The organism is Solibacillus sp. GQ1 (genome assembly GCF_059758555.1).
The window spans coordinates 57,672-115,342 of record NZ_JCAXEX010000005.1 but is presented as its reverse complement, the minus strand read 5'-3'; the positions used below and the strand labels follow the sequence as shown (position 1 = coordinate 115,342).

Below are 57,671 nucleotides of genomic sequence, written 5' to 3'. Positions count from 1 at the left end.
CCTAATACAGTTCCTACTTTTGGGGACTATTTTCGTGCGGCAGGCTACCGTACATTTTGGAAGGGGAAATGGCATGTGAGTCCTCAGGATATTTTGATTCCTGGAACTCAAAATGCATTGCCTAGTTACGATTCAAATACAGGTATTCCTGACCGAAATCTTGAAAAGTTTTACTTGGAATCTGAGCGTCTAAATGAATTTGGCTTTTCAGGCTGGGTTGGTCCAGAACCTCATGGATCCAATCCTCGTAACTCTGCTTCATCTGCTGGCATTGGAACAAGTGGTCGTGATGAAGTGTACTCAAGGGAAGTAGTTGAGTTACTTCATTCACTCGAAGCGGATAGTGTTAATCAAAGTCAACCTTGGTTAATTGTATCTTCATTTTTAAATCCACATGATATTACGTTGTTCGGAGAAACAACTGAATACCATCCGTTATTCAATTTTGAAGTAGACCCTTCTGTTCCTATTATTCCACCTGCTCCTACAGCGGATGAATTATTGCACACAAAGCCAGCTGCACAACAAAGCTACAAAGAGACTTACCACAAAGCCTTCCAGCCAACAAGAGATAGTCTTTTTTATCGTCAGCTTTATTTCTCCCTTCATAAAAAAGTCGATCAAGAAATGGGGAAGGTATACAATAAACTAAAATCCAGCAAATTTTATGATAATACAATTATCATTTTTACTTCTGATCATGGAGATTTATTAGGTGCTCACGGCGGATTATTTCAAAAGTGGTATAACTCATACGAAGAAGCGACTCATGTACCATTTATCGTTCATAATCCAAAATTGTTTCCAAATAGGCAAACTGCGGATATGTTGACTAGTCATGTAGATATTCTGCCAACTCTTTTAGGATTAGCCAAAATTGACGTAAACAAAATTCAACAGGAGTTAAGGAAAAATCATACTGAAGTACATCCACCTGTAGGAAGAAATTTAATGCCGCTTCTCTATGGGGATGAAGCTTTCCTACGGGCAAATGAGCCGATTTATTTTATGACAGATGATGATGTAACGAGAGGATTATCTCAGACTAGTATTTCCGGGCAGCCTTATAATTCTGTTGTCCAGCCAAACCATATTGAATCTGTCATTGCGTATCTTCCAACAGGTCAAAATAGGGAAAGGGAGCTTTGGAAGTTTTCAAGATACTTCGATAATCCGCAATTTTGGAGTAACCCAGGAGTAGAAGATCAAGTAACAGAAATTCAAAGTCAAACTCCTGTTAATGAAGAGATCACTGTTTCTATGTCAAAAATCGTAACGAAAACAGTTTCTGTTCCTGAACAATATGAACTGTATAATCTTACGAAGGATCCTCTTGAAAGAAAAAATCTTGCAAATCCTATCCACGCAAATATTGTAACAAAATTGATTCAATCATTAATGATGAATCTCCTGGAAGAACAGCGGGAACAAAAAAGGCTGAAACCAACGAACGGTACTGTTTCATGTTTGGAAAATAGCGGGGATTAATAAAAAGCCGTTGTTTATTGGTGTGAAAAAAATGACATGAAAAAGCTTAGAGGATTAGTTACTATCCTCTAAGCTTTTTAGTATGTTGATCGAATGTAAATTGTTTTGCAACAAAAAAAGGCAGCATCTCACTTGGAGATGCTGCGGTAGAATTCTTTGTTCCTGAAGAACTCTAATGGGTTTGGCACCCAATAATGCTTATTTAACAATCTTAAATTAACATTGTCGATGTCAAAAATATGTTGGTCGTTTACTACTATTCCAATATAACATAGTAAACCGTGGAATCTTTAATAATTATGTATTCTGTGTTTAATTTTTGATGCTTGTCTGTTTTAGTTATCCCTACTCAAATAATTTTTTATTCTATAGTCGTTTTATCCTGGACCTTTTTAACATACATTAAAAAAAAAACTTGGAGACATAGGGGGAATTAGTTGCTTCTATTCATTATTCTTATCTCCATTTGCTGTCTTGCTTATGGACTAATCAAAAAACGTTTCATCGCTCTCACCTTTCCTATAATAGGACTTATTATTTTAATGGTTGTTAAGGTGATTTTAGTACCGCTTCCTTTAAAGGAAACAATTCTTTTTATTTTTGATTTACGATAAAAATTTGAAGAAAGAAGGTCTAGATGAAAAAAATCGACAAAAAAGTTGCTGATGCCTATTTCCGTGAGAAAAATACGTACATGGCTATTTATTTTGCAATTTGGTTTTTAGTGTCTTTTGTTATGGTAGCGCTTGCAGACTCGTTAACTGATGTTCAATTTTTGGGATTCCCGTTCCACTATTTTATGGGGGCAATTGGAGCTTTATTTACTTTCATTGTTTTACTGTTTGTAAATGCGATCGTTGGAGACAAAATCGATAAAAAGTATGGGATCAGTGAAGCGCGAAATGAAGAAATTGGCGCAAACAATATGATAAATCACTAATGGAAGGGGGTAATTTATGGATACTCAATTTATAGTTTCAATGTTAATTATATTGGCTACATTTGCTTTATATATTTGGATTGCGGTTTATAATACTGCTAAACAAACATCTGACTTCTATGTTGCTGGTCGTGGAGTGCCACCAATTTTTAATGGGATGGCAATTGGGGCAGACTGGATGAGTGCAGCATCCTTTATCGGGATGGCTGGTACGATCATGTTACTTGGCTATGATGGATTGGCTTATATTATGGGATGGACTGGCGGATATTTATTTTTAACGATATTACTTGCACCGCAGCTGCGTAAATTTGGCCGTTATACCGTGCCTGAATTTATCGGAGACCGTTTTAATAGTAAAGCAGCACTAATAATAGCAGCTTTATGTACAATTATTATAAGCTTCACGTATTCAATCGGTCAGCTATCGGGCTCTGGTGTAGTAATCGGGCGCCTCTTTGAAATTGATGCGAAAATAGGAACAATGATCGGCGTTGTACTTATTGCATTTTATGCTGCATTTGGTGGTATGAAAGGTATCACTTGGACTCAAGTAGCACAATACATCATTTTAATTATTGCATATTTAGTACCTGTAATTTTTATGTCATTACATTTGACTAGTAACCCTTTACCATGGATTTCGTATGGTGAAATTTTAACGAAAATGGGTGAACTCGACCGGGAACTTGGAATTTCTGAGTATTTTGCACCTTTCACCAACGGAACCAAGTGGCAGTTTTTAGCTCTTATGTTTACATTAATGTGTGGTACAGCTGGACTTCCACATGTAATTGTACGATTTTATACAGTAGGTACTATGAAGGCGGCTCGTTGGTCAGGGGCTTGGGCATTAGTTTTTATCGGACTTTTATATTTTAGCGCACCAGCTTATGCAGCTTTTGCTCGTTTTATATTAATGACGGAAGTTGCTGGTAATAAAATTGCTGAACTACCTGCTTGGACTCAATCATGGATTGATACTGGAAAATTGGGAATAGCCGATGCGAATGGTGATGGTATTCTTCAATGGCCAGAACTGCAAATTGCCAACGATATTGTCGTAATGGCTACACCTGAAATCGCAAATCTAGGGGTATTCGTTATTGGACTCGTGGCGGCAGGCGCAATGGCGGCAGCGTTATCTACAGCTGGTGGTTTAATGATTTCTATATCCTCATCATTTGCACATGATATTTATTACCGCATCATCAATCCACAAGCATCTGAGCAAAAACGCCTGTTAATAGGACGTATTTCAATTGTTGTTGCAACACTATTAGCTGGGATTATTGCATTAAACCCTCCTGGTGCCATTACTCAAATTGTTGCATGGGCATTCGCGCTTGCTACTGGTACCTTCTTCCCAGCACTCGTTTTAGGTGTATGGTGGAAGCGTGCGAATGCAAAAGGAACAATAGCGGGAATGCTTGTCGGCTTAGCGGTAACACTTATTTATATCTTCAGTGCGAAATACGGTGGCTTTACGGTATTAGGCATTATTGATACTGGTGCTGGTGTTTTCGGAGCAATTGCTGCTTTCGCTACTAATATAATTGTTTCACTTTCAACACGGGCTCCTTCACAAGAACTTCAAGATGCAGTTATAAATCTTCGTTATCCAGAACAAATGGTTTATAAAGACGGCGAAGTTTATTTAAATGACGGATCATCGAAGGAATAAAATATTGAGAGCGCAGTTCAATGTTTTATTGCAAAATCACTAATATTCAAAAAGCCAAAACGTTAATTCTACGTTTTGGCTTTTCTATTGGTTGCGTTTCTCCCTAATTCCAAGGAGATCTAGGCAAGTTATTCATTTTAGATGACGTATTACTTAGGAATTTTAATAATAATATCACTAAGTTCGATTATTTCCATTTTTAAATCGCTATCAGGATTTACCCATTTTACGCCGTTTTCATCGATTTCCGCCTCCATCAATTTGAATATGGGAGTGAATATTAAAGTTTTGGCATCCGGGTGTAGTTTTTCATATGTGAATACATATTCCATAAACCCCTGCCCGTTTCCTGTGCCGCCTGTTAACCTTGATGTATACGTATTGCCTAAATTATCCTTTACATTTAAATCGGAAGAAATAACGTCCCATTTCTCTTTTAACATCTCATTTTTTTGCATTTCTGTATAATTGATGATAAAGGAGATCGGTGTGTATATAACTTCATTTATTTTAATACCTAGATCAGCTTTTTTTGATGCAGGTGCTTCCACAATTTGAACTTTATTCTCAGTAGATTTGGCATCTATTTCAAAATCCCAACTACCTTGAACCATCTCTTTTGTATCCCGATTGGTAAGACTGCTAATGTGGAATTCGAAATTCGCCTGTTCCAATTGATTAGATAAGTTCAGAATTGCTGTTGTTAAGCCGGCATATTTGTTTGGTCCGACCTTTTCAATTATATGCTCTGTATGAAAGAGGGCATGCTCACGACCATCCACTTTAAATGTAGTTTCTATTTCCGGATGCTCACCTAAATCTCTGTCTGTTTCAATATAATAGCCAACTAAAAACTTTTTACTGTCAAATAAGCTTTCATTTACCGTAATCGTTGTGCCATTGCTTTCTGCTACAAGATGCTGCTGATCCGCAAACTCCTCATAGCCTGAAATTATCTTGTCCTTGGTCGAGAAGAGTTTGATAATACTGTTTACTATCGGAATTTCATGAGCAAAGGTGGTATAGGACAGACCTATAAGTGATGCGGTACCGATACCGAGCGAAAGGCAGACAGCCGCAACTCCTTTCATCCACTTTCTGTTTTTTGTTTTGGATACTTGTCTTTTCAAGTCTCTTTTAAACTGAGCCTTTTCAAATTCTGTTACATCAGCTTCTTCAAATTCATTTACATCAATGTCAATATCATTAAAGTGTTTAAACAGATTTTTCAATGGGCATACCCCCTAAATCTTTTTTTAGTTTTTTTCGACCATGGTAAAGGCGGTTATCTATTGCCGATTTTGTCATCTCCAACTGACGAGCAATTTCTTCGGTATCAAAATCTAACAAGTATCTCATTATAAAAATTTTCTGATCGACGGGCTTTAAACTAGAGATGATTACCTGAATTTCCTCCTGTTCTTCCAGGGAGGAGTTTTCATACATCATGGATTCTGCCTGTGTCAGTTCTATGTTCAAAGAAGGGCTTTCTTTTTTCTTCATTTCCATCCGGTAATAATCGATTGCTTTATATTTAGCAATAACGCAAACCCATTTCTTAAAATCAGCAGCATCGCCATGGAACTTTTTTGCATTTTTCCAAATAGATAATAGAATATCGTTACAGCATTCCTTTGGGCTTTCATTAATGTCTAGCGGACCTAAAATTTTTAAAACAACACCTTTTATTAATGGAAGATAGTGGTCGATTACGTAATCAAGAGCATGTTCTTTGCCGGCTTGAAGATATTTTATAAAATTTTGCTCATCAATCTTCATATCGTTCTCCTTTTTATAGTATTGTTATTACAAAAGCTTTTACATTATATATAACGTATGGTGATGACCTTTTTTCGCAATAAAACCAAAAAAGTTAAAATATTGAAATATATATCGGGCTTATCTAAAAGAAGTTAAATAAAAAACGTTATTTTGCACTGAATGCAAAATAACGTTTTTTAATGTGTTAGTTCTGTTGTTTTTTTACTTTTACCGGTTTGAAGATAGAAAGTAAGAAAATTACTAACCCTGCAATACCAATTCCTAAAATTGTGTTGAAGGAAGCGCCTGTGTAGAATCCGCTGCCGAAGTAGAAAATTTCCCGTAAACCTTCAGAAGCAAAGCGAATTGGTACCCATGGACGAATGAAGTTTACGAAGAAACTTGGAAGCATTTCCTGTGGTGTCATAAGAACACCCATACCTAAAAGCATGACAACCATGAATAATGTAATAGCTGGTTTGCCAATCCATGCGGTAATTGCCGATACTAATAAATAGAAACAGAATGCTGCAAATGATACAAAGAAAGCCACCAGGAAGTAGCTTGGCATATTAATACCTGCGATCTGTGCAAGTGTTGCAACAGTGAAGCCTGAAAATAGGGCAATAATTATGCCGAATAAAACTTGCCCGCCAATTAGGCCTAATGTTTGTTTACGTGTTAACAGCTCTTTCTTAAAGATGCTTGATGTTGCTAAAAATACAATGAATCCACCGATTAACGCACCTACCCATGCAGGTACTGCCAATAAAGTTGGGGCACTACCGTTTGCAGTAGAAGCTGTAATAGGATTGTATATTTTTTCTTCAGCAACAATTGGATTTACTAAAATGGAAGCTTGCGTTGCATCAATTTTTTCAGTACCAAGCTGTGCTGAAAAGTTTGCGGAATATTGGTCGTTCACTCCAGATACAAAGCTGTTTAAAGCTGTTTTTGCAAAGTTTGCACCTGTCATATTAAAGCCTTGGTTAATATATATTTGCAGTTTGGCAGCTTGATTATTTGTTAGTGCATTTTGTAGTGTGTCATTGTAACCTTCAGGAATGACAAGTGCTGCATAATACATTTTATCTGCAAATAGTGATTCAATATTTTCTTCTTTCTCATTTGTAAATGCTATAACTGGTTCTGAACCGTCTACACCTTTACTCATTTGTTCCACAGCCTCGAGAACCATCTCAACGTGTTGTCCCTCATCGTTAACAATAAGAGCAACCGGCAGATTTTTTACTTGCGGATTTCCTTGTGCGAATAAGTTTACCGAAAATAGTGCAATGATTAATATAACAGCAATAGGAGCAGCCCATGCTAATTTTTCTTTAAATAATCTCAAATGAATTACATCCTTTCTCAAATTTCAACATGTTGTTTATTATTACTCGTTTATTTTATAATTTAAGGGAAAATCAAAGCAATCAACAAAATAAACAGATTGTTCAATATTGATGAAAGATGGTGTTTTTTTGAGCGTTTATACAGAAAAAAACCGAAGAACAAAAGAGCTTATTCAAAAATCATTTATGGAGATGCTGGAAAAGAAAACTTTCGATTCAATTACAGTAGGGGATATTGCGAAAACAGCCAAGATTAATCGTGGAACGTTTTATTTACACTTTATCGATAAATTTGATTTGCTGGATCAGATTGAATTACAACTATTTGAAGAGCTAGGGGATTATATTGATGAATTGCAATCGAAGTATTCATCTACACATTCGTTTGAAAAAGGGCAGGAACAATTAGCTTCCGCATTATTTAATTCGATAAAAATGCAGGCACCACTTTTAAAAATCTTTTTAAGTGAACATGGCAGAGCGGGTTTTCATCTTCGGTTTAGAGCAGCCTTTTCAGAAAAGGTGCGAGTAAACCTGGAGGGAAATGAAAGCTTCAATGCAAATTTAAATGTCTCGATGGAATACTTTTTAGCCTTTATCACATCTGCTTTTTTAGGATTGATTGAACAATGGGTTCAAAATAATCTAGATAAGACCCCTGAAGAGATGACGGCATTATATATTAATATTATTTCCTTTATTCAAAGGAAGAATACTTAGCCTCTGTAAAGACGGTATGGTCCGGCCCTACTGTTCAGACGAGCCATACGGTATGGCCGACATATAAGCTAATAAACAAAATAAAAAAGAAGGTGCAATACCTTCTTTTTTTATATACTGCTTGTACGTTGCTTTTTAATGAATCGAACCGCAACGATAATGGCGACAGTTGCAATAATCACATAAAATAGTTGCCGATATTGCTGTGATACAGAGACAACTCCATAAGAAACAGAGGCTAATACAAGTCCATAAATCATGTTTCCAATTGTAGTAGCTGAGATAAAATACGATATTTTCATTTTGCTTAAGCCGGATACGATATTAATTAAATTCGTAGGAAGGAATGGCAAAATACGCCCCGACAGAACAAATAGAAAGCTGTTTTGATTTATTTGCTGCTCATACTTTTTTAGTTTTTCTGAAGAGAATAAATTAGCGAAAAAGTAGCGAATGGAAAGGAAAATTGATGTACTTCCAATAACACTGCTGAAGGTACTAAAAAAATAACCACGCCAAAATCCAAACAATGCAATATTAATCGTGATGACTAAAATTAACGGGATAAATGTAAATAAATTTTGCAGGAACATTAATAATATCATTATTAAAATAACGATAGTTAGATTGTTATGGGCAAGCTCTAAAATAAGCTGGGGTGACAGATCGGAAACAGAAATACCGCTTTTATAAAGTAAAAAGAATAAACCTGTTAAAATTGCTGCAAATAGAGTCCCTCGTATAAACAACGATTGTTTTTTCATATTGTAACCTCTCTTAATATAATTCCATTCGATAGTTTAAATGTATTTAATGAAAATTGCTATTAACAAGATTTGAAAAATATGAAAAAGGATTACACATCCTCCGATATATATCTCGTAGTAACCTTTTTTAATACGGTTTATAATTTGATATGATATTCAAGTATAAATATGGAATTTATAATTTAATTTTCCTCAATAACATCAAGGAGGGGGAAGACGCCATGAGTAAAAAAGATGAAGCATTAACACAAATTGAACAAGTATTGCAGGAGTTGAAAAAGGGTGAGGAAGAAAGTGCTGCCACCGCGGTTATAGGTCAACGCAGTGGAAACACCAATATTTCCGGAGCAATATTCAAGGTTATATTTAAATTTTGGGGATTTAAGATTTTATTAATTGCATTGCTTCTTATCCTTTTCACATTTGGGGGTACTTGGTTATTTTTCGGTAATACATTTAAAAAAGAAAGTACAGTATTTGTAGAACAGGTTCAAGAATTAGCAATGCTTGCAACAGCAGAAGCACATATGAAAGTAATCATTGAGCAAGAGGATAATAAATTGTTTGGAAATGATATTTCAGTTAATTTACCAGGTACAAAAAGAGAGTTATTATTAATAGTCCCTGCTACAGTCATTGCCGGCGTTAATCTTAAAGAAGTGACATCGGATGATATTAAAATCAATGAAGATGACAAAGAGTTAGAGATCGCCCTGCCCCGAGCAACTTTTATACAGGATCCTGCTATTCAGATGGAAGATGTCAAAACTTTTTCAGATGAAGGGTTATTCCGTGGGGAAGTGAAATGGGATGAGGGATTTGACCTGGCAACGGAAGCGCAGGAAAAGATCAAAGATGAGGCCATTGAAATAGGTTTGTTGGAATCAGCAGAAAAAAGTGCCGAGAAAGTTCTCGCAGGTTTTTACAGAAATTTAGGCTATACTGTGAAAGTAACATTTAAATAGATTTTAAATGTATCCGTCAAATAAGAAGGTATATTTTGCTACTTCAAAACAGTCTAATTACTATGATTAGGCTGTTTTTATTTGCTTATGTACAGAGTAATTTGAATAACTTATGAAACTTTTCTATAAATAAAAAAATTATATTAAAATTATTATTCATTTATTATGAATATTATTATATAATCACTTTGATAATGTTCGTGAAAATAAAATATTTAATCTATAAATTACTAATTATTAATAATAATGTAGTTAATATACGAACTTTACTTGTTTATTTTTAATTAAAGTTCGTGTTTTGGATTAAATGAATAATGAGGAGTTTTAAAGTGGGGAAGTTTGAAAACAAGTGGATGCGTGCGGTCATTCCAGCTTTATTGATTCACTGTAGTATTGGTACTGTTTATTGCTGGTCGTTGTTTAAGGGAGATATTGCCTCTTATATCGGAAAACCGGTCAGTGAAGTGGAATGGGCATTCAGTATCGCTATTTTTGTTCTTGGTATGTCTGCGACTTTTGGAGGGAAATTTGTTGAAAAGGATATTCATAAGTCATCCTTGCTTGCGGCAATATTCTTTGTTGCAGGGATGGCAGCAACAGGTTTCTTTATTTATCAAAAATCATTGATCGGTATTTATATTTCTTATGGAGTTGTGATGGGGATTGGCCTTGGAATTGGCTATTTAACGCCTGTAAAAACACTGATGCTTTGGTTTAAAGAACAAAAGGGATTGGCAACGGGTCTTGCTGTTGCGGGCTTTGGCTTAGCAAAAGTTATTGCAAGTCCTTTAATGGAAAAGTTACTCGGTAATCGAAATAGTGAAGGGATTTTAGTAAACCCTACAAATATCTATACAATGTTTTATATTTTAGCAGTGATTTATTTAGTAATGATGGTTGTCGGACACTTAATTTTAAAGAAACCGGCTGGACATGAAGAAGAAAGTATTGGAATGCATAGCTTTAGTTATAGAGAAGTATTGACGAATAAAACGTTTATCGGTATTTGGCTAATGTTCTATATTAATATTACATGTGGGTTAGCCTTAATCTCACAAGAAAAAGGTATTTTAGCTTTCATTGGATTTGGAGCGATTGGTTTAGTTAGTTCGCTCACGGCAATTTTCAATGCAGGTGGGCGAATTGCATTTTCTGCATGGGGGGATCGTTTAAAAGATCGTAACTCCATTTATAAAATTATTTTTATTTCTTCTATTAGCATTATTTTATGTACCGTTGTATTTGATGGTATAAATAATTCTATGGCAATTCTTATCATTGCCTTACTTTGTATTGTAAATGCAGGTTACGGGGGAGGATTCTCATCTTTACCGCCGCTATTATCAGACCGATTTGGTATCGATAGTATTTCAACTGTGCATGGTTTAGCTTTATCTGCCTGGGCATTTGCAGGTTTGACGGGTAATCAGCTAAGTGCAATTATTCTGGAAAAGACACAATCTTATGACATGGTATTATACGTAATTGCAGCATTGTTCACAATTGCGACTTTAATTAGTATCTTCGTTGTTAAGCCTGAAAAAGTGAACTTGGAAAATAAAGAGTTTAATAAGAAAAAAGAAATAGTAATCGGATAAGTTTTGAAAGGGTGCTTTGATAAAAGGCATCCTTTTTCTTAAGGATAAAAAAAGGCTAAGTTTAAGCTCCATCGGGGGATGAAGTTTTAAACTTAGCAATACTAGCTATAAGATTAATTAAATTTCATATTCTGTAACTTCATTATTATTTTTAGGACCATTGCCATTGCCGTTGCCATTGCCGTTGCCATTGCCATTGCCGTTGCCGTTGCCATTGCCATTGCCGTTGCCGTTGCCATTGCCATTGCCGTTGCCATTGCCATTGCCATTGCCGTTGCCGTTGCCATTGCCATTGCCGTTGCCATTGCCATTGCCATTGCCATTGCCATTACCAGGCTTTACAACATTGACATCGAACGTAAGAGTATGTTCACCATATGTTACTGTAACAGAAGTAGTACCTTGGCCTTTTCCTTTTACAGTGCCTTCTTTTACAGTAGCAATCTTACCGTTTTCTACTTGGTAGTTTGCAAGTTTTGTAACATCTTTTTCTGTTGTTTCACCATTTAAAGTTGTTACTTCAGTAATTTTAACCGTAACTTCCTTACCGACTCTTGTCTCAACTTGAGCTTGGTCGACTTCCAGAGTTACAACTGGTTGTTCCACTACAGGAGCTTTAACTGTAACCGTTACTGTAGCTTCATTTTCACCATGTGATACAGTAATTGTCGTTTTGCCTTCTGCTCCTGCAGTTACTAAACCATTTACAACTGTAGCAACATTCTCATCTGCCACAATATAAGCAGCTTTTGAAGTTACGTCTTCTTCTGTTGCATCACCTTCAGCAGGTGTCGTTGTTTCTGTAACCGCAAGCTGTGCAGTTTCTCCAGCTGTCAGGTCCAGTTCAGTCGGATTTACAGAAAGCGTTACAACAGGTTCTACTACTTCTTTTTCAAAGATAATCGCTTCTCCAACATTACCAGCAGCATCTGTAATAACTACTGTTACAGCATTTGTTTCTGCTGTTACCGGGAAATTGAAGCTGCCGTCCTGATTTAAATCGAATGCAACTGGTGCTTGTACTTCGCCGTTTACAGTCGCAACATATGAAGCTTTTAATTTGTCATTTAAGTTGTAGTCTAAACCGTATAAATACAATTCTTCATTGTAGTCGATGTATTTATCAGTTACTTGTCCTGATACTACACCCTCAGCTTCTGAACCTGTAATTTCAGGTTTTGTCGTTTTTACAACAATCGGTCCTACATAATCCGAAACTACTCCTGTAGCTGCAAGACCAGTAAAGTCAATTGTATATAGACCATCCGGAATCGTAGTTGAAGGCGCACTGCCCCAAGGTTTATACTGCCCGCCAACATTCAGCGTATAAGAGCCTTTACCTAATGCGGTACCTGAATGCAGATAACCGATGTAGCCGTCCCCATATTCTCCGCCTTCAGGATTCATAATATCCCAAAGCTCGATATAGTTCGTTGTAACATCACCAGTTAATGTGAATGAAAGTACACCAGAGTCTTTAATACCGTCCCCGTTAAATGACAGGTCTGTTTCTGTAATGTTGAAATCTTTAATTTCAGTTGCTGCCGCGCTGCCGAAATCAGCCGCGAATGGCAATGAAGCTTCTGTAGATCCACCATTAATGTGGATAAAACCTAAAATTTCAGAGCCGTTTGGTGCTACAGCTTGTGAAGCAGTTAGTGTAATGTTTAAAAGCTGCTCTCCAGCTAAAGTAAATGTTGGCTGATCCACTGTAACAGCAGCATCGCCAAATGTTTTATTCACATCTACGGATACGTTGTAATTACCGCCGTTTCCTTTAATGTCTTTTACTAATACTTGTTTCGTTACAGAAATGTTACCGTCTTTCAATGATTGAGGACCAAAAGTAACCGTCCCTTTTTTGTTTTCTACAATTTCACCATTGCCGTCTAAAACTGCTGTATCAAGTGCATATGCAAGAATATCAGGGTGAGCTGCCGCATAAGCATTTACCCGTCCAGCACCTTGAGAGAACACATCATATTTTGCTGTATCCAATACTTTTGCTGTATTTGAAAGTGCCACTTTTACATCGAACGCATCCCAATCAGGATTTGCCTGTTTTACTAAAGCTACGATACCAGCAATATGCGGTGTTGCCATAGATGTTCCTGTTTTACGAGCATATGCTTCATCGTAAACTGCATCAGGGAAGTCCGATTTATACATAGGAATCGTTGACATAATATTTGTTCCAGGCGCTGTTACGTCCGGTTTAATATCAAAGTTTGGTGTTGAAGGTCCACGTGAACTGGAAGAGTTTACATCATCTCCAGTTGTTGTAGTTGAAGCAAATTTACCAAAGCTTACTTTTCCAGTTCCACCAGCCAATGCAGCACGGATTGCAGCGCCGTCCGTTACAGACATATCAAATGTTGGCAGGAACTCAAATGAATCACCAAGGAATGTGCCTGAAATGTTCGGTGCATTCGATCCACCGGCAAAGTTATGGATAATTGTAGCTACTGCACCATTTGCTTTTGCATTTGCAATTTTATCAACAAAAGCGATACTTCCGCGTGAAATTAATGCCACTTTACCTTCAACATCAATTCCTTCAAAATCTTTCATTTCCCCATTTCCAGGAATCGCAACTAAATCAAACTCACCTTGAAGCTGTGTTGATAAGTTTTTACCAAAAGTTGTTCCCATTAAAGGAAGCTGTTTTGTAAAGTTATAGTCGCCTACTGTAATGTTCACTTCTCCGTTATACATTGTTTCCGGATTTGTTGTGTTACCGACTGCAATTCCTAAGCGGGCAGTTGCAGGTGTGCCCATTGTTCCACGGTTTGGACCTGAGTTACCTGTTGCAACGACTCCGATTGTTCCAGCCATCATTGCGTTATTGATAGCGAATGATCCTGCATCCGTTTCAGTGTTAGCACCACCGCCAAGTGAAAGGTTAATAACATCCATTTCTTCTAAAACAGCTGTTTCAATTGCTTTAACAATACCTGATGTCGCACCGCTTCCGTATGCTCCAAGAACACGGTAAGCATAAAGGTCTACTTTTGGAGCAATCCCTTTAATACCGAATTCGTTAGCGCCAATTGCCGCAATTGTCCCGGCAACATGCGTACCATGAGAAGTATAGAACGAGCTTCCGTTTGCATTAAATTCAGGTGTTCCTGCCGGACGCTCTGAAGGTAAAGTTTCCGATGCATCGTCATCTGCACGAGGTTTAGTGTAGGTTGAAGAGTTAGGAATAAAGTTTTTTCCGCCTTTATAAATGTCAGCAAATTCAGGGTGGTCTGCATCAATACCTGTATCAAGTACTGCCACTTTTACCCCTTGTCCTTCAATTCCTTCTTTCCAAAGCTTTTCGATACCAAGGAAAGAAACACTTGTATTCATTTGTGCTTCCACTGGCACATCTTTAATAAGTTCTGAAGGTTTTTTTGATTTTAGTGATTTTGTTGTAATCTCTTCTGATGCGTATACCGTTGCATCCGGTTCAATCAAAGTGATTCCCTCTACTGAAAGCAGTTTTGGAATGTCATTTGCTTTAATTGTTGCGGCAAATCCGTTTAGTACCGTATCAAAAGTGTATCCTTGTGTCATTTGCACCTGTTTGGCAGTTAATTCTTTTTTAACCTTCGCCTGTTGTGCTTTTATATTTGAACGTACTTCATTTGCGCGGGCATTAGAAAACTTTTTGCCTTTAACTTGGCTGATTCCTTGCTCCAATGCTACCGGTTTTTCTGATAAATGAACGATGACTGCAACCTCTTGATTGCCTGAAATATTTTGCAGGCTTTCATGAAGGGTTGGCCCATCTTTAGATAAGCTAAGCTGTTCAGCAATCGCTGCTTTTAGCTCTATGATGCTTTCACTTTGCCCATCCTGCTTGAATGGTTTTGATTCTTCAGCACTTGCAGTCGAGAATGGAACTAATAATGAGAGCAACATAACAAAAGCTAGAATACTGCTAAAGAATCTCGTAAACTTAAACTTTTTCAATTCTCATTTCCCCTTTGTATTAAATTTTCGCACTATTCAGTTTAATGCGGTATTACCAATTTATCACAATGGAATTTATCCGAATATCGAAATTTCTATTTTTTTCAAAAGATTGATAAATAGTATTAGTTTGTAAGAAATAGGATAAATCTATCTTCCTAATCATTTAGTAAAATAGTAGAACTTTCTTATGAGAATAAGTAATTTGGAGGACCTAATTCACTAATAAGGGAAATGAGATTGTATATATCTTTAATAAAAGGAGTTAATAGTGGTTAAACTTTTTAATGAAAAGTTTAAAGTTGAAAAAACTCTTATACTTTTCAAATAAAAATCAATGGAGGATGGCTATGTCAAATATGAATTTTAAACGCAACAATGCAAAAGTAAGAGGAGAGCAAAGTGCGAATAAGCTAGAAGTAAATCAAAATCGTAAAAACTCCCAGCAAGAAGAGTTTGTATCAGAACTTGATTTTATTTTTAATGCAGCTCCAGCAAAAGAGAACAACGTTTCCCCAACAAGAAATAAAACAGGCATGAACGAGCCTGAAAGTGAACGGACTGCCTGGAACTAATTTATATTTGACATCTATTCAGCACATTGAGGTAAGAACTAAGGCTTAGGCCTTGGTTCTTTTTTCTGACCGGAACGGTTATATCATTTAACAGTTGGTTCGGAAATTAAATTGCTGATCGGATTAGTCATTATTATCCTTATTCACCTTCTTTTCATTTTCTTCAATCTCTTTCATGTATTCCTGATATTCTTTCTCCACATCTGATGTTGAGGGGAGAATGTGTTCTTTTGACGAGTCGATCCGTTGTCCATGGCGAATCATTTTATAAATTATCATCCCGTTATTTGGTTTTCCGTTAAACGTAGTCATCGGAACCGCATCGAATAATACATAATAAAATGCATAAAAAACAAAGCGATCCCAAAATGTTTTATATTCTTCAATTACCCCGTTGGCAATTAGAAAATTGATTGTAAGACCGAATACAAGATTGATTAAAATCGGTCCGGAATAAATAGTAATATAGGCAAATTTATTTTCATGCTTTAATCTGTCATACGAAAACCAGCTATAAAAATGATAGTATCTGCGAACATCGAACATACCAAACTTAAAAACTCTACGTCCAGATCCAATCGTTACTCTTGGCTCAATGACTCCGAACAGCCAGCTGACAATTACGTAACCCATCTCCCGAAGAAATACGACAGCAGGCAAAATAATAAATGCAGAAATGACTAATGAAATGAGATCGGATATGCCAAACATATTACTATCCCCTCCCAACGAATACTTGTAAGTTGATACCCCTCATCAACATTTCAAAACATAAGCAATTGCTCAATTACCTACACTTGCATTGATTTCACTACAGCTGTTGTTACGAAAAAAACAATATATAAAAATAGTAAATAGAAGGGCTTAATGACACAACTTCCGCCTGTCAGCCACAGCCTCCAATCAGCTCTTCCCAGCAAATAGATCGACCGGTAAAAACTTTTAAATGAATAATTTATTGCTTTCTAATAATGAATTTAACAATTAATTAACATAAAACACTTTTGAAAAAAGGGGAAAACGGGTAAAGGTATGTTGTATCTAAAATTGAAAGGTGTGGAAGTGGAATGTCTGAAAAATTATTTACTGCTATTGCAACTGCTTCAGGAGGACGTGAAGGGAAAGTACAGTCGGATGATGGGGTAATAAAATTTGAAACAGCAATGCCAGGTACACCGCGAGCGAAAAAAATTGAAAATGCAACCAATCCGGAACAATTATTTGCTTCAGGGTATGCTGCTTGTTTTGATAGTGCCCTTCAATTAACTGCAAGTAAGGCCCGTGTTAAATTTACATCTGAAGTTACAGCTAACGTCAGCTTATTAAAAGATGAACAAGATCAAGGATTTAAACTTGGTGTTGTGCTTCAGGTGAAAGGGACAGATATAGAGCGCGAACAATTAGAAGAGCTGGTGCATAAAGCGCATGAAGTATGTCCTTATTCAAAAGCAACAAGAGGCAATATTGAGGTCACGCTTGAAGTTATTTAAATAAGCCTTTACTGATATATGACTGCTGCAAAATAGGCAATTTAAACTAATTTTAATTTTTTTCTATGATAGTAAAGTTTCATATTTACTATTTTTTAGAATATTTTGTTTAATTGTTATTATATGGGGTACGTATTAATCGAGCCTATTTTATAAAAATATTTAAATCAATACCCTTAATCTCTCTTCTATTATTTGCTAGGTAGTGTGAGGGTGTTTGAATCAATCGAGAATAAAGAACAGCTTAAGAAGTTATAAATTCTACCTAGCTAATGAAGAGTAATTTATTAAAAGTTACCATCATTTCAATAAAAATCAGCAAGACAGCAGTAAAGTTTTACAGCTATGATTTGCTGCTTAAGAACGAAAGGATGAGATTTCATTTGAGAAAGATATTATTTATTTCTGATCATGGCGACCCTTTAATTCCGCTTGGAAGTAAACAAGCAGGTGGACAAAACAACTATGTAAAACATTTAGCCCTGCAGCTTGACGGTCTTGGTTACAGTGTTGATATTGTTACACATTGGAGTGACGAGCAAAAGCCAGCTGTTGAACAGTTGGGTGAGCGTAGTAAAGTTTACCGCTTTGCAGGTGGTCAAAAAGGCTTTGTTGATAAGCGGCAGATGTTTACTTTACTTCCTCGTTTATATGAAGAAATGACAGAAGGACTGGATATTAGCAGTTATGATGTTGTTCATACCCATTACTGGTTGTCAGGAGTACTTGCATATAATCTGCAGAAAGAATATTCATTTTACTGGTGCCACACAAATCATTCCCTTGCAATTGCAAAAGAGCAAGGTACAGGGTTTATAGAAAGTAAGCGTAAGCACTTTGAGAAACTGATTATGGAACAAGCGGATGTAGTTATTGCTACTACTCCAAATGAAAAGAAGCAGATTGAAGTTTTTACAAAGAAAAAAAGCGCGGTATCCGTTGTGCCGGTAGGAGTTTCACCAGTGTATCTGGCATCTACCGAAGAAGAGAAACAAATTTCATTTCCGTACTATTTTTATGCCGGCCGTTTAGAAACGTCAAAAGGGATTTTTGATCTTTTAAAAGGATTCAGACAGATGCTGGAAATGCATGAAGTCCCTGATAACGTGAAGTTGCTTATTGCAGGTGGATGTCCGGAATCAGTTGATGTAAAGAACTATTGCCCTATAAGCGAACCGCTAAAGGAAGCAATCAAAGGAATGGAAGATCGAGTGTTATTCCTTGGCCCCAAAAAAGAAAAACAGTTAAAGAGTCTTTATTCAGGTGCATTAGCAACTATTATGCCTTCACATTATGAATCGTTTGGTATGGTAGCTGCAGAAGCACAGGCTTGTGGTTGTCCTGTAATTGCGACACATGTAGGTGGACTAAAAGATGTCGTTAAATCCGGAGTGACAGGTCTTCATGTACCTAAAGCTAATGTGCAAGAACTAAGCGATAGCATGGCGTATTTCTTAAAGAGCTCGCCTAAATTATTAAAAATGCGTCGTGATGCAAAACAATATGCGTTAAAAGAATTTAACTGGTCTCTTATTTCCCGCAAAGTAAAGGAGCTGTATGAACGAAAAAATGCTTACATTTCCTTACCTTAAACCTCGTGTTTTAGCAACTGATTTAGATAATACGATTGTTAGTGAAAAGGTTCCGCATACTGAATTGTGGGAAACGCTGGCACTTGAAAACACATCTCTTATATATATTACAGGAAGATATAGACAGTCCGCGATTGATTTAATCGAACGTGAACAACTGCCAAAACCGGACATTTTAATATGTGATGTTGGAGCTTCGATTTACCTTGGTCCCTCATATGAGCTTGATCAGGAATGGGCAGGCAACATTAAGCAGGAAGACTTTGAACAGGTAAAAACGATAGCAAAATCCATCGACATTGCCAGACAGCCAATAGATACACCATGGCGATTGGCCTATTTTGCAAGTAAAACGCAAGTTCAAATACTTAAGCAAGCAATCAAGCAACATAATTTAGCAGTTGATCTTATTTTCAGCAGTGAAAGAGATGTAGATATTTTGCCTGCAAATATTAATAAAGGTGCTGCTCTGAAATATGTACTTAACAAATGTCAGTATGATGGGGAGGTTGTTGTAGCCGGAGATTCCGAAAATGATCTCAGTCTTTTCAATCTCGGTTATCCTGCGATTGCAGTTGGAAATGCATGTGACGCAATATTGGCATTATCGGAAAATGAGCATATCCATTATGCAAAAGGACATGCATCAGCCGGTGTAAAAGAAATATGGGAAAAACTTTCCACGCCACTATCACAAAAGATTCAATAGGTTTTTACTAGACAATTACTTTCCCGACGTTACTTCACTATTTTTATAGATAACTGCATAATTTTTAAAATTTGTTTCTTAACAATAGGCAAGTAAATAGGTTATTCCGAATTCCTTTCATAAGTTAGTAGAGATACATCAAGATGAAGGAAGGAGGATAAAATTGGCTAATAGAAACTGGTTTAATTCATTTAATGATGAAAGAGGTCAATCGTTTTTCAATAATGCACAGCAATTGCCAACGCAAACAGGACCAACTCAATATGCATCACCGCAAATTTCACCAACGAGACAATATGTTCAAAGAAACGTATCAAACACGGTGGTACCACATGTACATCCATCACATTTAACAACGGTCAACCAACATTATATTAACAACCAACACTATTTCCCTCATACTCAATCTGTTGTGAATGAGTGTTTCGAAACTAATACGATGTGTGGAACACCGTTTAGACCACATGGCGGCGGATGTGGTTGTTCAAAACGAAGAGGCTGGTAAGTCATTTTTCAATCGTTATGGCTAATGTTAATAAAAATGATAGTAGCACCGTCCAGTTAATGGATAGTGCTATTATTCATGGGCAAAAACACAAAATTTCCAGCTATTTCAGTATATTTTTTGGGCTTTATCAATACATTGAAAGAAAATAACTCATATAAGGAGAAATTACTATTCCAAAAATCGCTTCAGTAAGTACTCATACACCGCCTTTCACATTAGCTCAGACGAACATTGAGCAATTGACGAAAGAGCTTTTCCAACATAAAATTCCAAAGTTAGAACGGTTATTAAAAGTTTTTGAGAATGGTGAAATAAAGACACGTAATTTATGTGTTTCACCGGACTGGTATCGCGAAGACCATACATTTGAAGAGCGCAATGAACTCTATATAAAACTGGCTACCGAATATAGTGTTGAAGTTATAAAAAAGTGTTTAACAAACCGATCCTTTTTACAACAAGATCTATCTACCGAAGACATAGATGCCATTATATTTATTAGTAGTACAGGCATTTCTACGCCAAGCATTGATGCTCGCGTTATGAATATTCTTCCCTTTTCCAATGAAATAGTTAGAATCCCAATATGGGGGCTAGGCTGTGCAGGGGGAGCGGCAGGTATTAGTAGGGCGTATGACTATTGCAAAGCACATCCTAACGCAAAGGTGCTTGTCGTGTGTGTTGAGCTATGCAGTCTTACATTCCAGAAAGATGATTATTCTAAAAGTAATCTTGTAGGCACTTCATTATTTGCTGATGGAGCTGCTTGTGCCCTTGTATGCGGCGATGAAGTTGAGCTAGAGCAAAATGTACCGGTGCCATATATTAAGGGGCGTGGCTCAAAGTGGATGCCGGATTCTGAAGATGTTATGGGCTGGGATGTAAAGAATAGTGGTTTGCACGTTGTATTTTCAAAGAGCATTCCAGTCATTATTTCAAAGTGGCTTGGATCGTTTATTTATGAATTTTTAAATAAGCATGATGTATCTCCTGAGCAAATTGAGAATTTTGTAGCACATCCTGGTGGAAAAAAAGTGTTACAAGCTTATGAGGAAACATTGAATTTAACAACGGAACATACAGATGTTTCACGTGAAATATTGAAAAAAAATGGAAATATGTCTTCTCCGACAGTTCTGTATGTTTTGGAACAATTTATGTTAAATGAAAATAGAGCGGATACTTTAGGGCTATTGGTTGCGTTAGGGCCTGGTTTTAGCGGAGAAGTAGTATTATTGGAATGGAGGGAGTAAGCTGGTTTTTTATATTGTACTAGCTTTTGTAATTATTCAAAGATTAGTAGAGCTGGTTGTAGCAAAGAGAAATGAAAAATTAATGCTTGCTAAAGGAGCATATGAAGTAGGTGCTTCTCATTATCCATTCATGATATTACTGCATACGAGCTTTTTTGTAAGCCTCCTTATTGAAGTAGTATTTTTCAGTGAACAATTTACACCGCATTATATTTGGCTCGTTTTATTTTTATTGTTGCAGATGTTAAGGGTTTGGTGTCTAGTTTCATTAGGATCTTTCTGGAATACGAAAATTATTATTTTACCGGGAGCAAATGTAGTAGCGAAGGGGCCGTATTCTTTTATCCGTCACCCAAATTATTTAGTTGTATGTTTAGAAATTGCTGTACTGCCTCTTATGTTTCAGGCATACTTTACAGCTATTTGTTTCACCATTTTAAATTTCATTATCCTGTCTATTCGCATTCCGATGGAGGAAAAAGCGCTAAAAGAAGGGACAGACTATACAGCTTATTTGCAACGAAATAATGTTAAACAGCCGTAATATAAAGGGCACTAATCCAATTTGAACTGCTCCCCAATTGTTAGACACACCTAACAATTGGGGAGCAGTTTTTTTCTGTCCGTCGATCGGCTAAGCAATAGTTGGTTTTATGTATATTTTTTGTGCTGGGGGGTATATAACCTACAGAATTACTTTACCGAAGTTTAATTCTAATACTTTATCCAACAGGAGGGGTCTTTTTGAAAGCAGTAACGTATCAAGGTGCCAAAAAAGTAGAAGTAAAAGAAGTTCCGGATGCAAAAATTGAAAAGCCAGATGACATTATTGTACGTATTACCTCAACGGCAATTTGTGGGTCAGATCTCCATATTTACCGCGGGGCAATGCCAGCAAGGGAGGATTTTGTAATTGGACATGAACCAATGGGAATCGTGGAAGAAGTCGGACCTGACGTAACGAAAGTTAAAAAAGGGGATCGTGTTGTAATTCCTTTTAATGTCGCTTGTGGCGAATGCTTTTATTGTCAAAATCAGTTGGAAAGCCAATGCGATAATGCAAACGAAAATCCGGCGATTGATTCGGGTGCATACTTTGGATTTACTGAGCGCTACGGTGACTTCCCGGGCGGACAAGCGGAATATTTACGTGTACCGTACGGGAACTTCATACCATTTAAAGTACCAGACAACTGTGAACTAGAAGATGAGGCATTACTGTTTATATCTGATGTATTGCCGACTGCCTATTGGAGTGTAGAAAATGCGGGGGTTAAAAAAGGCGATACGGTCATTGTGCTAGGTTCAGGACCAATCGGCTTAATGGTACAGAAATTTGCATGGATGAAAGGTGCGAAGCGTGTAATGGTAGTAGACCCTTTAAGCTATCGTTTAGAGCATGCGAAACGCACAAACAATGTAGAAATATTTAATTTCGATGATTTTGATGATGTAGGTAATCATCTACATGAAATTACCCATGGCGGAGCGGATGTAGTTATTGACTGTGTGGGTATGGACGGGAAAATGTCTCTTGTAGAAAAGGCACAGCAAAAGCTGAAACTTCAGGGGGGGACACTGAGCGCAATTGATGTTGGTATAAAATCGGTTCGAAAGTTTGGTACCATCCAGCTGACAGGTGTGTACGGTTCATTATACAATATGTTCCCGCTAGGCAATATTTTTGAGCGTAATGTAACCGTGAAAATGGGTCAGGCACCAGCGATTCATTACAGTCAAATGCTTTATGATATGGTTGCTGAAGGGAAGATTGATCCAACTGAAATCATTACCCATAAAGTACCGCTATCTGAGGCAAGTGAAGCTTATAAGAAATTCCATGATCATGAAGATCAGAGTATTAAATTTATTTTAAAACCATAGTATTTCCTTTCCTGTGGAATTTGAATAATAACGTTCTCTACAACACCTAAAACATTGCAGTTGCAATGGATTAGGTGTTTTTTATTGAAAACACTGCTTCCAATTGATGCTCTTATTTATACTTCCGTAGTATGATGGAATTATGTTGGAAAAGGAGATGAATTTGAGTGAAGAAGTTTTATCAAATAGTTTTATTTACAGTGCTAATCGTCATTTTAGCTGCATGTGGTAAGGAAACGGCGGAAAACGAAGAACAGGAAACCACTGTAAATTATGCTGAAAAAGTTACAGAAAATCCAATTGTTACGATCACAATGGAAAATGATGAAAAGATCGTTATTGAGCTAGAGCCAAAAACAGCTCCTAATACAGTGGCCAATTTTATCTCCCTTGTAGAAGATGGGTTTTATGATGGACTAATTTTCCATCGTGTCATTCCCGGTTTCATGATACAAGGTGGAGACCCGGATGGTACAGGTATGGGTGGACCTGACTATGCAATTAAAGGAGAATTTACCTCAAACGGATTTGAAAATACGTTAACACACGAGCGAGGTGTAATCTCGATGGCTCGTTCCCAAGATCCGGACTCGGCAGGCTCACAATTCTTTATAATGACGGAGCAAGCAACGCATTTGGATGGTGACTATGCAGCATTCGGCAAGGTAACTGAAGGAATGGAAACAGTTGATGAGATTGTTGCTGCTGAACGCGCGAAAAATGATAAACCGCTGGAAGATCAAAAGATAAAAACAGTTGAAGTTGACACGAAAGGCTTTGAATATCCGGAGCCAGTCGTTCAAAAATAATATGTAAGGGAGTAACCGTAAATAATTATTCGGTTACTCCCTTTTTCCATCCTGCACCTTCTAATAAATAAAGTGAAGGCATAGAGAGCAGTTGTTTTACATCATAAGGACCTTTCTTTTGTAAAAAGGCTTCAACTAATCGATACCCGGTACAATACCCAATCCAAGGGGGTAAATTTAATGCCGAGTCCCCGAATAAAAAGGCTTGATGTTCATGCAAACCTGACACATGCAATGCTTGGGTGAAATGAGTATCCCAATAATTTAATACTTCCTCCATGGAATACCGTTTCGTCCATGAACTTAATGCATACTCTCCATATAAGCTTTCCACCGCATGCTCGGCCAGTCCCTCCATAAGCAATGAGTCAAGTAATGTAGGGGGTTCTATTAAAAACCTGCGCCTGCAAATATGATGATATTCATGGGTAAACAGTGCATGAAGTTCTTTTATTGTGACGCGAGGGGATACATACAAACAAATGCCATAAGGGTAGGCAACACCATTTTTTACAAATCCGTTTTTTATTGGCAAAATGGCAACAGGGATATCCGGACCGTTCCATAAAAGTATTAATTCCTCTAAAAGTCTTTTTGATATTTGCCAAACATCCAATGTTAAGCGGAGTTCCTCATGTTGAAGCAGCCCCTGCTGTAAAAGTTCAAATTGAACGGCCTCAGGTGGAAATCGAGGGAAAATGGATTGGATGATTGGATAGGCTGCCAGCTCACGATGCTCCGTTTTTTCAAACAATAATTTTGTATCCAGAATGGGCATAATTTTCTCCTTTTTCTTAGTGTATGAATTAGACGAAGCGCTCGTATGTGCGAATTGCTTGAACATATAGTAGAAAAAAGTAAGGAAAGGAGTGAAATAGATGCATCCAAAAGAGGCGTATGATTTATGCTGCAAATATCAGGGGAAGCGGGTAAGGATTACAGATAATCAAGGTAATCTGCATGTAGGTAGGATTACACAAGTCGATAATCGCCAAGTATGGATTATGCCCGATAGAAATGGTTATGGTATTGGATTTTGGGGCTTTGGCGGGGCTGGATTTGGTTATGGCATTGCTTTAGGAGCGATTACCGGTATTGCACTTGCAGGGCTTTTTTTCTTTTAAGTAAAAAAAGCTGTCTAGAAAGTAATTTTCTAGGCAGCTTTTACAATGTATACTTATTGTCCCGTAAAGAAAATAGCAATTGTTCCTCGACCGACATGTGCACCGATTACCGCACCAATTGTTGTGGTTTCAATTGCTTTCGGGTGTAATGAGTCTGCAATTGCGGCTTTTATTTCTAGCATTAATTCCTCATCATTACTGTGGGAAATACCGACAACTTTATTCGAAAAGTCTCCTCCACGTTCTTTCATAAGGGCAATCATACGTTGCGTAGCCTTTTTAAATCCACGTGTTTTTTCTATTGGTACAAGCTTGCCATCATCCATATTTAAAATAGGCTTAATATTAAGTAATCCACCCATAAAAGCACTCGCTTTTGAAACACGGCCACCTTTTGCTAAGTGGTTTAAATCGCCTACTGTAAACAGATGTTCCATTGAATTGGCCATTGTTGTAAGTTTTTCAACGGCTTCATTAAACTCAATACCAAATTTATTTAAACGTACGGCTTCTTTTACTACTAAGCCTTGACCATAGGAAGCACATTTCGTATCAATAACTTCTAATTTCAAGTTCGGATAACTTTCCAATACTTGATTTTTTGCCAAAATTGCTGTTTGGCATGTACCAGACAGTTCTGATGAAAAGGCAATATAAACTCCTTCTTCACCGGATTTTGCTAGTTCCTCAAAAGCGTTAATAAATACTTCTAATGAAACTTGTGATGTTTTAAGTTGCTCACCTTCAGCAATTGCCGCGTATACTTGGTCAGTTGTGATGCCAATAATGTCATCATACTCAACACCCTTCACTAATACGCGTAACGGAAAAAGATGTACTTCTTCATTATCAAAAAATGATTTCGGTAAGTCAGAACCACTATCCGTATAAATTTTCATAAACATCCCCCTTATCTCACTCAGATTTGATTTTAGTTTTAATTTAAATTATGAACTATTTACATTTGTCATGTATTTCTTATGATAACTGTACTTATAATATAGTTTATGCAAAGAGCGATGCCTACTATTCTTACAAAATATTGCCGATATTTCAAGTTGATATTAATAGAAATTCCATTTAATGAAAAGTATAGGCTTCTCATTGTAGCATAACTTAAAATAGACGAAATAGTTAGAAAAAAGTTGTTAGAAAATAAAGAAAACATAAATAAATGATTTTAAGCTTCTGCAAAATATGCTCATAAATGTTTTACCTTTGCTCGCTAAGGACAACCTTTTCACTTGCTGGCGAAGTCGCAGTTTGTATATATTTTAATCTTTTCACAATTGTGTTACACTACAATAAGGTAATAAATGATATAGAATCAATGGAATCGTCTCCTATATAGGGTTGTCGATAATAGAATAGAGCGCTTACATTATTCTAAAAATCTTAATATATATGTAAGGGAAGGTAAAAATGAGTAACAAGCATATCAAATCAGACGTTATCTTAATTGGTGCCGGAATTATGAGTGCTACTTTAGGTACAATGCTTAAAGAATTAGCACCGGATTGGAAAATCAAAGTATTTGAGAACTTAGCTAAAGCTGGTGAAGAAAGCTCTCACGAATTAAACAATGCCGGAACTGGGCATGCCGCTTTATGTGAGCTTAACTACACAAGCGAGAAAAAAGACGGAACAATCGATATTACTAAAGCGATTAACGTTAACACACAATTCCAAGATTCACTACAATTTTGGACACACTTAGTTAACACAAAGCAAATCGAGAAACCGGAAGAATTCATTATGCCACTGCCACATATGAGTATGGTACAAGGTGCTAGCAATGTCGAGTATCTTAAAAAGCGTCATGCAGCAATGACAGCGAACCCATTATTCGAAGGTATGGAATTCTCAGATGATCCTGAAACACTTAAACAATGGATTCCTTTAATTATGAATGAACGTACTTCAAGTGAACCAATTGCTGCAACAAAAATCGATTCTGGTACGGATGTTAACTTTGGGGCGTTAACTCGTACGTTAATCTCGAACTTACAAAAGCAAGATGTGGATGTAAACTACAACCATAATGTTTTAGATGTTAAACGTTTAAAAGATGGTTCTTGGGAAGTAAAAGTTCATAACAAAGAAAACAGTAAAGTTGAATATCACACTGCGAAGTTTGTATTCCTTGGAGCTGGTGGTGGTAGCCTTGAGTTACTACAAAAATCTGGTATCCCTGAATCAAAACATATCGGTGGATTCCCGATCTCTGGTTTATTCTTAGTTTGTAACAATGAAGAAGTAGTGAACCAACACCATGCGAAAGTATATGGTAAAGCAGCGGTTGGTGCACCACCGATGTCAGTACCACACTTGGATACTCGTTATATCGATGGTAAAAAATCATTATTATTCGGACCATTTGCAGGCTTCTCTCCGAAGTTCTTAAAAACAGGTTCAAATATGGATTTATTTGCATCAATCAAACCACATAACTTATTGACACTACTTGCTTGTGGTGTGAAAGAAATGTCATTGAGCAAATATCTAGTTTCTCAATTAGTTCTTTCAAAAGAAGCACGTATGGAGGAATTACGTCAATTCATTCCTACTGCTAAGTCAGATGACTGGGAAATCAGTGTTGCAGGTCAACGTGTTCAAGTTATTAAAGACACAGACGCTGGTAAAGGTACATTACAATTCGGTACTGAAGTTGTAACTGCACACGACGGTTCTATTGCAGCATTACTTGGTGCATCTCCAGGTGCTTCTACAGCTGTATCTGTTATGTTAAAAGTAATCAACCAATGCTTCCCAGAAGAAATGAAAGCTTGGGAACCTAAGATTAAGGAAATGATTCCTTCTTACGGTGAAAACTTAGTTGAAAATACAGAACTTCTAAAAGAAGTGCATGAAACAACAACGAAAGCTTTAGGTTTAAACAAAGCATAATTGTTAATAGGAAGAACCTTTAATCATTGTCGGATTAAAGGTTCTTTTTTTAATAAAGAAATTACGTTATAGTAAATTTGGAGAAAGGAAGGAGGCATATGATGTATAAATTAGATTATGTTTCACCAATAGGTGTTATTGAAATTGCAGGAAGCGAACATTTTATAGCATCGGTATTATTTGCAGAGCGAGAAGAAATTCTAAACTTCCCAACTAATGATACCCCTCAGCTTTTATTAGACTGTAGAATAGAACTGGAAGAATATTTTAAAGGCCAACGTAAAGATTTTTCGGTACTTTATAAATTACAGGGAACAATGTTTCAAACATCAGTATGGCAAGCATTAACAACCGTTCCTTACGGGAAAACCGCTTCTTATAAAGAAATTGCCCAACAAATTGCAAATGAAAAGGCGGTCCGCGCTGTTGGGATGACAAATAGCAAAAATGTCATAAGTATTATCGTTCCATGCCACCGGGTTATCGGTCAAAATGGAAAACTTACAGGGTATGCAGGCGGTTTATGGAGAAAACAGTGGTTACTTGAACATGAGCTTAAATACAGCTTCAATTTAAATTAACGTTATAGTAACATAAAGTTTTGAAACTAGTGAGGTGAACGAATGAACGAACAGCAATATGATCATATGCTAAACATCCAAACGACCGGTTATCAATACGGTTTTCCTAAATTAGCAAAGTACCATCGCTATGAACCAACACCATACAGCGGACTGGAACAATTATTCGAATGCTACGAACTGCCAGCTAATCCACGTTTTCTAGATATCGGCTGCGGGAAAGGGCGAGTGCCCATTTATATATATCATCGCTTCCATATTCCCGTTATAGGTATTGAAATGGATCAGAAGTTTTTTACGGAAGCCGCGCATAATGCAGAGCAGTATTTAAAAAAAGTAAAGAAGAAACAAGCACCGATTCAATTTTTGAATATCATTGCCGAAACATATGAAATTACAAAGCACGATAATGTCTTTTTCTTCTTCAACCCCTTCTCAATACATGTGTTTCGTGAGTTTATAAAGCATGTTATGGACTCCATCATGTCATATCCGCGCATGGTAGATATTATTTTATATTATCCATCCCCTGACTATATGGATTATTTACAACAAGAGCAGTCACTTCATTGCTATTTAGATATAAAATTACGACATGAAAAAAATGAAAATGAACGTATCGTCGTTTTTCGGATTCCGGAAAAATAAACGGCGTTTTTTTATTATCAGAAAAAGTAGACTGTAAATTTAAAATACATAAAATTAACAGAATAATCGTACTAGACTAATAATTGGTATTCGATTACAATACAGAAGTTGGAATAATTGTTTATATTATTCTCGTAGATTTATTCTGAATATTGAAAATTTAGATTGTGCGAATGTAGGGTATTGGTTATAATTATCAGAAATATCAAACATTTGTAGTATGACTAAGGGGGAAATGATGATGACAAATCACAAAAAGACAAAAAAGTATGGTTCATTATTCATGGCAACAGCTTTATTAACAGGGGTGTTAGCTGGATGCGGTGATGATACCTCTAGTTCTTCAGGATCAGGTGGTGGCGGCAGTAATGCAGCTGGCGACACAATTAAAATCGGAGCCAACTTAGAATTATCAGGTGCTGTAGCTTCATACGGATCATCGATTAATGATGGAGCAAAATTGGCGATTGAAGAAATTAATGCAGCAGGCGGTATAGATGGAAAAAAACTGGAGTACATTCCAGTCGACAATAAATCAGAAACAGCGGAAGCAACTTCTGCTGCCATGAAATTAGCAGAACAGGAAAAAGTAGTGGCAATGTTAGCGCCGGCTACTTCAGGGAACTCCGTTGCAACAGTACAAATCGCAAGTCAGCATAAAGTTCCGATGGTGACAGGGTCAGGTACTGCACCAAATGTAACAGTAAACGATGACGGAACAGTAAATGAATATGCATTCCGTACTTGTTTCATCGACCCATTCCAAGGGACGGTAGCAGCAAACTTTGCGACAAATGAACTACAAGCTAAAAATGTGGCAATTTTCGCGGATAATGCTTCAGATTACGCAAAAGGTTTAGCCGCATCATTTAAGGAAACTATTTCTGCAAATGGTGGTTCGGTAGTCGCAGAAGAGGCGTATGTTGCAAAGGACGTAGACTTTAAATCTCAATTAACTAATATTAAAGGGAAAAATCCTGATTTCATTTTCATCCCTGGCTACTATGAAGAAGTAGGGATTATCGTAAAACAAGCCCGTGAATTAGGTATTACCGTTCCGTTAATGGGTGCTGATGGTTGGGACTCGCCAACACTAATTGAATTAGCGGGTGCTGATGCGTTAAATAATACATTTATTACTAACCACTACTCATCTGAAGATCCGGATTCAAAGATTCAGGACTTCGTTACAGCATTTAATGATGAGTACAGCAAATCACCGAATGCTTTCCATGCATTAGGTTATGATTCGATTTACTTTATCGTTGATGCGATTAAGCGTGTAGATGGTGACATTACAGGCGAAGCAATTCAAAAGCAGCTTGCAGCAACGAAAGATTTAAGCTTAGTAACAGGTACTTTCACAGTTGACGAAAACCACAACCCAGTAAAATCAGCAACAGTTCTAGAATTCGTAGACGGCAAACAACAGTTCAACTCTAAAGTTAATCCTTAATTTTTTACGAGTAAGGGGGGCGGAACTAGCCTCCCTTTTTTTTTCATACATTAATAGAGAAAAAAGGAGTGAACTGTATGGAATGGATCCAACAATTAGTGAATGGTATTTCGCTAGGTAGTATTTATGCACTAATCGCACTAGGCTATACGATGGTATACGGAATTATTAAGCTCATCAACTTTGCCCACGGTGACGTTTTCATGCTTGGTGCTTTTATCGGCTTTTATGCCATTGCACGTTGGGAAATGAATGTCTTTTTAGCCCTTATTATCGCGATGATATTATGTGCTGTCATTGGAGTAATAATCGAGCGTGTCGCTTATAAACGACTGCGTAATGCAACTCGGATCGCAGCCCTTATTACGGCAATTGGTGTCTCACTGTTAATCGAGTATACGGTAATTTTCTTTAGAGGTCCTTCTCCAGAGGCGTATCCGAATGTATTTACAACGAAGAATATTGAAATTTTCGGTGCACAGATCAGTACACTGGCGATATTCATCTTATCTGTTTCGATTTTCTTAATGATCTTATTACAATTCATTGTTCATAAAACAAAAATCGGTAAGGCGATGCGCGCCGTATCCCATGATGCAGATGCAGCTCGCTTAATGGGCATTAACGTAGATAATACAATTTCAGCCACATTCGCAATTGGTTCTGCACTGGCAGGAGCTGCGGGCGTAATTTTTGGTATTTACTATACACGTATCGATCCGCTAATGGGGATTATGCCTGGTATTAAAGCATTCATTGCCGCTGTTTTAGGTGGTATTGGTATTATTCCGGGAGCAATGGTAGGCGGTCTTGTACTAGGGGTTGTTGAAACAGTTGTTTCGGCACTCGGATATTCATTATGGCGAGATGCAGCCGCATTTGTCATCCTGATTTTAATTCTAATATTACGTCCAGCGGGTATTTTCGGTAAAAATACGCGCGAGAAAGTGTAGGTGAACAGCATGAAAAAATCGAAAATCTTTTGGGGTTATGCCGTCCTAGCACTTGTGATTTATGCAGTTGTTCAATTATTGATTTCCAACGGTGTTATCCAGTTCTACTATCAAAACATGTTCATCGCAATGTGTATTAATGTTATTTTGGCGGTAAGTTTACATGTCATTATCGGGGTTACAGGTCAGTTCTCAATAGGGCATGCAGGTTTCCTGGCTGTCGGAGCTTACATATCGGCTATTTGTACAATGAAATTTGGCATGCCATTTATCACAGCCATTTTAATTGGCGCTATTGTCGCAGCACTTGCCGGATTGCTTGTAGGAATTCCTTCACTTCGTTTAAAAGGCGACTACTTGGCGATTGCTACGCTAGGGTTTGCTGAAATTATTCGAATTGTATTTGTGAATACGGACTATGTAGGTGGTGCAGCAGGCTTGCAAGTTGCCCATCAGTCAACATGGACATATGCATTTTTTGCGACATTCATTACAATTCTCGTCATCTCGAACTTTACGAATTCACGTCATGGTCGTGCGTGTATTTCCATACGTGAAGATGAAATTGCGGCTGACGCAATGGGCATTAACACAACCTATTACAAAGTTGTCGCATTTGCAATTGGTTCGTTCTTCGCTGGAGTGGCGGGTGCCATCTATGCCCATAACTATTATATTATTCAGCCGACAGCATTCGGGTTTTTAAAGTCATTTGATATTTTAATATTCGTCGTATTGGGCGGATTAGGCAGTTTATCTGGTTCTGTTATTGCAGCAGTATTACTGACATTCGTCTCTACGTATTTACAGGACTTCCCGGAAACGCGGATGATTATTTACTCACTGATTTTAATATTAGTTATGCTTTATCGACCTACAGGTTTATTAGGTTCAAAAGAAATCACAGCATACTTCAAGTTTGGTAAAAAAGGAGGTACTCGCGTATGAGCAGTGCACTTCTAAAAGTAGAAAAGCTAGGTATTCAGTTTGGGGGTTTAAAGGCTGTTCAAAATGTAGAAATGCATTTGAATCAAGGAGAGTTGATAGGTTTAATCGGCCCGAATGGCGCAGGGAAAACAACCACATTTAATATGCTGACAGGGGTATATACACCAACGGAAGGGACAATTCTATTCAACGGAAAAGCAATTGGCGGCCTGGATCCATATAAGGTGACACGCCAAGGTATTAGCCGGACATTCCAAAATATTCGCCTATTTAAAGAGTTATCTGTACTGGATAATGTAAAGGTCGCTAACCATGGATTGGCAAAACATAATTTAGTTTCAAGCATTTTCCGTTTACCGAGTCACTTTAGTGGCGAAGAGAAAATGGAACAGGAGTCATTAGCATTCTTGAAAATTTTTGGACTTGATGTATACCGGGATGAGCTTGCGAAAAACTTGCCTTACGGAATGCAGCGTCGCCTGGAAATTGCCCGGGCATTGGCTGCTGCACCAAAGCTATTATTGCTGGATGAGCCTGCAGCCGGAATGAATGCAAAGGAAACACATGATTTAATGGAGCTTATCGCCTTCATTCGGAAAGAATTTGATTTAACAATTTTATTAATCGAACATGATATGAACTTAGTTATGGGTATTTGCGAACGGATTTACGTGCTTGACCACGGACAATTAATTGCTGATGGGACACCTGAAGAAATACGTTCAAACCCTAAAGTAATTGAAGCGTACTTAGGTGAGGAGGTTACAGAATAATATGCTAATAATCAATGATATCGATGTTTTCTATGGTAATATCCAAGCATTAAAAGGAATCTCCCTCGAAGTAAAAGAAGGTGAAATTGTTACACTGATCGGTGCCAATGGAGCAGGGAAAAGCACATTACTAAAAACAATTTCAGGTTTACTGAAACCAAAGCGCGGTTCAATTGAATATTTAGGTGCGGCAATTGATGGAAAGCCGGCACAATCGATTGTAAAGGCAGGAATCTCACATGTACCTGAAGGTCGTCGTGTATTCTCAAATATGACAGTGGAAGAAAATCTGGAATTGGGTGCCTATTTACGAAATGACAAAGAGGCTATAAAAAAGGATTTAAATCATGTATTTGAGTTATTCCCTCGTCTGTTAGAACGACGCAAGCAGCTTTCAGGTACGTTGTCAGGCGGTGAACAGCAGATGCTTGCGATGGGCCGGGCTCTAATGGCTAAGCCAAAGCTGATTATCATGGATGAGCCATCAATGGGTCTTGCTCCGCTCATGGTAAAAAACATCTTCAACATTATCGAAATGGTCAACAAAGAAGGCGTGACCGTACTGCTTGTAGAGCAAAATGCACATATGGCATTATCCGTTGCCCACCGTGCCTATGTTTTGGAAACAGGCAAAATCGTACTGACAGGTTCAGCAAAAGAACTACAGGAAAGCGATGAAGTAAGAGCCGCTTATTTAGGCGGATTATAAATTAGGATGGGGAAAGAAGCAGTTTCTTCCCTGGGAAAAGTGAAGAGAAACAATAAGAGACAGGTTACAGCAAAAAACCACCATTTTCCTCTCAAAGGGAAATGGTGGTTTTGGTTTTAGATGCGGTATCTTTATAGGCCCCTACAAAGGCTACCAAACGATTGTATCCTCTTCTGGATATTTAAATGTAAGCTCGACTTCATGGAAAGATTGCTTTGAAATACTTGTCACCCCTAAAAGCTGCTGAATGAGTACTTTATACGTCTCATCCTCTGTTAAAAAGCGTAAAGCAAACGAAGTAATTTGTGCTGCACGTTCCTCTTTAGTTAATGATAAATACTCCAAATTTAAAATATCAACATACTGTGTTGCATACTGATGGAACAAAGGTGATTTTGTATGAAGCCTCGTTAAAAATGCTACGTAATGCTCCTTTGTCATGAAAGAGGCGATCGCGTCAGCAACAAGTGCTTGGAATTTACGAACCGATGTAACAGCGATGCTCCACTCTGAATTATTAATAGTCTGTTTATAAAGAGAAATGAAATCATTTAATGCCAGTGCTGCAAAAACAAGCTCAGGTAATAAAAAATTTACCCCGTAATAAATATTTCGCTCAGGGATAATGGCATTCATTTTCTTTTTCGTCTCTTTATTCATACCATTTGGCACGAAATCAATATGGTGTTCACCTTTGGAAGCCTGGCGCATTTTCAAACAAAATGATAATAAGCGCTGTCTTACACCCTCATAATGAAAGTAGCGCTTTTCTTCCCCAATCACTTCATAAATTGCATGAATAATATCATCTAAATCCCAATAATCTCCACTTACCGTTAATCCTGTTAAGTTTTCAGTTGGTTTAATTGTCAGCATGATGATACCCCCTTTGCATATAAAGGAATGTTCACAATAGGAGAACATTCCTTATTGCTTTGGTGTGTAGCTCAGTAATTGGAACAGTTCATTTCTTTCTTTATCTGTAAGGTCACGCCACTGTCCGACTTTTAAATTCCCGATATGAATATTCATAATACGAATGCGCTGTAATCGCTGTACAGAATAGCCAAGAGCAGAACACATACGGCGAATTTGACGATTTAATCCTTGCTCTAAAATAATTTTAAATACTTTTGAGGAAACCTTTTCTACTCGGCAAGGTAATGTCGTTGTATCTAAAATTTCCACGCCCGAGCTCATGTCACGAATAAATTGATCGGTAATCGGCTTGTCTACCTGCACAACATATTCCTTTTCATGGTGATTTTCTGCTCGTAAAATTTCGTTGACGATATCTCCATCATTCGTAAGAAGCAGTAATCCTTCTGAATCCTTATCCAGACGTCCGATATGGAAAATACGGAGCGGGTGGTTTATAAAATCCACAACATTTCCTTCGATATGCTTTTCCGTTGTACTCGTAATTCCAACAGGCTTATTCAGTACAATGTAGACTAATTCTTCCTGTCTTTTTACAGGCTTGCCATCAACTAATACTTCATCGCCTGTTTCAACTTGGCTGCCGTTTGTCGCAACAACCCCATTGATTTTTATACGGCCGTCTTCTACCCATTTATCTGCACCGCGACGGGACACGATGCCTGTTTCTGCTAAAAATTTATTGATTCTCATAATTTTTCACCTACTAATAGAATATCTTCAGTATACATGAGTTTATCTGTAATTTTGTAATACTTCGTTCAAAATGACGCTTGATTATATAATGAACAAACTTATCTTTACTGGAATTTACCCATTTTATACATTTTTATTATAGTATTCTCTTCATTTTCAGTATAACAGAGTAGAGAATAATAAAATAATCAGAAAATTGTAGTTTAATATTTGAAATGATTCCACTTTTCTGACAATATAATAGATGAAGATACCTCTCACAGAAGAGTGAGCTTTACAGCATGAATTTCAGCACTCCTTTTAACGAGAAGGTATGGTCACCATAATTTGTGCAAAGGGGAGAGATTTCAATGGCAGCAGTGTATCAAAATCCAAACACGGATGGCGCATTAGTAAATTTCAAGGAGCGTTACGACAACTTTATCGGTGGTAAATGGACACCGCCAGTAAAAGGGGAGTACTTCGACAATATTACCCCTGTAACTGGTAAAGTATTTACCCAAGTGGCGCGTTCTACGGAAGAAGATATCGAGCTTGCTTTAGATGCAGCACATGCAGCAAAGGATGCCTGGGGTAAGACATCAGCAACTGAGCGCTCGAATATTTTACTTAAAATTGCAGATCGTATGGAACAAAATTTAGAAATGCTGGCCGTTGCAGAAACATGGGATAACGGTAAGGCAGTACGTGAAACATTGAATGCAGATTTACCTTTGGGCATTGATCACTTCCGCTACTTTGCGGGTGCTTTACGCGCACAGGAAGGGTCTCTTAGTCAGATTGATGAAAATACAGTGGCATATCACTTCCATGAGCCGATCGGTGTAGTTGGGCAAATTATTCCATGGAACTTCCCGTTATTGATGGCTGTCTGGAAATTGGCACCTGCTTTAGCTGCAGGAAACTGTGTCGTATTAAAGCCGGCTGAGCAAACACCAGCATCCATTTTAGTGCTTGTTGAGCTAATTGAAGATTTACTCCCGCCAGGTGTGCTGAATGTTGTGAATGGCTTCGGTTTAGAAGCAGGAAAGCCGTTAGCTTCAAATCCGCGCATTGGTAAAATTGCGTTTACCGGTGAGACGACGACAGGTCGCCTTATTATGCAATATGCATCACAAAATCTAATTCCGGTTACTCTTGAATTGGGCGGTAAATCACCGAACATTTTCTTTGAAGATATTATGGATGCAGACGATGCATTCTTGGATAAAGCAGTGGAAGGCTTCGTATTATTTGCTTTAAACCAAGGCGAAGTATGTACATGTCCTTCTCGTGCACTTATTCAGGAGTCGATTTACGAGAAATTTATGGAGCGCGTATTAAAGCGTGTAGAAGCAATTAAAACAGGTAACCCTTTAGATACAGATACAATGATGGGTGCTCAAGCATCATCAGAACAAATGGAGAAAATCCAATCTTATTTACAAATCGGTAAAGAAGAGGGCGCGGAATGCTTAATCGGCGGCGAGAAAAATGATTTAGGCGGCGACTATGCAGAAGGCTACTATATTAAACCGACTGTATTTAAAGGTCATAATAAAATGCGTATTTTCCAAGAGGAAATCTTCGGTCCGGTTGTTGCTGTAACAACATTTAAAACGAAAGAAGAAGCTTTGGAAATCGCAAATGATACATTATACGGATTGGGATCAGGTGTTTGGACACGTGATATGAATACCGCTTACCGCTTCGGCCGCGGCATTCAGGCAGGACGTGTATGGACGAACTGCTACCATGCATATCCGGCACATGCGGCGTTTGGCGGCTACAAGATGAGTGGTGTAGGACGCGAAAACCATAAAATGATGTTAAGCCACTATCAACAAACGAAAAACCTTTTAGTAAGCTATGATGAAAACCGCTTAGGCTTCTTCTAAGAGAGGGGGTGCAAAATTTGGTTGAACGTGTTATAGCAACCGATGCAGCACTGCAATTAATCGAGAAGTTGAAAGAACGCCACGGACCGGTTATGTTCCATCAATCCGGAGGCTGCTGTGATGGTTCGTCCCCAATGTGTTATCCTGATGGCGATTTAATTATCGGCAACCAGGATATATTGCTTGGTCATATTGGCGGAAGTCCGTTTTATATGCACAAAAACCAATATGATTATTGGAAGCATACACAGATTATTATTGATGTCGTCGATGGACGTGGTGGAATGTTTTCGTTGGAAGGCGTCGAAGGGAAGCGCTTTTTATCTAGATCAAGGGCCTTCACAAAAGAAGAGCTTGATGAGCTTCAAGTATAACGTTGAAAAAGGGAATGCTGGTTCGACAAACAGCATTCTCTTTTTGTTATGGGGAAAGGCAAAATTTTTTCACTTCAAAAATTTAGGCGTATAATTATAAGTAGGAGTGTGAACTGATGGATCAAACAGCCTTTATACAATTACTTAAAAACAATAATGAGCGGATGGAGCTATTTTTCGGAGCGGATGTTCAAAGCAATGCCCGAATACCGTTAGCTGTCCAATTTACATTTTCACGTGAAACATTTAATGGCCCTTTATTTGAGAAAAAAGTAAAAGATATACATAGTCAAAAGTCCAAGCAATCCTTCCTCGAGTTTTTCTCTACGCCGTCGAATAAATCGGTTTTAACGTATAAAATGTTAGCCCATTTCGTATTGCATCCGCAGCCTGAACAGGAGCTTCAGCGAGTAAGATTAAATGAAAAGGCGCTATTGAATGCAGGGTTTAAAAGCAGTGGCTATCAACGAATTGCAGCCCTATTTTTAATGGATGAAGCACATGCAAAAAAAGCAAAAATCTTACATGATGAAATGAAAAGGTATCATTTCTTCCTGACGGGTAAAGATGATATCCCATATGCAGTTTTACTGATGAAGAAGCAAAGTGACCCGGTTAAACTCGCTGAAACAATGCGGAAATACTATGATGCTTTACACGGTAAAGGGTTTAAAAATGGAGATGCCCTACAGGCAATGACACAGCTATTGCCATTGTATGATGAGGAATTTCAGCCTGTATTGGTTGATTATGTAGTTGCGATGAAGCAGTCATTTATCAATAATGGCGTGAAAGTGAAGAAAAGGTTTTATCCATATCTAGCTTTGCTAGCTTTAGCGGGAGCTACATCAGAAGTTGTCGGTGAAATTGTAGAAATGGAACGGTCACTCGTCAAGCTTCCGATGTTTATGGATATGCAGGCGTATGCTTTAATGACCGCTGCCCAGTATGTGCTGAAAAGTTTCATCGAAAATGATATGTTATCCGATTTCAACGATAGTTTATTATTTATGCAGGCTCTTGCGATGAGCGATTATATAGGTGATATTCCATTTTTATTAGCATTCGATATTCTCGATATATTTTTTTAGTTTGGGTAAACAATAGTGAGGAGTGAATTAAATGAAACAGACAAAATTATGGATTAATGGCCAATGGGAAAGTACGAATGAAACGACTGAGTTAACAGCACCTTATACGGGAGAAGTCCTTGCAAATGTAGCAAAAGCGACAGCAGCGGACGTGGAGCGTGCAATTGAAGGCGCACATCAAACATTCCAGTCATTCAAAAAAACGACTGCGTATGAACGTGCGGAAATTTTATACAAAGTTGTGACGATCATGCGGGAACGTAAACAAGAACTTGCAAAAATATTGGCGGATGAAGCGGCAAAACCGATATCAGCAGGTATTGCCGAAATAGACCGTACGATTGCGACTTATCAATTTGCAGCAGAAGCGGCAAAACAAAGTACAGGCGAAACGATTCCGATGGATGCAGCACCAGGTGTAAAAGACCGTATCGGTTATACAAAACGAGTTCCATTAGGCGTAGTTTCTGCGATTACACCGTTTAATTTTCCATTTAATCTCGTAGCCCATAAATTAGGTCCAGCCTTTGCTGTAGGGAATACAGTTGTATTAAAGCCTGCATCCCAAACCCCGTTAAGTGCACTTGTAATGGCTGAAATTTTCAAAGAAGCAGGTTTACCGGATGGCGCATTACAAATTGTAACTGGCAGTGGTGGGGAATTGAGCGAAACACTTGTCACACATCCACTTGTAAAAAAAGTGACATTTACAGGTAGTGGTGCGGTAGGCCTAAAAATTAAAGAAAAAATCGGCTTGCGAAAAATTACATTAGAGCTTGGTTCAAATGCGGCACTCATTGTAGAACCTTCAACACCGCTTGAAAAAATTATGAAGCGTGGTGTTGGCGGCGCTTTTGGATTTGCCGGACAAGTATGTATTTCATTGCAACGTATTTATGTTCATACTTCAATTTATGACGCATTTACAAAATTATTTGTTGAAGAGACTAAGAAATTGATTGTAGGGGATCCGCATGATGAAAAAACGGATGTGAGTGCAATGATTCATCCGGATGAAGTTAGCCGTATAAAAAACTGGATTGAAGAGGCGAAACAGCAAGGTGCAACGGTTGCAACGGGAGCTGAATTTACAGAGCGTACTTGCTCCCCAACTGTCATGACGAATGTGAAGCCCGATATGAAAATTGTTTGCCAAGAGACTTTTGCACCGATTGTATCCATTGTGCCATATGATACGCTGGACGAAGCAATTGCTTTTGTAAATGAATCGGAGCTTGCGTTAAATGCGGGTATTTACACAAATGTATTAACAGATGCGATGAAAGCCGCTGAAGAGATTGAAGCAGGCGCGGTAATCATTAACGATATTCCGACATTCCGTGTAGACAATATGCCGTATGGGGGCGTCAAAATGAGCGGCTACGGTAAAGAAGGCATTAAGTATGCAGTGGAAGAAATGACCGATTTAAAATTTATTACGATGAAGTTGAATTATGAATAGTTTGTACTAGCACTTCCATCTTCCGAATAGTAACATGGAGTGTAGTCTAGAAAGGAGGAAGATTATGAAAAATACTCTGCCAATGAGCTTTTCAAAATCTATCCAAACACGATTAGTACTGCCTCCTGATACAAATCATCATCAGTCGATATTTGGAGGGAAAGTGTTAGCATATATTGATGAAATTGCTGCGATTGCAGCAATGAAACATTGTCAAGGTGAAGTCGTTACTGCTTCTTTTGACTCAGTAGACTTCGTTTCCTCTGCCTATGCAGGCGATATGATTGAGTTGGAAGCTGTTGTATCTGGAACAGGTCGTACTTCGATGGAAGTATATGTACGAGTTGTATCAAGAAATATTAAAACAGGTGCAAAGAAACTGACGACGGAATCATTCGTAACGATGGTAGCGATTGACGAAAACGGCAAGCCGAAAGAAGTACCGGGTGTTGAACCGGAGACGGATTTCGAACGTCATTTATTTGAAACAGGCCCAATTCGTCAGGAACATCGAAAACAAAAGCGAGCATTATCAAAAAAGCGCCGTGCATAAAAAAAGGGATATCAAATGCAAAATGCCATTTGATATCCCTTTAGTATTTAAGCGAAATTAATCATGCAGTTCCTGAACAATGTGGAGCAGTGAATCGGATGATGTCATGACATCATTTGTTGTATGTGTCAAACCGGTAATAACAGAAGAAATGGCATGAATGTCCTCATTCGTGTTTTCATATTGCGTTTTAATTCCATGTACTGCTTCCGTTATGGATGTAAAAGAATCTGCCAAGCTTTTTTGTGTATCCACGCTCATTTTTACCTGCTCATCAACACTTGAAACAGAATCGGACATTTGTGAAATGCTAAGTTCTGTTTCTTTAATTAAATGAGAAACGTTTTGTACCGCATTTTTAGTTTCCTCAGCAAGCTTTCGGACTTCATCAGCTACAACGGCAAATCCTTTCCCATGTTCACCTGCACGTGCTGCTTCAATAGATGCATTTAATGCAAGCAAGTTTGTCTGATCGGCAATCCCTGTTACTAATCCTACAATTTCAGCAATTTTTTTAGATGATTGACGCAGTTTAACCATTGATGACTCAAGTATGTCCACACGGTCTAAAATGTTTGTCATAATTGCTGTCTGGTTAACTAAATATGTAGTACCTGTCGTTGATTTATTTTCGGTTTCCGCGACTAAATTTAATCCTTGTTTTGTGTTGGAAGCAATTTCTTCAGATTGACTCGCAATTTCCTGTAATGAGGCATTTGTCTGATCACTAATATGCGTTAACTCTTGTGCAGTATGTTGAATTCGCTCTACGATTCGGTATTTCATTTCCAAACTTTCAGTACGAATGCGCTGCTCTTCTTTTTCATATGCTTCAATCACAAGCTGCTGCTCGAAGTTGATTAGTTTTGAAAAAGCATTAATTGCTTTAGCCATCTCTTCATTCGGCATTTCAATTTTACTGATAAAGTCGATAAACGTTGTCATTAGCGATTGAAATGATGCAATATACCACTTTGATTGCAGGCCGATTTTGACATGGACATGCGCAATCGTTTGTCGTTCTTCAATATAACGTGAATCGATATTACAGTTGAACATTGCTTCTAAATGCCTTGTTAGTGTACCTTTAAGACGCTCCATTCGAGCTGAACTTCCTATAATATCTACAAGCTCCGAACTTAAGCTGATTGCACCATAAAACTTTTCCACCATAACTGGAACAACTTGTTGAGCAAAAGGTTCTAGCTGTTTAATTACGGCTAAATCCTCTTTCGTCAATTTTAGCAATTGAAGCTGTTTATGTAAGTTAGGATAGTTTGATACATCCAGATTTACTTGCTGTGCATAATTTGCAATATCAAAATAAGGCTTGTTTGAAACTTTTGTTGCTCTTGAAAACAGAATACCCATGTTCTTCCTCGATTCATGTATTATTAAATAATACTATTTTACTGTTTATATCGGATTAAATCATTAATATTTCTATAAAGATTAAAAATTTACATTAATTTGTATTTGAGGTATATAACTATTAAAATGGATGCAGTAAATAATGAAAGGCGTTGTAATGATGAAGTTTCATAAAGGGCGTTTGAAATTTGTTTTACCATTGTCGCTTGGGGTGGCAATCGCATCGTATATTATGCTCGTAAACAATTATGCAGAAGTAGGTGACCGCGATCGGATTTTAATAGTTATTGGAGCAACCATCTTAACCGCGGTTATTTCCTACTTTTTATTTCCTCAAGAAGGGGACAACCCGAAAGATAGAGGCCCATATTGATTAAATTTAGACATCACAAGAATCTCGAAATAAAAATTCGGGATTTTTTGTCCTCTCTATGAAACTTTTATGAATATTATCCGTAAATAAGCTAATAAACTAAAGTGAGGTTGATAACAAATGGAATCTAAATGGTCGAAAATCATCATTCATGCCAGTGCATTCTTTGCACCGTTCCTTGTACCGATTCTGTTTTTCTTAATAAGTTCTGAAGATGAAGTGAAGCGTACAGCAATCCAAGCATTACTATTCCAGGTCGTATTCGGAATTTTAATAGCGATAGCAGGAGTCCTTTCTGTATTGTTAATAGGTTTACCATTCCTATTAGTATTTTTACTCATCTTCTGGATTGCCCCGGTCATCGGTATTGTAAAAGCATTATCGGATCAGCACTGGAATTATCCAATTGTCGGACGCTGGGTATAATTTACCCTCATTCTGGCAAAGTTCATAAAAGCGGTAAGGTTTGTTTAAAAACACCTTATCGCTTTTTTACATAAAAAGGGATTTATTAATGTAAAAATAGGGAAACCTAAAACAAGAGTGATTAGTTGCATTTCAAAAAATAAATATTGTATATTTAAGTCAAAGATAGTCAAAGTCAGTTGATGAGAGGTGAGAGACAGCATGAGGAATATATCTGACATAATTGAAGGGTATTTGAAGGAAGTTATTGAATTAGAGGGACAGGGACTTATTGAAATAAAACGAAATGAATTGGCAAAGCAATTTGCCTGTGCCCCTTCTCAAATCAATTACGTTATCAATACGCGTTTCACGACCGAGCATGGCTACTATGTAGAGAGTAAGCGGGGTGGTGGCGGTTATATTCGGATTTTGCGTGTAACAATCCACTCGAAGAAAAATTTACTTGACGAAATGGAAACACAAATAGGTAACGCCATTGCCCAGACTAATGCTGAGCGTATTATTTTCCGTTTATTGGATGAGGATATCATTACAGAACGAGAAGCAAGCATTATGAAGGCCGCTTTAGATCGTGTCACATTACAGGTAGCTTTGCCGCTGCGTGATCAACTAAGAGCACGCATTATGCACGCAATGCTACAAACGATTTCTTTTGAAAAGTAGAGGTGGATTATTATGATATGTGAGCATTGTAAACAGCGTCACGCCAATGTTACCGTTACTCAAGTTCACAATGGTCAAAAAGTAGAGCGTCACTACTGTGAAGTATGTGCCACTCAATTTCATCCATTTCAATTTGACGTAAATGAAGAGCCTGCATCTCTTCAGCAGCTTATTTCAAATTGGTTCAATTTTGTACCTGTGAATGCAAAGAAAGAAAGCACGACAACTAATACAAACAGCCCAAAATCCTGTCCTTCCTGCGGGTTTACGTACCGACAGTTTTTAAAGCAAGGCAAATTCGGATGCGGTCAATGTTACGAAACATTTAGCGAGCAATTACCACAGCTGCTTGAACGTCTTCAGGCAGGTACTCAGCATGTAGGGTATATGGAAGAAGGACCTTCAAAGGAAAAGGTAGAACAACAAATCCAAGAGCTCCGAACATCACTGCAGCAAGCAATTGCGGAAGAGCGATTTGAAGATGCAGCTTCCATACGTGATGAAGTAAGGGAATTGGAAAGTAAAATAAGACAGGAAGGTGAGGGGAACGCATGAACATCGAGCATTTTTTAACGAATGCCAGTCCCAGCTGGATGCAGCACGAAAGCGATTCAGATATCGTCATTAGCACACGCATTCGGCTTGCTCGTAATATTGCCAATACTCGATTTCCGATTAGTTTTACAGAACAGGAAGCCCAATTAATCGAAGAAAAAATGATGCAGTCATTATTGTCTTCATATGATAATCCGTATCAGTTTTCCTATTTCCAAATAAAAGATATGCCGGTTTTACAACGCCAAATTTTAGTGGAGAAGCATTTGATCAGCCCGAATTTGGCAAGAAGAAAAAAAATTGGATCATTTTTTTTAACAAAAGATGAATCCATTAGCATATTAGTAAATGAAGAGGATCATATTCGCATACAGAGTCTTACGCAAGGGATGAATTTAAAAGAAGCATTTGATAAGGCTCGTAATATTGACCGCTACTTAAGTAAGTCAATCGCGTATGCATATGAAGACCGCTATGGTTATTTGACAAGTTGCCCAACAAATGTCGGAACAGGACTTCGAGCTTCTGTCATGCTCCATTTACCAGCACTCACAATGATGAAACAGATGAATCCATTAATTCAGATGATGACAAGATTAGGAATGGTTGTGAGGGGTATATATGGGGAAGGCAGTGAAAATTTAGGGAATATTTATCAAATATCAAACCAGATCACATTAGGTAAATCAGAAGAAACGATTTTACAGGAGCTGCAGGAAGTTGTGGAGCAAGTAATCAAAAAGGAAGAGCTTGCACGTAAAAATTTATTGATGCGTGCTCCCTCGGTGTTGGAAGACCGCTTAAGCCGTTCACTTGGTACATTGAAGTACGCAAAAATTTTAACGAGTGAAGAAGCGGCTAGCTGTTTATCAAATGTGCGTCTTGGGGTAAGTTTAGGATTATTAGAAGCAATTTCACAGCGTAAACTAAATGAGTGCATGCTTATTATGCAACCTGGACTCATTCAGCAATATATTGGTACTACGTTACAACCGGCAGAACGCGATATGTATCGTGCGAAGCTGTTGCAAGAAAAGTTAAACGAGCAAGATGAAGCTACAAACAATGGGGAAAAAGGAGAGGATTTTCTATGATGTTTAATCGATTCACACAACGTGCTCAGAAGGTATTACAACTTGCTCAGGAAGAGGCAATTCGTCTTAAGCATAAAGAAATCGGAACTGAACATATTTTACTTGGCTTAATTCGTGAAGGTGGCGGAATTGCCGCTAAAGCTTTAGAAGCAATTAATATTAGCCCTCAAATGATTGAAACTGGCATTGAGGAACTCGTTGGAAAAGGTACTGAAGATGTAGGTCCAATCGTACATTACACACCACGTGCTAAAAAGGTAATCGAACTTTCATTGGATGAATCACGTAAATTAGGGCATGCATATGTCGGAACAGAGCATATTTTATTAGCTTTAATTCGTGAAGGTGAAGGGGTTGCTGCCCGCGTATTGGCGAATACAGGTGTAAGCATCAATAAAGCACGCCAGCAAGTTTTACTGTTATTAGGCAATAATGATTCTAACAATAGCGGTAACTCCAGCATGACGCAAACAGTAAATACACCAACACTTGATAGTTTAGCCCGCGATTTAACAGCGGTAGCGCGTGAAGGTTCACTTGACCCGGTTATCGGCCGCTCAAAAGAAATTACACGTGTTGTAGAAGTACTGTCACGCCGTACAAAAAACAATCCGGTATTAATCGGGGAACCAGGTGTCGGTAAAACAGCTATTGCAGAAGGATTGGCACAGCAAATTATCAATAATGAAGTTCCGGAAACACTGCGCGATAAACGTGTAATGACGCTTGATATGGGTACAGTTGTTGCAGGTACTAAATATCGTGGGGAATTTGAAGACCGTCTGAAAAAAGTAATGGATGAAATTCGCCAGGCTGGCAATATTATTTTATTCATCGATGAGCTTCATACATTGATCGGTGCAGGTGGCGCGGAAGGTGCAATTGATGCATCGAATATTTTAAAACCATCATTGGCTCGTGGCGAACTGCAATGTATCGGTGCAACAACATTGGATGAGTACCGCAAATATATCGAAAAGGACGCGGCATTAGAGCGTCGTTTTCAACCAATCCAAGTTGATGAGCCATCTGTTGAAGAAACAATCCAAATCATTAATGGTTTACGTGACCGCTATGAAGCACATCACCGTGTGAAAATTTCGGATGAAGCGGTAGAAGCAGCTGCCAAATTATCAGATCGCTACATTTCAGATCGTTTCTTACCGGATAAGGCAATTGACTTAATTGATGAAGCTGGTTCGAAAGTGCGCTTACGCTCTTATACTGTTCCACCTAATTTAAAAGAGTTGGAAGATAAATTGGAAGGCATTAAGTCTGAAAAGAATGCCGCAGTTTCAGGACAGGAATTTGAAAAAGCTGCTGCATTGCGTGATACAGAGCAGAAGCTGAAACAAGAGCTTGAACAACTGAAAAAAGAGTGGAAAGAAAAACAAGGCAAAGAAGAGTCTACAGTATATGTTGACGACATCGCGCAAGTGGTAGCGATGTGGACGGGAATTCCGGTTTCAAAAATCGCACAGGCAGAATCTGCGAAGTTATTAAACCTTGAGGAAGAGTTACACAAACGCGTGGTTGGTCAAGGTGAAGCGGTAGAGGCAATTTCCCGTGCAATCCGCCGTGCACGTGCAGGCTTAAAAGATCCAAAACGTCCAATCGGTTCATTTATCTTCCTTGGTCCTACAGGTGTCGGTAAAACAGAACTTGCGCGAGCACTTGCTGAAGTAATGTTCGGTGATGAAGATGCGATGATCCGTGTAGATATGTCAGAGTATATGGAGAAACATTCGACTTCTCGTTTAGTCGGTTCGCCTCCGGGCTATGTAGGATTTGAAGATGGAGGCCAATTAACAGAGAAAGTCCGTCGTAAACCATATTCGGTTGTACTGTTGGATGAAATCGAAAAGGCGCATCCGGATGTGTTCAACATCTTATTACAAGTGCTGGAAGACGGCCGCTTAACTGATTCAAAAGGTCGTGTTGTCGATTTCCGCAATACAGTTGTCATTATGACATCGAATGTTGGGGCAGATGCACTGAAATATCGCAAGCATGTAGGATTCAGTGCTGGTCTAAATGCATCGAAAGATAAAGACATGAAGAGCACAATGCTGGAAGAACTGAAAAAAGCGTTCCGCCCAGAGTTCTTAAACCGTATTGATGAAATGATCGTGTTCCATTCATTAGAAAAGGATCACTTAAAAGAAATCGTATCATTAATGGCGAACTCTTTAACGAAGCGTCTAAAAGAGCAGGATATCGAACTGCAGCTTACGGATGCAGCGCTTGTTAAAATTTCGGAAGAAGGCTATGATCCGCAATATGGTGCGCGTCCATTGCGCCGTGCATTACAAAAACATGTAGAAGACCGCTTATCCGAAGAACTTTTAAAAGGTACATTGGATAAGACGCAAACAGTCGTACTTGATTATGCAGATGATGAGTTTATCGTACGAACACAAGAAAAAGTAGCAACGAATTAATAAAACAGACGAGGCGGGTAATTCCTGCTTCGTCTGTTTTTTATACTATCGTCGTTAGGAATCGGAGAATTCTCGCTAAACCAAAATTATTTTTGTAGGAAACGCTAACCGAAAAAGAATTTTGCGGCAGATTAGTGGGTATTCGATTTTGTTTCGTGTACAATTATAGGAACACACATTCGAAGGAGCTAGCAAAATGGCAAAAAAGAAGTCTAAATTTATGTGCAGCAGCTGTGGCTATGAGGCGGCAAAATGGATGGGGCGCTGTCCTGGCTGTGGTGAATGGAATACGATGAATGAAGAAGTCGAAGTCATCACAAAAGGTCCGCGTGGTGCGTTCCAGCATTCTACAACAGCTACAAAGGCAACACCTATTATTCATGTGGAGGTACAGGAAGAAACACGTATCGCCACAGAAATGAATGAGTTCAACCGTGTACTCGGAGGCGGTATCGTACCAGGTTCACTTGTATTGATAGGCGGTGATCCAGGTATCGGGAAATCGACTTTATTACTGCAAGTATCAGCGCTTCTTTCCAATCAGGGAAAACGTGTTTTATATATTTCCGGTGAAGAATCTGTACGTCAGACGAAGCTGCGTGCTGAACGTTTAGGTGTACATACGCCGGAGCTTTATATTTACTCGGAAACGAATCTGGAGTTTTTAAATCAGACAATTGATGAAGTACAACCGAAATTTGTTATTGTCGATTCGATTCAAACGGTACACCACCCGGAAATAACAAGTGCACCGGGCAGTGTGTCGCAAGTACGTGAATGTACAGCGGAACTGATGCGCATTGCAAAAACTAAAAATATTGCTATCTTCCTTGTTGGTCATGTTACAAAAGAAGGTCAGATTGCCGGACCGCGTATTTTAGAACATATGGTAGACACGGTGCTTTACTTTGAAGGGGAACGCCACCATAACCACCGAATTTTACGAAGTCAGAAAAACCGTTTTGGTTCTACAAATGAAATTGCGATTTTTGAAATGCTTCATGGAGGGTTAAAGGAAGTATTGAATCCCTCTGAGCTGTTTTTACAGGAACGCTCGCAAGGTGCCCCTGGCTCAACGATCGTTGCATCGATGGAAGGGACACGTCCGATTTTGGTAGAAATCCAGTCTCTTGTTACACCAACGAGTTTCAATTATCCGAAGCGTATGGCAACAGGGGTTGATCAAAACCGTGTCCAGCTTTTAATGGCGGTATTGGAAAAACGCATGGGCATGATGCTTCAGGCACAGGATGCGTATATTAAAGTTGCGGGTGGCGTGAAATTGGATGAGCCGGCAATTGATTTAGCTGTATTAACAAGTATTGTTTCAAGCTTTAAAGACCAGACAGTACGTCCGACAGACTGCTTTATCGGGGAAGTAGGGTTAACTGGTGAAGTACGCCGCGTTTCGAGAATTGAACAGCGTGTACAGGAAGCAGCAAAGTTAGGATTTAAACGCGCCTTTATTCCAGCTTCTAATATTGGTGGGTGGGAATTCCCGCCGGACATTCAAGTCGTTGGCGTCGAAACAATCAGTGATGCACTGCGGGAATCTTTCCAAAATTTATAGAGAATATATTTTTGGTAATATGTTCAAAAAAGGCATGAAAAGTGAAAATACTTTTCATGCCTTTTTTCTTTATGCTTTTACTGTTTTTTCCTTCTTTAAAAATGCTTCTCTTGTGAAAATGCCAAAAGGCTTTCCAATCGGCAGGAAGTTGAAGCCGAAATGCTTGTTCAATACATTAGCACCCGCACCGTAAAGTGATAACAGAGCAATGATTAACTCAGAGTAGGCTGCAAGTAAATGCATGCCGTGCTCCATAATTCCAAATGAGCTTAATGCCAGGCCGATAAATAAGAAGTCGATCATTACGAAGATGGCGAATAGAACTTTATTTGTTTCAGCTGCACCAATCGTCATAAATAGGGTAAAGATTAAATAACCTAAATACACAACACCGAGCTGAGTTGTATCAGCAGACGCCTGTAATGTTGCACCAAATACACCGGCTTGAACGAACCAGCTCATGCCTACACCCATCCAGAACAAACCATATGCGCCGAATGCTGTCGTACCGAATGTATTATTATGCTTTGAATCTAATACTGATGCATAAAATTGTGCAATACCTCCTAAAAATATTGCCCAAGGAATAACCAAACCTAAGCCATCTGTCCAGCCTAATTTTTGAGTGGAAGCAACAAATGTTACAATCGCCAAACCGAACAAACCAATTGCAGACGGGTCAGCAGTAGAAATTTTTACTTCTTTTGCAGTATTCAAAACGTATTCTCCTCTTCTAAGTTTAATTTTTCTATTATACTAAAATAGTATATGCATTAATTTAACTAAACTACTGGTAGTGGGAATTTAGAATGAAGTATGTCATTTTTGAATTAATATCGCGTAAATTTAACTAAAAAAAATAGGGAATAAACTTAAAAAATGGGTAAAATCCTAATATTGGAATGTAATTGCATTTTGTTGATTATTTGCCCTTGCTTTTGGTACCTGGACTTCGCATGAATGAAACTTTAGATGTATAATTATTAACTGGAGGTGAAACAAATGTTGAAGAAAATAATTCAAGTAGCATTTTTATTTATCGGTGGAGCATTAGGCCTTATTTTCTTACCGCCCTTATATGCATTCATGAACTTATCATCCAATCCTTGGCTTAATAATCCATACTTCAGTGTTGCGATAGGTGCTGCTTTATTATTCGTTTTATCGTTTGCATTATCTGATTACTTTGTAAAATTAATTACTTGGTTAGAGGAAGTATTATTCAAATTGCCTGCAGCAGATTTACTGTTTGGTACACTCGGTTTAATCGTAGGACTATGTGTAGCAACATTGGTCGGGGTCGCAATCAATCAAATGAACATTCCCGTTATTACCGCTGTTGTTCCTGCTATTTTATCCATTGTTCTGGGCTATCTCGGTTTCCGGTTAGGTTTCAGTAAACGGGATGAGCTATTGCAGATCTTTTCCGGGAAATCCACGAAAAAGCGTCAAAGTGACGGATCTGTCAAGGAAGTTCAGGAGCAGTATAAATTACTTGATACGAGTGTCATCATTGATGGGCGTATTGCCGATATTTCAACAACAGGTTTTGTTGAAGGGATTTTAGTCGTACCTCAGTTTGTATTAACAGAACTCCAGCATATTGCGGATTCATCTGATACATTGAAGCGTACGCGTGGTCGCAGAGGTCTCGATATTTTAAAACGTCTTCAGGACGAACGTGCTTCGAAGGTACTTATTACGGAAGTTGATTTTGATGATGTGTCCGAAGTGGACTTAAAGCTGGTTCGCTTAGCAAAAAACATGAGTGCTCAAATATTGACGAATGATTTCAACTTAAATAAAGTTTGTGAACTGCACCGTGTACAAGTATTGAATATTAATGATTTGGCAAATGCGGTGAAACCGGTCGTTATTCCGGGTGAAGATATGCAAGTCGTTGTCATTAAAGACGGGAAAGAACACAATCAAGGTGTCGCCTATTTAGATGACGGAACAATGATTGTAGTAGAAGGTGGCCGAAGCTATATTGGCCAGGCGATTACTGTTACGGTAACGAGCGTACTTCAAACGTCGGCAGGGCGAATGATTTTTGCCAAGCCAAAAGAGGATTAGGATGTGAAGCATTTTGCGTTATGAAGTTGTTTTACCGGCAGCAGGAAGCGGAAAGCGCATGGGTGCCGGGCAAAATAAATTATTTTTAAACTTAGCGGATAAACCGATTTTAGTTCATACACTTCTTGTTTTTGAACAAGATGAAAACTGTACGGGTATTTGGCTTGCCGTAAAAGATGAGGAACGTCCATTTATCCAGTCGCTCATCAAAAAGTATAATATTGCAAAAGTAAAAGGTATGCCTACAGGTGGTGAGGAACGCCAACACTCAGTGCATGCATGCATTAAAGAAATGAGTGCAGTGGATGTTGTCCTTGTTCATGACGCTGCAAGACCTTTTATTACGATTTCAAAGATTGCCGAACTTGCAAAAGTCGCTTATGAAAAAGGAGCGGCTATTGCAGGGGTTCGTGCAAAGGATACAATGAAGGTCGTCCATAACGGCCTAATTAAAGAAACTGTTGACCGCGATTCTTTATGGATGGTTCAAACACCGCAAGCGTTCCGTTACGATTTATTGGCAGAAGCTGAAGACGAAGCCGAAAAGGCAGATTTTTTAGGAACGGATGAAGCAATGCTTGTGGAACGTTTAGGACATGATATTCATATCGTGGAATGCAGTTATGAAAATGTAAAAATGACAACGCAGGAAGATCTGATTTTTGGGGAAGCTATTTTAAAACAACGAAAATAGAAGATACCTTGAAAAGAAAATAGGTTTGCGAGGCTTTTTCCGGACAAGTTGATTATACTAATGATAATGAGATTAGCAGAAAGAAGGTGAAGGCTAGTTTACTTTGTAGGCTAGCAACGATATGTTTCGAATTGGACAAGGATTTGACGTTCATGAATTTGCAGAAGGACGTCCATTAATTTTAGGTGGTATTACAATACCGCATGAGCGCGGCTTAGTAGGTCATTCGGATGCCGATGTACTTTTACATACAGTGACAGACGCGGCATTAGGTGCAATTGGAGAAGGGGATATTGGCCGTCACTTCCCTGATACAGATCCGGAGTGGAAAGATGCAGATTCAGCGAAGTTACTTGAATATATTTGGAAGATGGTAGAAGAACGTGGATATAAATTAGGCAATGTGGATTGTACAATTATGGCACAGCGTCCGAAAATGGCTCCATATATCTCACAAATGCAAAACCGTATCGCACAATTACTGAATGCGGAACCTTCGCAAGTAAATGTAAAAGCGACAACAACGGAGAAGTTAGGTTTTGTTGGCCGTGAAGAAGGAATTGCAGCAATGGCAACGATTCTTTTAGTAAAAGCTTAAAAATGAGGGCGTGTGTCAAAAATCGACACACGCTACTTTAATTTAATAACTTACAGTGGTAGAATGGTTAAAGTTTAAAAGACATCTATTGTGCCGATATTGGACAATATAATGTCCGTTCATATACATATAAAAGTAAACTTTTTTATATGCGAAAAAGGTCGAGCGTTTTAACGCTAAAATTAGGAGGCAAATTTTATGACGAAAACAGTTCGCGTTCGTTATGCACCATCGCCAACAGGATTTTTACATATCGGTGGCGCACGTACAGCTTTATTCAACTATTTATATGCAAAACATCACAACGGTACTTTTGTAGTACGTATTGAAGATACAGATATTGAACGTAATGTAGAGGGTGGAGAAGCTTCTCAACTTGATAACTTACGCTGGTTAGGCATTATGCCGGATGAGTCGATTGATATCGGAGGTCCATATGCACCTTACCGTCAAATGGAGCGTCTTGATATTTATAAAGAGCATGCAGAAAAAATGCTGGAAAACGGACAAGCTTATAAATGTTTCTGTACTTCAGAAGAGCTTGAAGCATCACGCGAAAAACAAAAAGCACAAGGTGTTGCTGCACCTGCATATGATGGGAAATGCCGTCATTTAACAGCCGAGGAAGTTGCTGAAAAAGAAGCTGCTGGTATCCCGCACACAATTCGTATGCGTGTTCCTGAAAATGTTACGTATCAGTTCACTGACTTAGTTCGCGGTGAAGTATCGTTCGAATCAAAAGATATCGGCGACTGGGTACTTGTAAAAGCAAACGGTATCCCAACTTACAATTATGCGGTAGTGCTGGATGACCACTTCATGGAAATTACACATGTATTCCGTGGGGAAGAGCATTTATCAAATACTCCAAAACAAATGATGATTTTTGACGCATTCGGATGGGAATATCCGCAATATGGTCATATGACATTAATCGTAAATGAAGATCGTAAAAAATTATCAAAACGTGATGAGTCAATCATCCAGTTCGTTACACAATACAAGGACCTAGGCTACTTACCGGAAGCGATGTTTAACTTCTTTGCATTACTTGGCTGGTCACCTGAGGGAGAAGAAGAAATCTTCTCACATGACGAATTTGTAAAGCTGTTTGATGAAAAACGCTTGTCAAAATCACCATCAATGTTCGATAAAACAAAATTAACATGGATGAACAACCAATATATTAAAAAAATGTCTCATGAAGAGGTAGTTGCTTTAGCATTGCCACATTTACAAAAAGCAGGTTTACTTCCAGAAGAGCTATCGGAAGAGCAACATGCATGGGCTTCTGATTTAATCGCACTTTACCATGAGCAAATGAGCTTCGGGGCAGAAATCGTAGAATTATCGAGCCTATTTTTCACAGAAGAAATTGCATATGATGAAGAAGCAAATGAAGTGTTAACTGGTGAAACTGTGCCGGCTGTTATGGCTTCATTTAAAACTCAATTAGAGGCTTTAGAATCTTTTGATGCCGCTTCAATTAAAGCAGCGATTAAAGCTGTGCAAAAAGAAACAGGCGTAAAAGGTAAGAATCTGTTTATGCCAATCCGCGTTGTGACAACTGGTCAAACACATGGTCCGGAATTGCCGAATGCCATCGCTTTAATCGGCAAGGAAAAAACAATTGCTCGTGTTGAAAAATTTGCAGAGTAATTCATTTTTGAGAATTTGGAAATAACTACAGAATTCTTTGAATGGATATAATGATTGATTTTTCTGAAAATAGATGTAAAATGAATGTAAATTCCATAATGATAGCACGTTGAGAAGGAGAAGTACGCTGCGCACCCCTTATTAGAGAGGATCACCACCGGCTGAAAGTGATCCAGGTTAAGGCAAAGCTGAAATGCACCTTTGAGTATTTAACTGAACTTGAAGTAGGTTAAATCGATTTGTCCACGTTACAGGACTTTAAGCGGAAAAAGTATGGATACTTTTTCAACCAGAGTGGAACCGCGCATCTAGCGTCTCTGTCACCTTCTTGAGGTGATGGAGGCGTTTTTTATTTAAATTACAAATTAACCCAATGAATATTTAAAGAGTACAATGAAAAAGGAGAGGCAATATGACGATTCAAATTTTCAATTCGTTGACAAGACAAAAAGAACCATTTATTCCGTTGGAGGAAGGTAAAGTAAAAATGTATGTATGCGGACCAACTGTATACAATTACATTCATATTGGAAATTCCCGCCCGGTAATCGTCTATGATACAGTACGCCGCTATTTACAATATGCAGGTTATGAAGTGAAATTCGTTTCGAACTTTACCGATGTAGATGACAAAATTATTAAAGCAGCGAATGAGTTAGGCGAAGAAACTTCTGTATTAACAAATCGTTTTATTGCTGCTTATTTTGAAGATATTACAGCACTGGGATGCCAAAAGGCGGATGCGCACCCTCGTGTAACAGAGCATATGGATGATATTATCGCGTTTATTAAAGTGCTGATCGACAAAGGCTATGCATATGAATCCCAAGGCGATGTTTATTACCGTACACGTAAATTTAATGGCTACGGAAAGTTAAGTCACCAATCAATTGATGATTTAAAAGTTGGAGCGCGTATTGAAGCGGGCGAGAAAAAAGAAGACCCATTGGATTTCGCGTTATGGAAAGCTGCAAAAGCAGGCGAAATTAAGTGGGCATCACCATGGGGAGAAGGACGTCCGGGATGGCATATTGAATGTTCTGTAATGGCACGTGAGCACTTAGGTGATACAATCGATATTCACGCAGGCGGACAGGATTTAACATTCCCTCACCACGAAAACGAAATTGCCCAATCCGAAGCGCATAATGATAAAACGTTTGCGCGTTATTGGATGCATAATGGCTATATTAATATTGATAATGAAAAAATGTCGAAATCATTGGGTAACTTTATATTAGTGAATGATATCCGCAAGCAAATCGACCCGCAAGTGTTGCGTTTCTTTATGCTGTCAGTTCATTACCGTAACCCGATTAACTTCGCTCAGGATTTAGTGGAAGCAGCGAAAAGCGGTTTGGACCGTATTCGTACATCCTATACGAATGTCGAGCACCGTCTAACATCTTCGGCAAGTTTAGGGGATAACAGCGAGCAGTGGCTTGAAAAAATCAGTCAGATAAAAGTTGATTTCGAAAATGCGATGAACGATGACTTTAATACAGCAAATGCGGTTTCAGCATTATTTGAACTTTCCCATATCGCCAATGTGTATTTAAACGAAGCCAATACGGATAAAGAAGTATTACAGGCAATTTTAACGATGTTTGATACAATTGGAAATGTACTAGGTATTCATATAAAAGTAGAAGCAGGATTACTCGATGAAGAAATCGAGGCATTAATCGAGGAACGTAACCAAGCCCGTAAAGATCGTGATTTTGCTCGTTCAGATGAAATCCGCGACCAACTGCTGGGCATGGATATTGTTCTTGAGGATACTCGTCAAGGTACACGCTGGAAACGAGGTCAGTAAATGCAAAATTTAACACCACATGATGTCATACAGCTAAATGCACTGGCGCTCGCTTATATGGGCGACGCCGTGCTTGAGCAAAGAATTCGGGAACATTTAATATTGTCGGGCCGTGCAAAGCCTAACACATTGCATAAAGAAGCGACGAAATACGTTTCGGCCAAGTCCCAGTCCAATATTGTACATCGCATGATTGATGAGAATTATTTAACAGAAGAAGAGCAAGCTGTTTTCCGTAGAGGACGCAATGCCAAATCAGGATCTGTTCCGAAAAATACAGATGTCCGAACATATCGTAATAGCTCTGGATTTGAAGCGGTTTTAGGCTTCTTATTCCTTAGCAAAGAACATCATCGCGCAAATGAAATAATCGATTACGCAATCGAAATTGTCGAACAGGCAAAAGGAGTGTAACTATGGCAGAGAAAAGACAGCAAAATCGTAAACCAAAAGATTTTAAAGGTCGCGATAAAAAAGCAGATACTTTTAAAACTCAGGAGAAAAAGCAACAAGAAAAGCCGCAATCTGCCCAGGAAGAGCTATCAGGAGAAATGATTGCAGGAAAAAATCCGGTACTTGAGGCACTTCGCGCAGGCCGAGAAATCAATAAGTTATGGATTGCTGAAGGCGTTAAGAAAACAGGTGTGCAGGAGCTAATGGACTTAGCGAAAGAACAAGGTGTCCTCGTACAGTTTGTACCAAAGCAAAAAGTCGATAAACTTGCAGAAAACCATCAGGGAATCGTGGCATCAGTCGCGGCATATGACTATGCAGAATTGGACGATCTATTTGCCGCAGCGAAGGCAAAAAGCGAAGACCCGTTCTTTTTAATACTGGACGAGTTGGAAGATCCGCATAACTTAGGTTCGATTATGCGTACAGCAGATGCGATCGGTGCACATGGTATCATTATTCCGAAGCGTCGCGCAGTCGGTTTAACAGCAGTTGTTGCTAAAGCTTCAACAGGTGCTATCGAGCATGTACCTGTTGTACGTGTAACCAATTTAGCCCAAACGGTGGATGAGCTAAAAGAACGCGGTGTATGGATTGCCGGAACAGATGCAAAAGGTTCTGCAGATTATCGTAAAATGGATGCAACATTACCGCTTGCATTAATTATTGGTAGTGAAGGTAAGGGAATGAGCCGTCTTTTGAAAGATAAATGTGACTTCTTATATCACTT

General features: G+C 38.3%; 55 protein-coding genes and 1 other annotated feature (2 of these 56 cut by a window edge). Of the genes, 43 read left to right on the top strand and 12 right to left on the bottom strand.

Annotated elements, in window-relative coordinates; all coding sequences use genetic code 11:
• The 3 genes from AC6CH1_RS16950 to AC6CH1_RS16940 form a co-directional block, all read left to right on the top strand.
• Positions 1 to 1,488, top strand: partial view of a sulfatase family protein gene (locus tag AC6CH1_RS16950; RefSeq protein ID WP_498318575.1) — the 3' portion only. The gene continues 309 nt to the left of window position 1, outside the view; only the last 1,488 of its 1,797 coding nucleotides appear in the window; the start codon falls outside the window, past its left edge; it ends in the stop codon at positions 1,486 to 1,488.
• A gap of 637 nt (positions 1,489 to 2,125) precedes the next feature.
• On the top strand, positions 2,126 to 2,428 hold the full coding sequence (locus tag AC6CH1_RS16945) for a DUF4212 domain-containing protein (protein WP_251690993.1): 303 nt from the start codon (positions 2,126 to 2,128) through the stop codon (positions 2,426 to 2,428).
• A 16-nt stretch (positions 2,429 to 2,444) separates the two neighbouring features.
• Entirely contained in the window at positions 2,445 to 4,112 is a 1,668-nt protein-coding gene (locus tag AC6CH1_RS16940) for a sodium:solute symporter family protein (protein WP_251690991.1), read from the top strand.
• A gap of 149 nt (positions 4,113 to 4,261) precedes the next feature.
• Here the strand turns inward: AC6CH1_RS16940 and AC6CH1_RS16935 are convergent, their stop codons facing one another.
• The 3 genes from AC6CH1_RS16935 to AC6CH1_RS16925 form a co-directional block, all read right to left on the bottom strand.
• Positions 4,262 to 5,344, bottom strand: coding sequence for a DUF4179 domain-containing protein (locus AC6CH1_RS16935; protein ID WP_498318573.1), 1,083 nt, complete (start codon positions 5,342 to 5,344; stop codon positions 4,262 to 4,264).
• The gene (locus AC6CH1_RS16930) at positions 5,328 to 5,891 is read right to left on the bottom strand and encodes a sigma-70 family RNA polymerase sigma factor (RefSeq protein ID WP_498318571.1); all 564 of its coding nucleotides are present in this window, start codon (positions 5,889 to 5,891) and stop codon (positions 5,328 to 5,330) included. Before AC6CH1_RS16930 ends, AC6CH1_RS16935 begins: the two co-directional genes overlap by 17 nt.
• A 187-nt stretch (positions 5,892 to 6,078) precedes the next feature.
• Complete coding sequence (locus AC6CH1_RS16925; protein WP_498318570.1) at positions 6,079 to 7,227, bottom strand: YhgE/Pip domain-containing protein; 1,149 nt, start codon at positions 7,225 to 7,227, stop codon at positions 6,079 to 6,081.
• Positions 7,228 to 7,357: 130 nt separating this feature from the next.
• On the opposite strand from AC6CH1_RS16925, the gene AC6CH1_RS16920 reads away from it, so the two are divergent.
• The gene (locus AC6CH1_RS16920; RefSeq protein WP_251690982.1) at positions 7,358 to 7,948 is read left to right on the top strand and encodes a TetR/AcrR family transcriptional regulator; all 591 of its coding nucleotides are present in this window, start codon (positions 7,358 to 7,360) and stop codon (positions 7,946 to 7,948) included.
• A 110-nt stretch (positions 7,949 to 8,058) separates the two neighbouring features.
• Here the strand turns inward: AC6CH1_RS16920 and AC6CH1_RS16915 are convergent, their stop codons facing one another.
• The gene (locus AC6CH1_RS16915) at positions 8,059 to 8,712 is read right to left on the bottom strand and encodes a TVP38/TMEM64 family protein (protein WP_427713651.1); all 654 of its coding nucleotides are present in this window, start codon (positions 8,710 to 8,712) and stop codon (positions 8,059 to 8,061) included.
• Between the two features lie 224 nt (positions 8,713 to 8,936).
• On the opposite strand from AC6CH1_RS16915, the gene AC6CH1_RS16910 reads away from it, so the two are divergent.
• On the top strand, positions 8,937 to 9,680 hold the full coding sequence (locus AC6CH1_RS16910) for a DUF4230 domain-containing protein (RefSeq protein WP_427713653.1): 744 nt from the start codon (positions 8,937 to 8,939) through the stop codon (positions 9,678 to 9,680).
• Positions 9,681 to 10,009: 329 nt separating this feature from the next.
• Entirely contained in the window at positions 10,010 to 11,278 is a 1,269-nt protein-coding gene (locus AC6CH1_RS16905; protein ID WP_498318568.1) for an OFA family MFS transporter, read from the top strand.
• 117 nt (positions 11,279 to 11,395) lie between these two features.
• Here the strand turns inward: AC6CH1_RS16905 and AC6CH1_RS16900 are convergent, their stop codons facing one another.
• Positions 11,396 to 15,238: a S8 family serine peptidase gene (locus AC6CH1_RS16900; RefSeq protein ID WP_498318566.1), complete on the bottom strand. Its 3,843-nt coding sequence runs from the start codon at positions 15,236 to 15,238 to the stop codon at positions 11,396 to 11,398.
• Positions 15,239 to 15,588: 350 nt separating this feature from the next.
• Between AC6CH1_RS16900 and AC6CH1_RS16895 the strand changes: the two genes are divergently transcribed.
• Positions 15,589 to 15,813, top strand: coding sequence for a hypothetical protein (locus AC6CH1_RS16895; protein ID WP_251690973.1), 225 nt, complete (start codon positions 15,589 to 15,591; stop codon positions 15,811 to 15,813).
• A gap of 123 nt (positions 15,814 to 15,936) precedes the next feature.
• On the opposite strand, the gene AC6CH1_RS16890 is transcribed toward AC6CH1_RS16895, so the two are convergent.
• The gene (locus tag AC6CH1_RS16890; RefSeq protein WP_427713662.1) at positions 15,937 to 16,524 is read right to left on the bottom strand and encodes a hypothetical protein; all 588 of its coding nucleotides are present in this window, start codon (positions 16,522 to 16,524) and stop codon (positions 15,937 to 15,939) included.
• Positions 16,525 to 16,880: 356 nt separating this feature from the next.
• On the opposite strand from AC6CH1_RS16890, the gene AC6CH1_RS16885 reads away from it, so the two are divergent.
• The 8 genes from AC6CH1_RS16885 (at position 16,881) to AC6CH1_RS16850 (ending at position 24,058) form a co-directional block, all read left to right on the top strand.
• Complete coding sequence (locus AC6CH1_RS16885; RefSeq protein ID WP_251690968.1) at positions 16,881 to 17,303, top strand: organic hydroperoxide resistance protein; 423 nt, start codon at positions 16,881 to 16,883, stop codon at positions 17,301 to 17,303.
• A 383-nt stretch (positions 17,304 to 17,686) separates the two neighbouring features.
• Positions 17,687 to 18,895 carry a glycosyltransferase gene (locus tag AC6CH1_RS16880; protein ID WP_251690966.1) on the top strand — a complete coding sequence of 403 codons (1,209 nt, stop codon included), beginning with the start codon at positions 17,687 to 17,689 and terminating at the stop codon, positions 18,893 to 18,895.
• Positions 18,861 to 19,604: an HAD-IIB family hydrolase gene (locus AC6CH1_RS16875; protein ID WP_498318565.1), complete on the top strand. Its 744-nt coding sequence runs from the start codon at positions 18,861 to 18,863 to the stop codon at positions 19,602 to 19,604. Before AC6CH1_RS16880 ends, AC6CH1_RS16875 begins: the two co-directional genes overlap by 35 nt.
• 163 nt (positions 19,605 to 19,767) lie before the next feature.
• Positions 19,768 to 20,109 (top strand): CotD family spore coat protein, encoded by a 342-nt coding sequence (locus AC6CH1_RS16870; protein WP_251690962.1) that lies wholly within the window; start codon positions 19,768 to 19,770, stop codon positions 20,107 to 20,109.
• A 173-nt stretch (positions 20,110 to 20,282) separates the two neighbouring features.
• Positions 20,283 to 21,365 carry a type III polyketide synthase gene (locus AC6CH1_RS16865; protein ID WP_498318604.1) on the top strand — a complete coding sequence of 361 codons (1,083 nt, stop codon included), beginning with the start codon at positions 20,283 to 20,285 and terminating at the stop codon, positions 21,363 to 21,365.
• Position 21,366: 1 nt separating this feature from the next.
• The gene (locus AC6CH1_RS16860) at positions 21,367 to 21,909 is read left to right on the top strand and encodes an isoprenylcysteine carboxyl methyltransferase family protein (protein ID WP_427713776.1); all 543 of its coding nucleotides are present in this window, start codon (positions 21,367 to 21,369) and stop codon (positions 21,907 to 21,909) included.
• A 200-nt stretch (positions 21,910 to 22,109) separates the two neighbouring features.
• Positions 22,110 to 23,249, top strand: a complete 1,140-nt coding sequence (locus AC6CH1_RS16855) for a zinc-dependent alcohol dehydrogenase (protein ID WP_427713670.1) — start codon at positions 22,110 to 22,112, stop codon at positions 23,247 to 23,249.
• Positions 23,250 to 23,416: 167 nt separating this feature from the next.
• Entirely contained in the window at positions 23,417 to 24,058 is a 642-nt protein-coding gene (locus AC6CH1_RS16850; protein WP_498318564.1) for a peptidylprolyl isomerase, read from the top strand.
• 25 nt (positions 24,059 to 24,083) lie between these two features.
• Here the strand turns inward: AC6CH1_RS16850 and AC6CH1_RS16845 are convergent, their stop codons facing one another.
• Positions 24,084 to 24,836 (bottom strand): DUF2268 domain-containing putative Zn-dependent protease, encoded by a 753-nt coding sequence (locus AC6CH1_RS16845; protein WP_498318562.1) that lies wholly within the window; start codon positions 24,834 to 24,836, stop codon positions 24,084 to 24,086.
• Between the two features lie 100 nt (positions 24,837 to 24,936).
• Here AC6CH1_RS16845 and AC6CH1_RS16840 point away from each other — a divergent pair, with 100 nt between their 5' ends.
• Positions 24,937 to 25,182 carry a hypothetical protein gene (locus tag AC6CH1_RS16840; protein WP_251690952.1) on the top strand — a complete coding sequence of 82 codons (246 nt, stop codon included), beginning with the start codon at positions 24,937 to 24,939 and terminating at the stop codon, positions 25,180 to 25,182.
• 53 nt (positions 25,183 to 25,235) lie between these two features.
• Here the strand turns inward: AC6CH1_RS16840 and AC6CH1_RS16835 are convergent, their stop codons facing one another.
• Positions 25,236 to 26,081, bottom strand: a complete 846-nt coding sequence (locus tag AC6CH1_RS16835) for a DegV family protein (protein WP_498318561.1) — start codon at positions 26,079 to 26,081, stop codon at positions 25,236 to 25,238.
• Positions 26,082 to 26,604: 523 nt separating this feature from the next.
• Between AC6CH1_RS16835 and mqo the strand changes: the two genes are divergently transcribed.
• The 8 genes from mqo to AC6CH1_RS16795 all read left to right on the top strand — a co-directional run bounded on the left by mqo (position 26,605) and on the right by AC6CH1_RS16795 (position 34,157).
• A complete protein-coding gene (gene mqo / locus AC6CH1_RS16830; protein ID WP_498318559.1) occupies positions 26,605 to 28,089 on the top strand; it encodes a malate dehydrogenase (quinone) in 1,485 nt (494 codons plus the stop codon).
• Positions 28,090 to 28,190: 101 nt separating this feature from the next.
• Positions 28,191 to 28,670: a methylated-DNA--[protein]-cysteine S-methyltransferase gene (locus AC6CH1_RS16825; RefSeq protein WP_251690946.1), complete on the top strand. Its 480-nt coding sequence runs from the start codon at positions 28,191 to 28,193 to the stop codon at positions 28,668 to 28,670.
• Positions 28,671 to 28,712: 42 nt separating this feature from the next.
• Complete coding sequence (locus AC6CH1_RS16820) at positions 28,713 to 29,318, top strand: methyltransferase domain-containing protein (protein WP_427713681.1); 606 nt, start codon at positions 28,713 to 28,715, stop codon at positions 29,316 to 29,318.
• Between the two features lie 241 nt (positions 29,319 to 29,559).
• Positions 29,560 to 30,774, top strand: a complete 1,215-nt coding sequence (locus AC6CH1_RS16815) for an ABC transporter substrate-binding protein (RefSeq protein WP_251690942.1) — start codon at positions 29,560 to 29,562, stop codon at positions 30,772 to 30,774.
• A gap of 77 nt (positions 30,775 to 30,851) precedes the next feature.
• Complete coding sequence (locus AC6CH1_RS16810; protein ID WP_251690940.1) at positions 30,852 to 31,727, top strand: branched-chain amino acid ABC transporter permease; 876 nt, start codon at positions 30,852 to 30,854, stop codon at positions 31,725 to 31,727.
• Between the two features lie 9 nt (positions 31,728 to 31,736).
• Entirely contained in the window at positions 31,737 to 32,675 is a 939-nt protein-coding gene (locus AC6CH1_RS16805; RefSeq protein ID WP_014822390.1) for a branched-chain amino acid ABC transporter permease, read from the top strand.
• A complete protein-coding gene (locus AC6CH1_RS16800; RefSeq protein ID WP_251690938.1) occupies positions 32,672 to 33,448 on the top strand; it encodes an ABC transporter ATP-binding protein in 777 nt (258 codons plus the stop codon). Before AC6CH1_RS16805 ends, AC6CH1_RS16800 begins: the two co-directional genes overlap by 4 nt.
• A 1-nt stretch (position 33,449) precedes the next feature.
• Complete coding sequence (locus AC6CH1_RS16795) at positions 33,450 to 34,157, top strand: ABC transporter ATP-binding protein (protein WP_251690936.1); 708 nt, start codon at positions 33,450 to 33,452, stop codon at positions 34,155 to 34,157.
• A gap of 150 nt (positions 34,158 to 34,307) precedes the next feature.
• On the opposite strand, the gene AC6CH1_RS16790 is transcribed toward AC6CH1_RS16795, so the two are convergent.
• Entirely contained in the window at positions 34,308 to 35,033 is a 726-nt protein-coding gene (locus AC6CH1_RS16790) for a DUF6904 family protein (RefSeq protein WP_498318557.1), read from the bottom strand.
• A 51-nt stretch (positions 35,034 to 35,084) separates the two neighbouring features.
• Positions 35,085 to 35,789 carry a 23S rRNA pseudouridine(2604) synthase RluF gene (rluF, locus tag AC6CH1_RS16785; protein ID WP_498318556.1) on the bottom strand — a complete coding sequence of 235 codons (705 nt, stop codon included), beginning with the start codon at positions 35,787 to 35,789 and terminating at the stop codon, positions 35,085 to 35,087.
• 353 nt (positions 35,790 to 36,142) lie between these two features.
• On the opposite strand from rluF, the gene adh reads away from it, so the two are divergent.
• The 5 genes from adh (at position 36,143) to AC6CH1_RS16760 (ending at position 41,149) form a co-directional block, all read left to right on the top strand.
• Entirely contained in the window at positions 36,143 to 37,669 is a 1,527-nt protein-coding gene (gene adh, locus AC6CH1_RS16780; RefSeq protein WP_251690930.1) for an aldehyde dehydrogenase, read from the top strand.
• 17 nt (positions 37,670 to 37,686) lie between these two features.
• Positions 37,687 to 38,043, top strand: a complete 357-nt coding sequence (locus AC6CH1_RS16775; RefSeq protein WP_079523523.1) for a DUF779 domain-containing protein — start codon at positions 37,687 to 37,689, stop codon at positions 38,041 to 38,043.
• Positions 38,044 to 38,159: 116 nt separating this feature from the next.
• Entirely contained in the window at positions 38,160 to 39,134 is a 975-nt protein-coding gene (locus AC6CH1_RS16770) for a DUF4003 family protein (RefSeq protein WP_251690928.1), read from the top strand.
• A 31-nt stretch (positions 39,135 to 39,165) separates the two neighbouring features.
• Positions 39,166 to 40,596: an aldehyde dehydrogenase family protein gene (locus AC6CH1_RS16765; protein ID WP_251690926.1), complete on the top strand. Its 1,431-nt coding sequence runs from the start codon at positions 39,166 to 39,168 to the stop codon at positions 40,594 to 40,596.
• 64 nt (positions 40,597 to 40,660) lie between these two features.
• Positions 40,661 to 41,149 (top strand): acyl-CoA thioesterase, encoded by a 489-nt coding sequence (locus AC6CH1_RS16760; RefSeq protein WP_008407032.1) that lies wholly within the window; start codon positions 40,661 to 40,663, stop codon positions 41,147 to 41,149.
• Positions 41,150 to 41,206: 57 nt separating this feature from the next.
• On the opposite strand, the gene AC6CH1_RS16755 is transcribed toward AC6CH1_RS16760, so the two are convergent.
• Positions 41,207 to 42,520, bottom strand: a complete 1,314-nt coding sequence (locus AC6CH1_RS16755; RefSeq protein WP_251690924.1) for a globin-coupled sensor protein — start codon at positions 42,518 to 42,520, stop codon at positions 41,207 to 41,209.
• Positions 42,521 to 42,662: 142 nt separating this feature from the next.
• Between AC6CH1_RS16755 and AC6CH1_RS16750 the strand changes: the two genes are divergently transcribed.
• The 7 genes from AC6CH1_RS16750 to radA all read left to right on the top strand — a co-directional run bounded on the left by AC6CH1_RS16750 (position 42,663) and on the right by radA (position 49,645).
• Positions 42,663 to 42,893, top strand: a complete 231-nt coding sequence (locus tag AC6CH1_RS16750; RefSeq protein WP_251690922.1) for an acyltransferase — start codon at positions 42,663 to 42,665, stop codon at positions 42,891 to 42,893.
• 120 nt (positions 42,894 to 43,013) lie between these two features.
• The gene (locus AC6CH1_RS16745) at positions 43,014 to 43,319 is read left to right on the top strand and encodes a DUF4870 domain-containing protein (protein ID WP_079523518.1); all 306 of its coding nucleotides are present in this window, start codon (positions 43,014 to 43,016) and stop codon (positions 43,317 to 43,319) included.
• 201 nt (positions 43,320 to 43,520) lie between these two features.
• Positions 43,521 to 43,985: a CtsR family transcriptional regulator gene (locus tag AC6CH1_RS16740; protein ID WP_251690919.1), complete on the top strand. Its 465-nt coding sequence runs from the start codon at positions 43,521 to 43,523 to the stop codon at positions 43,983 to 43,985.
• A 12-nt stretch (positions 43,986 to 43,997) separates the two neighbouring features.
• Positions 43,998 to 44,540 carry a UvrB/UvrC motif-containing protein gene (locus AC6CH1_RS16735; RefSeq protein WP_251690918.1) on the top strand — a complete coding sequence of 181 codons (543 nt, stop codon included), beginning with the start codon at positions 43,998 to 44,000 and terminating at the stop codon, positions 44,538 to 44,540.
• Positions 44,537 to 45,634, top strand: a complete 1,098-nt coding sequence (mcsB, locus tag AC6CH1_RS16730) for a protein-arginine kinase McsB (RefSeq protein ID WP_251690915.1) — start codon at positions 44,537 to 44,539, stop codon at positions 45,632 to 45,634. Before AC6CH1_RS16735 ends, mcsB begins: the two co-directional genes overlap by 4 nt.
• Positions 45,631 to 48,075 carry an ATP-dependent Clp protease ATP-binding subunit gene (locus AC6CH1_RS16725; RefSeq protein WP_251690913.1) on the top strand — a complete coding sequence of 815 codons (2,445 nt, stop codon included), beginning with the start codon at positions 45,631 to 45,633 and terminating at the stop codon, positions 48,073 to 48,075. The genes mcsB and AC6CH1_RS16725 overlap by 4 nt, the downstream gene beginning before the upstream one ends.
• A gap of 196 nt (positions 48,076 to 48,271) precedes the next feature.
• A complete protein-coding gene (gene radA / locus AC6CH1_RS16720) occupies positions 48,272 to 49,645 on the top strand; it encodes a DNA repair protein RadA (RefSeq protein WP_251690911.1) in 1,374 nt (457 codons plus the stop codon).
• Between the two features lie 69 nt (positions 49,646 to 49,714).
• On the opposite strand, the gene AC6CH1_RS16715 is transcribed toward radA, so the two are convergent.
• On the bottom strand, positions 49,715 to 50,362 hold the full coding sequence (locus tag AC6CH1_RS16715) for an acetate uptake transporter (RefSeq protein WP_413079654.1): 648 nt from the start codon (positions 50,360 to 50,362) through the stop codon (positions 49,715 to 49,717).
• A 285-nt stretch (positions 50,363 to 50,647) separates the two neighbouring features.
• Here AC6CH1_RS16715 and AC6CH1_RS16710 point away from each other — a divergent pair, with 285 nt between their 5' ends.
• The 7 genes from AC6CH1_RS16710 to rlmB all read left to right on the top strand — a co-directional run.
• Entirely contained in the window at positions 50,648 to 51,721 is a 1,074-nt protein-coding gene (locus AC6CH1_RS16710) for a PIN/TRAM domain-containing protein (protein ID WP_251690907.1), read from the top strand.
• Between the two features lie 13 nt (positions 51,722 to 51,734).
• On the top strand, positions 51,735 to 52,415 hold the full coding sequence (gene ispD / locus AC6CH1_RS16705; RefSeq protein ID WP_251690905.1) for a 2-C-methyl-D-erythritol 4-phosphate cytidylyltransferase: 681 nt from the start codon (positions 51,735 to 51,737) through the stop codon (positions 52,413 to 52,415).
• Positions 52,416 to 52,536: 121 nt separating this feature from the next.
• Positions 52,537 to 53,013, top strand: a complete 477-nt coding sequence (gene ispF, locus AC6CH1_RS16700; RefSeq protein WP_251690903.1) for a 2-C-methyl-D-erythritol 2,4-cyclodiphosphate synthase — start codon at positions 52,537 to 52,539, stop codon at positions 53,011 to 53,013.
• A 198-nt stretch (positions 53,014 to 53,211) separates the two neighbouring features.
• A complete protein-coding gene (gene gltX / locus AC6CH1_RS16695) occupies positions 53,212 to 54,672 on the top strand; it encodes a glutamate--tRNA ligase (protein ID WP_251690901.1) in 1,461 nt (486 codons plus the stop codon).
• 100 nt (positions 54,673 to 54,772) lie between these two features.
• Positions 54,773 to 54,994, top strand: a binding site (T-box leader).
• 90 nt (positions 54,995 to 55,084) lie between these two features.
• Positions 55,085 to 56,488 carry a cysteine--tRNA ligase gene (gene cysS / locus AC6CH1_RS16690; RefSeq protein WP_251690899.1) on the top strand — a complete coding sequence of 468 codons (1,404 nt, stop codon included), beginning with the start codon at positions 55,085 to 55,087 and terminating at the stop codon, positions 56,486 to 56,488.
• A complete protein-coding gene (locus AC6CH1_RS16685) occupies positions 56,489 to 56,902 on the top strand; it encodes a Mini-ribonuclease 3 (protein ID WP_251690896.1) in 414 nt (137 codons plus the stop codon).
• A 137-nt stretch (positions 56,903 to 57,039) separates the two neighbouring features.
• Positions 57,040 to 57,671 carry the 5' portion of a 23S rRNA (guanosine(2251)-2'-O)-methyltransferase RlmB gene (gene rlmB, locus AC6CH1_RS16680; protein ID WP_251691065.1) on the top strand. The gene runs 97 nt beyond the window's last position, so only the first 632 of its 729 coding nucleotides appear in the window; its start codon is at positions 57,040 to 57,042; the stop codon falls past the right edge of the window.

Excerpts from the sequence above, each read along its gene's own strand:
- adh (WP_251690930.1), top strand. The coding sequence starts at position 36,143 with ATGGCAGCAGTGTATCAAAATCCAAACACGGATGGCGCATTAGTAAAT.
- AC6CH1_RS16895 (WP_251690973.1), top strand. The coding sequence starts at position 15,589 with ATGTCAAATATGAATTTTAAACGCAACAATGCAAAAGTAAGAGGAGAG.
- AC6CH1_RS16710 (WP_251690907.1), top strand. The coding sequence starts at position 50,648 with ATGTTGAAGAAAATAATTCAAGTAGCATTTTTATTTATCGGTGGAGCA.
- AC6CH1_RS16800 (WP_251690938.1), top strand. The coding sequence starts at position 32,672 with ATGAGCAGTGCACTTCTAAAAGTAGAAAAGCTAGGTATTCAGTTTGGG.
- ispF (WP_251690903.1), top strand. The coding sequence starts at position 52,537 with ATGTTTCGAATTGGACAAGGATTTGACGTTCATGAATTTGCAGAAGGA.
- AC6CH1_RS16805 (WP_014822390.1), top strand. The coding sequence starts at position 31,737 with ATGAAAAAATCGAAAATCTTTTGGGGTTATGCCGTCCTAGCACTTGTG.
- AC6CH1_RS16875 (WP_498318565.1), top strand. The coding sequence starts at position 18,861 with ATGAACGAAAAAATGCTTACATTTCCTTACCTTAAACCTCGTGTTTTA.
- AC6CH1_RS16770 (WP_251690928.1), top strand. The coding sequence starts at position 38,160 with ATGGATCAAACAGCCTTTATACAATTACTTAAAAACAATAATGAGCGG.
- AC6CH1_RS16735 (WP_251690918.1), top strand. The coding sequence starts at position 43,998 with ATGATATGTGAGCATTGTAAACAGCGTCACGCCAATGTTACCGTTACT.
- radA (WP_251690911.1), top strand. The coding sequence starts at position 48,272 with ATGGCAAAAAAGAAGTCTAAATTTATGTGCAGCAGCTGTGGCTATGAG.
- cysS (WP_251690899.1), top strand. The coding sequence starts at position 55,085 with ATGACGATTCAAATTTTCAATTCGTTGACAAGACAAAAAGAACCATTT.
- AC6CH1_RS16825 (WP_251690946.1), top strand. The coding sequence starts at position 28,191 with ATGTATAAATTAGATTATGTTTCACCAATAGGTGTTATTGAAATTGCA.
- AC6CH1_RS16685 (WP_251690896.1), top strand. The coding sequence starts at position 56,489 with ATGCAAAATTTAACACCACATGATGTCATACAGCTAAATGCACTGGCG.
- gltX (WP_251690901.1), top strand. The coding sequence starts at position 53,212 with ATGACGAAAACAGTTCGCGTTCGTTATGCACCATCGCCAACAGGATTT.
- rluF (WP_498318556.1), bottom strand. The coding sequence starts at position 35,789 with ATGAGAATCAATAAATTTTTAGCAGAAACAGGCATCGTGTCCCGTCGC.
- mqo (WP_498318559.1), top strand. The coding sequence starts at position 26,605 with ATGAGTAACAAGCATATCAAATCAGACGTTATCTTAATTGGTGCCGGA.
- AC6CH1_RS16795 (WP_251690936.1), top strand. The coding sequence starts at position 33,450 with ATGCTAATAATCAATGATATCGATGTTTTCTATGGTAATATCCAAGCA.
- AC6CH1_RS16765 (WP_251690926.1), top strand. The coding sequence starts at position 39,166 with ATGAAACAGACAAAATTATGGATTAATGGCCAATGGGAAAGTACGAAT.
- AC6CH1_RS16940 (WP_251690991.1), top strand. The coding sequence starts at position 2,445 with ATGGATACTCAATTTATAGTTTCAATGTTAATTATATTGGCTACATTT.
- AC6CH1_RS16740 (WP_251690919.1), top strand. The coding sequence starts at position 43,521 with ATGAGGAATATATCTGACATAATTGAAGGGTATTTGAAGGAAGTTATT.
- AC6CH1_RS16845 (WP_498318562.1), bottom strand. The coding sequence starts at position 24,836 with ATGCCCATTCTGGATACAAAATTATTGTTTGAAAAAACGGAGCATCGT.
- AC6CH1_RS16945 (WP_251690993.1), top strand. The coding sequence starts at position 2,126 with ATGAAAAAAATCGACAAAAAAGTTGCTGATGCCTATTTCCGTGAGAAA.
- AC6CH1_RS16890 (WP_427713662.1), bottom strand. The coding sequence starts at position 16,524 with ATGTTTGGCATATCCGATCTCATTTCATTAGTCATTTCTGCATTTATT.
- AC6CH1_RS16725 (WP_251690913.1), top strand. The coding sequence starts at position 45,631 with ATGATGTTTAATCGATTCACACAACGTGCTCAGAAGGTATTACAACTT.
- AC6CH1_RS16885 (WP_251690968.1), top strand. The coding sequence starts at position 16,881 with ATGTCTGAAAAATTATTTACTGCTATTGCAACTGCTTCAGGAGGACGT.
- AC6CH1_RS16745 (WP_079523518.1), top strand. The coding sequence starts at position 43,014 with ATGGAATCTAAATGGTCGAAAATCATCATTCATGCCAGTGCATTCTTT.
- AC6CH1_RS16815 (WP_251690942.1), top strand. The coding sequence starts at position 29,560 with ATGACAAATCACAAAAAGACAAAAAAGTATGGTTCATTATTCATGGCA.
- AC6CH1_RS16910 (WP_427713653.1), top strand. The coding sequence starts at position 8,937 with ATGAGTAAAAAAGATGAAGCATTAACACAAATTGAACAAGTATTGCAG.
- AC6CH1_RS16820 (WP_427713681.1), top strand. The coding sequence starts at position 28,713 with ATGAACGAACAGCAATATGATCATATGCTAAACATCCAAACGACCGGT.
- AC6CH1_RS16930 (WP_498318571.1), bottom strand. The coding sequence starts at position 5,891 with ATGAAGATTGATGAGCAAAATTTTATAAAATATCTTCAAGCCGGCAAA.
- AC6CH1_RS16915 (WP_427713651.1), bottom strand. The coding sequence starts at position 8,712 with ATGAAAAAACAATCGTTGTTTATACGAGGGACTCTATTTGCAGCAATT.
- AC6CH1_RS16790 (WP_498318557.1), bottom strand. The coding sequence starts at position 35,033 with ATGCTGACAATTAAACCAACTGAAAACTTAACAGGATTAACGGTAAGT.
- AC6CH1_RS16840 (WP_251690952.1), top strand. The coding sequence starts at position 24,937 with ATGCATCCAAAAGAGGCGTATGATTTATGCTGCAAATATCAGGGGAAG.
- AC6CH1_RS16760 (WP_008407032.1), top strand. The coding sequence starts at position 40,661 with ATGAAAAATACTCTGCCAATGAGCTTTTCAAAATCTATCCAAACACGA.
- AC6CH1_RS16810 (WP_251690940.1), top strand. The coding sequence starts at position 30,852 with ATGGAATGGATCCAACAATTAGTGAATGGTATTTCGCTAGGTAGTATT.
- AC6CH1_RS16835 (WP_498318561.1), bottom strand. The coding sequence starts at position 26,081 with ATGAAAATTTATACGGATAGTGGTTCTGACTTACCGAAATCATTTTTT.
- AC6CH1_RS16755 (WP_251690924.1), bottom strand. The coding sequence starts at position 42,520 with ATGGGTATTCTGTTTTCAAGAGCAACAAAAGTTTCAAACAAGCCTTAT.
- mcsB (WP_251690915.1), top strand. The coding sequence starts at position 44,537 with ATGAACATCGAGCATTTTTTAACGAATGCCAGTCCCAGCTGGATGCAG.
- AC6CH1_RS16750 (WP_251690922.1), top strand. The coding sequence starts at position 42,663 with ATGAAAGGCGTTGTAATGATGAAGTTTCATAAAGGGCGTTTGAAATTT.